This window comes from Planctomycetota bacterium, assembly GCA_021414025.1.
Lineage (GTDB): Bacteria > Planctomycetota > Phycisphaerae > Phycisphaerales > SM1A02 > SYAC01.
Genome location: JAIOPG010000004.1, coordinates 284369 through 341886, shown reverse-complemented (window position 1 = coordinate 341886; position 57518 = coordinate 284369). Strand labels below are relative to the sequence as shown.

General features: G+C 65.7%; 48 protein-coding genes (2 of these 48 running past the window's edge). 20 read left to right on the top strand and 28 right to left on the bottom strand.

The features are described 5' to 3' along the window. The 3 genes in view from glgP to K8R92_06025 are tightly spaced (at most 27 nt apart) and all read right to left on the bottom strand, a layout consistent with a single transcriptional unit that may run on beyond the window. Nucleotides 1–2016: the 5' portion of an alpha-glucan family phosphorylase gene (glgP, locus tag K8R92_06035; GenBank protein ID MCE9619449.1), read on the bottom strand. 210 nt of this gene lie to the left of the window's left edge; 2016 of the gene's 2226 nt are visible here — the first part of the coding sequence; it begins with the start codon at nucleotides 2014–2016; its stop codon lies off the left edge, out of view. 26 nt (nucleotides 2017–2042) lie between these two features. Continuing rightward, complete coding sequence (locus K8R92_06030) at nucleotides 2043–3458, bottom strand: 4-alpha-glucanotransferase (protein MCE9619448.1); 1416 nt, start codon at nucleotides 3456–3458, stop codon at nucleotides 2043–2045. A 27-nt stretch (nucleotides 3459–3485) separates the two neighbouring features. Continuing rightward, nucleotides 3486–5930: an alpha-glucosidase C-terminal domain-containing protein gene (locus K8R92_06025; protein ID MCE9619447.1), complete on the bottom strand. Its 2445-nt coding sequence runs from the start codon at nucleotides 5928–5930 to the stop codon at nucleotides 3486–3488. 30 nt (nucleotides 5931–5960) lie between these two features. Here K8R92_06025 and K8R92_06020 point away from each other — a divergent pair, with 30 nt between their 5' ends. The 3 genes from K8R92_06020 to K8R92_06010 are packed head-to-tail and all read left to right on the top strand — an operon-like array spanning nucleotide 5961 to nucleotide 10442. Next, a complete protein-coding gene (locus K8R92_06020; protein MCE9619446.1) occupies nucleotides 5961–8366 on the top strand; it encodes an extracellular solute-binding protein in 2406 nt (801 codons plus the stop codon). Beyond that, nucleotides 8363–9271, top strand: coding sequence for a carbohydrate ABC transporter permease (locus K8R92_06015; GenBank protein MCE9619445.1), 909 nt, complete (start codon nucleotides 8363–8365; stop codon nucleotides 9269–9271). The genes K8R92_06020 and K8R92_06015 overlap by 4 nt, the downstream gene beginning before the upstream one ends. A 28-nt stretch (nucleotides 9272–9299) precedes the next feature. Continuing rightward, nucleotides 9300–10442: an ATP-binding cassette domain-containing protein gene (locus K8R92_06010; protein MCE9619444.1), complete on the top strand. Its 1143-nt coding sequence runs from the start codon at nucleotides 9300–9302 to the stop codon at nucleotides 10440–10442. Between the two features lie 101 nt (nucleotides 10443–10543). On the opposite strand, the gene K8R92_06005 is transcribed toward K8R92_06010, so the two are convergent. Both K8R92_06005 and K8R92_06000 read right to left on the bottom strand, forming a co-directional pair. Then, nucleotides 10544–11626, bottom strand: coding sequence for a hypothetical protein (locus K8R92_06005; protein MCE9619443.1), 1083 nt, complete (start codon nucleotides 11624–11626; stop codon nucleotides 10544–10546). A gap of 263 nt (nucleotides 11627–11889) precedes the next feature. Next, nucleotides 11890–12972 (bottom strand): hypothetical protein, encoded by a 1083-nt coding sequence (locus K8R92_06000; protein MCE9619442.1) that lies wholly within the window; start codon nucleotides 12970–12972, stop codon nucleotides 11890–11892. Nucleotides 12973–13206: 234 nt separating this feature from the next. Between K8R92_06000 and truA the strand changes: the two genes are divergently transcribed. From truA to K8R92_05985, 3 genes are read left to right on the top strand one after another with little or no spacing between them, the layout of a single operon-like run. Next, the gene (gene truA / locus K8R92_05995) at nucleotides 13207–13998 is read left to right on the top strand and encodes a tRNA pseudouridine(38-40) synthase TruA (GenBank protein MCE9619441.1); all 792 of its coding nucleotides are present in this window, start codon (nucleotides 13207–13209) and stop codon (nucleotides 13996–13998) included. Further along, the gene (locus K8R92_05990; GenBank protein MCE9619440.1) at nucleotides 13995–15857 is read left to right on the top strand and encodes a hypothetical protein; all 1863 of its coding nucleotides are present in this window, start codon (nucleotides 13995–13997) and stop codon (nucleotides 15855–15857) included. Before truA ends, K8R92_05990 begins: the two co-directional genes overlap by 4 nt. A 10-nt stretch (nucleotides 15858–15867) precedes the next feature. Next, nucleotides 15868–16548 carry a PIG-L family deacetylase gene (locus tag K8R92_05985; protein MCE9619439.1) on the top strand — a complete coding sequence of 227 codons (681 nt, stop codon included), beginning with the start codon at nucleotides 15868–15870 and terminating at the stop codon, nucleotides 16546–16548. Nucleotides 16549–16565: 17 nt separating this feature from the next. On the opposite strand, the gene K8R92_05980 is transcribed toward K8R92_05985, so the two are convergent. The 16 genes from K8R92_05980 to K8R92_05905 form a co-directional block, all read right to left on the bottom strand. After that, entirely contained in the window at nucleotides 16566–17729 is a 1164-nt protein-coding gene (locus K8R92_05980; protein ID MCE9619438.1) for a DegT/DnrJ/EryC1/StrS family aminotransferase, read from the bottom strand. Between the two features lie 67 nt (nucleotides 17730–17796). Continuing rightward, entirely contained in the window at nucleotides 17797–18282 is a 486-nt protein-coding gene (gene dut / locus K8R92_05975; GenBank protein MCE9619437.1) for a dUTP diphosphatase, read from the bottom strand. Further along, nucleotides 18279–18857, bottom strand: a complete 579-nt coding sequence (locus K8R92_05970) for a peroxiredoxin (GenBank protein ID MCE9619436.1) — start codon at nucleotides 18855–18857, stop codon at nucleotides 18279–18281. The genes dut and K8R92_05970 overlap by 4 nt, the downstream gene beginning before the upstream one ends. Nucleotides 18858–18889: 32 nt before the next feature. Further along, on the bottom strand, nucleotides 18890–20050 hold the full coding sequence (locus tag K8R92_05965) for an ABC transporter ATP-binding protein (protein ID MCE9619435.1): 1161 nt from the start codon (nucleotides 20048–20050) through the stop codon (nucleotides 18890–18892). Continuing rightward, nucleotides 20050–21534: an ABC transporter permease gene (locus tag K8R92_05960; GenBank protein MCE9619434.1), complete on the bottom strand. Its 1485-nt coding sequence runs from the start codon at nucleotides 21532–21534 to the stop codon at nucleotides 20050–20052. Before K8R92_05960 ends, K8R92_05965 begins: the two co-directional genes overlap by 1 nt. Nucleotides 21535–21541: 7 nt before the next feature. Continuing rightward, entirely contained in the window at nucleotides 21542–23059 is a 1518-nt protein-coding gene (locus tag K8R92_05955; protein ID MCE9619433.1) for an ABC transporter permease, read from the bottom strand. Nucleotides 23060–23092: 33 nt separating this feature from the next. Further along, a complete protein-coding gene (locus tag K8R92_05950; GenBank protein MCE9619432.1) occupies nucleotides 23093–25003 on the bottom strand; it encodes a hypothetical protein in 1911 nt (636 codons plus the stop codon). Between the two features lie 49 nt (nucleotides 25004–25052). Next, nucleotides 25053–26078 carry an ABC transporter permease gene (locus K8R92_05945; protein MCE9619431.1) on the bottom strand — a complete coding sequence of 342 codons (1026 nt, stop codon included), beginning with the start codon at nucleotides 26076–26078 and terminating at the stop codon, nucleotides 25053–25055. An 18-nt stretch (nucleotides 26079–26096) separates the two neighbouring features. Then, nucleotides 26097–26891 carry a hypothetical protein gene (locus K8R92_05940; protein MCE9619430.1) on the bottom strand — a complete coding sequence of 265 codons (795 nt, stop codon included), beginning with the start codon at nucleotides 26889–26891 and terminating at the stop codon, nucleotides 26097–26099. After that, nucleotides 26888–27292, bottom strand: a complete 405-nt coding sequence (locus tag K8R92_05935; GenBank protein MCE9619429.1) for a hypothetical protein — start codon at nucleotides 27290–27292, stop codon at nucleotides 26888–26890. Before K8R92_05935 ends, K8R92_05940 begins: the two co-directional genes overlap by 4 nt. Before the next feature lie 90 nt (nucleotides 27293–27382). Next, entirely contained in the window at nucleotides 27383–27949 is a 567-nt protein-coding gene (locus K8R92_05930) for a sigma-70 family RNA polymerase sigma factor (GenBank protein ID MCE9619428.1), read from the bottom strand. Nucleotides 27950–27982: 33 nt separating this feature from the next. Further along, nucleotides 27983–29482 (bottom strand): replicative DNA helicase, encoded by a 1500-nt coding sequence (dnaB, locus tag K8R92_05925; protein ID MCE9619427.1) that lies wholly within the window; start codon nucleotides 29480–29482, stop codon nucleotides 27983–27985. A 56-nt stretch (nucleotides 29483–29538) separates the two neighbouring features. Then, on the bottom strand, nucleotides 29539–29847 hold the full coding sequence (locus tag K8R92_05920; GenBank protein ID MCE9619426.1) for an integration host factor subunit beta: 309 nt from the start codon (nucleotides 29845–29847) through the stop codon (nucleotides 29539–29541). A 112-nt stretch (nucleotides 29848–29959) separates the two neighbouring features. Next, nucleotides 29960–31483 (bottom strand): bifunctional heptose 7-phosphate kinase/heptose 1-phosphate adenyltransferase, encoded by a 1524-nt coding sequence (locus K8R92_05915; protein MCE9619425.1) that lies wholly within the window; start codon nucleotides 31481–31483, stop codon nucleotides 29960–29962. A gap of 10 nt (nucleotides 31484–31493) precedes the next feature. After that, nucleotides 31494–32510, bottom strand: a complete 1017-nt coding sequence (locus K8R92_05910) for a tetraacyldisaccharide 4'-kinase (protein MCE9619424.1) — start codon at nucleotides 32508–32510, stop codon at nucleotides 31494–31496. Continuing rightward, entirely contained in the window at nucleotides 32507–33094 is a 588-nt protein-coding gene (locus K8R92_05905; protein MCE9619423.1) for a Maf family protein, read from the bottom strand. The genes K8R92_05910 and K8R92_05905 overlap by 4 nt, the downstream gene beginning before the upstream one ends. Nucleotides 33095–33254: 160 nt before the next feature. Between K8R92_05905 and K8R92_05900 the strand changes: the two genes are divergently transcribed. Then, nucleotides 33255–34547 (top strand): serine/threonine protein kinase, encoded by a 1293-nt coding sequence (locus K8R92_05900; GenBank protein MCE9619422.1) that lies wholly within the window; start codon nucleotides 33255–33257, stop codon nucleotides 34545–34547. A gap of 11 nt (nucleotides 34548–34558) precedes the next feature. Here the strand turns inward: K8R92_05900 and K8R92_05895 are convergent, their stop codons facing one another. Continuing rightward, nucleotides 34559–35026 carry a RidA family protein gene (locus tag K8R92_05895; protein ID MCE9619421.1) on the bottom strand — a complete coding sequence of 156 codons (468 nt, stop codon included), beginning with the start codon at nucleotides 35024–35026 and terminating at the stop codon, nucleotides 34559–34561. Nucleotides 35027–35529: 503 nt separating this feature from the next. On the opposite strand from K8R92_05895, the gene K8R92_05890 reads away from it, so the two are divergent. From K8R92_05890 to K8R92_05865, 6 genes are all read left to right on the top strand, one after another. After that, nucleotides 35530–36561 carry a prepilin-type N-terminal cleavage/methylation domain-containing protein gene (locus K8R92_05890; protein MCE9619420.1) on the top strand — a complete coding sequence of 344 codons (1032 nt, stop codon included), beginning with the start codon at nucleotides 35530–35532 and terminating at the stop codon, nucleotides 36559–36561. A 67-nt stretch (nucleotides 36562–36628) separates the two neighbouring features. After that, a complete protein-coding gene (locus K8R92_05885; GenBank protein MCE9619419.1) occupies nucleotides 36629–37615 on the top strand; it encodes a prepilin-type N-terminal cleavage/methylation domain-containing protein in 987 nt (328 codons plus the stop codon). A gap of 174 nt (nucleotides 37616–37789) precedes the next feature. Beyond that, entirely contained in the window at nucleotides 37790–39493 is a 1704-nt protein-coding gene (locus tag K8R92_05880; GenBank protein MCE9619418.1) for a hypothetical protein, read from the top strand. Further along, entirely contained in the window at nucleotides 39490–40041 is a 552-nt protein-coding gene (locus tag K8R92_05875) for a hypothetical protein (protein ID MCE9619417.1), read from the top strand. Before K8R92_05880 ends, K8R92_05875 begins: the two co-directional genes overlap by 4 nt. Before the next feature lie 93 nt (nucleotides 40042–40134). Beyond that, nucleotides 40135–41109: a flotillin-like protein FloA gene (gene floA, locus K8R92_05870; GenBank protein MCE9619416.1), complete on the top strand. Its 975-nt coding sequence runs from the start codon at nucleotides 40135–40137 to the stop codon at nucleotides 41107–41109. 13 nt (nucleotides 41110–41122) lie between these two features. Then, entirely contained in the window at nucleotides 41123–42796 is a 1674-nt protein-coding gene (locus tag K8R92_05865) for a glycosyltransferase family 2 protein (GenBank protein ID MCE9619415.1), read from the top strand. Here the strand turns inward: K8R92_05865 and K8R92_05860 are convergent. Genes K8R92_05860 through K8R92_05850 form a run of 3 tightly spaced genes read right to left on the bottom strand, consistent with a single transcriptional unit; the run spans nucleotide 42759 to nucleotide 46308 of the window. Then, entirely contained in the window at nucleotides 42759–44012 is a 1254-nt protein-coding gene (locus K8R92_05860; GenBank protein MCE9619414.1) for a YkgJ family cysteine cluster protein, read from the bottom strand. The two genes, K8R92_05865 and K8R92_05860, sit on opposite strands and share 38 nt — an antisense overlap. Further along, on the bottom strand, nucleotides 44009–44659 hold the full coding sequence (gene rdgB / locus K8R92_05855) for an RdgB/HAM1 family non-canonical purine NTP pyrophosphatase (GenBank protein MCE9619413.1): 651 nt from the start codon (nucleotides 44657–44659) through the stop codon (nucleotides 44009–44011). Before rdgB ends, K8R92_05860 begins: the two co-directional genes overlap by 4 nt. Further along, complete coding sequence (locus K8R92_05850) at nucleotides 44656–46308, bottom strand: acyl-CoA carboxylase subunit beta (protein MCE9619412.1); 1653 nt, start codon at nucleotides 46306–46308, stop codon at nucleotides 44656–44658. Before K8R92_05850 ends, rdgB begins: the two co-directional genes overlap by 4 nt. A gap of 193 nt (nucleotides 46309–46501) precedes the next feature. Here K8R92_05850 and rpsO point away from each other — a divergent pair, with 193 nt between their 5' ends. The 4 genes from rpsO to K8R92_05830 all read left to right on the top strand — a co-directional run bounded on the left by rpsO (nucleotide 46502) and on the right by K8R92_05830 (nucleotide 50636). Further along, nucleotides 46502–46768, top strand: a complete 267-nt coding sequence (gene rpsO / locus K8R92_05845) for a 30S ribosomal protein S15 (protein ID MCE9619411.1) — start codon at nucleotides 46502–46504, stop codon at nucleotides 46766–46768. A gap of 118 nt (nucleotides 46769–46886) precedes the next feature. Further along, complete coding sequence (gene pnp / locus K8R92_05840; protein ID MCE9619410.1) at nucleotides 46887–49046, top strand: polyribonucleotide nucleotidyltransferase; 2160 nt, start codon at nucleotides 46887–46889, stop codon at nucleotides 49044–49046. Between the two features lie 317 nt (nucleotides 49047–49363). Further along, the gene (locus K8R92_05835) at nucleotides 49364–49624 is read left to right on the top strand and encodes a cold shock domain-containing protein (GenBank protein ID MCE9619409.1); all 261 of its coding nucleotides are present in this window, start codon (nucleotides 49364–49366) and stop codon (nucleotides 49622–49624) included. Nucleotides 49625–49730: 106 nt separating this feature from the next. Then, on the top strand, nucleotides 49731–50636 hold the full coding sequence (locus K8R92_05830; protein ID MCE9619408.1) for a two-component sensor histidine kinase: 906 nt from the start codon (nucleotides 49731–49733) through the stop codon (nucleotides 50634–50636). Here K8R92_05830 and K8R92_05825 read toward each other — a convergent pair. Both K8R92_05825 and K8R92_05820 read right to left on the bottom strand, forming a co-directional pair. Beyond that, nucleotides 50579–51706, bottom strand: coding sequence for a DNA topoisomerase IV subunit A (locus K8R92_05825; protein MCE9619407.1), 1128 nt, complete (start codon nucleotides 51704–51706; stop codon nucleotides 50579–50581). The genes K8R92_05830 and K8R92_05825 overlap by 58 nt on opposite strands. Nucleotides 51707–51717: 11 nt before the next feature. Next, complete coding sequence (locus tag K8R92_05820) at nucleotides 51718–53841, bottom strand: DNA topoisomerase VI subunit B (GenBank protein ID MCE9619406.1); 2124 nt, start codon at nucleotides 53839–53841, stop codon at nucleotides 51718–51720. A 146-nt stretch (nucleotides 53842–53987) separates the two neighbouring features. Between K8R92_05820 and ndk the strand changes: the two genes are divergently transcribed. Both ndk and K8R92_05810 read left to right on the top strand, forming a co-directional pair. Beyond that, entirely contained in the window at nucleotides 53988–54458 is a 471-nt protein-coding gene (gene ndk / locus K8R92_05815; GenBank protein ID MCE9619405.1) for a nucleoside-diphosphate kinase, read from the top strand. Between the two features lie 222 nt (nucleotides 54459–54680). Further along, nucleotides 54681–55673 (top strand): sigma-70 family RNA polymerase sigma factor, encoded by a 993-nt coding sequence (locus K8R92_05810; GenBank protein MCE9619404.1) that lies wholly within the window; start codon nucleotides 54681–54683, stop codon nucleotides 55671–55673. A 21-nt stretch (nucleotides 55674–55694) separates the two neighbouring features. Here the strand turns inward: K8R92_05810 and K8R92_05805 are convergent, their stop codons facing one another. Further along, complete coding sequence (locus K8R92_05805; GenBank protein MCE9619403.1) at nucleotides 55695–56888, bottom strand: hypothetical protein; 1194 nt, start codon at nucleotides 56886–56888, stop codon at nucleotides 55695–55697. Nucleotides 56889–56943: 55 nt separating this feature from the next. Here K8R92_05805 and K8R92_05800 point away from each other — a divergent pair, with 55 nt between their 5' ends. Continuing rightward, nucleotides 56944–57518, top strand: partial view of a CoA transferase subunit A gene (locus K8R92_05800; protein ID MCE9619402.1) — the 5' portion only. 121 nt of this gene lie beyond the right edge of the window; 575 of the gene's 696 nt are visible here — the first part of the coding sequence; the start codon lies at nucleotides 56944–56946; its stop codon lies beyond the right edge, outside the window.

Sequence of the window (57518 nt, the reverse complement as noted above, 5' to 3'; positions counted from 1 at the left end):
CCGATCCTGCTCCTCGCGATCGGTCCCCTCGCGGCCATCGCCGATCGCCCAGCCGTTGGTGCCGTCACAGGCCTCGGGCCACCAGCCATCCAGGATGCTCAGGTTGATTCCGCCATGCATGGGGGGCTTCATGCCGCTGGTGCCGCTGGCCTCGTAGGGCCGCAGCGGATTATTCAACCAGACGTCGCAGCCGCTCACCAGCATGCGGCCGACATGCATGTCGTACTCCTCCAGCAGCACGATGCGCCCCTCGAAGCCGGACTCCGTCGCCCAGTGATGCACCTGAGCTGCGTAGGCCTGGCCATCCTTGTCGCGCGGATGGGCCTTGCCCGCGAAGACGATCTGAACCGGCCGCTTGGCATCGCCCAAAATGCGGCGCAGACGCTCCGCGTCGCGGAAGATCAGGGGGGCCCGCTTGTAGGTGGCGAAGCGGCGGGCAAAGCCGATGGTCAGCGCCGCGGGATCGAAGGCGTGGAGGGAACGCAGGGCCGGATCCGGCGCGTCGCCGCGACGCATCGCCTGCATGAGCAGCCGTTCGCGGATGAAGTGGACCAGGCGATTGCGCAGGTCGCTTCGCAGCTGCCAGAGAGCCGCGGGGTCGACGTTGGGAACACTTTTCCAGGGATCTTCGCCGGTCTCGATGCGATCAAGATCCAGGCCGATGTGCTTTTTCCAGAAGGCCTCGGCCTCGGGGGCGAGCCAGGTGCGGGCATGGACGCCGTTGGTGACATGGCCGATCGGCACCAGCGCCGCGTCGGCGGCCCCGAAGACCCCCTGCCACATTTCGCGGCTCACCCGTCCGTGCAGCGCCGCGACGCCGTTGACGAACTGGGCGGTGCGAAGGGCGAGCACCGTCATGCAGAAGGTCGCCTTGGGATCGTTGGGATTCTCCGAGCCCATCTCCAGGAAGGCGCGCCGGGCCAGGCCGGCCTTCTTCCAGCAGGGTTCCATGAGGTCGGCAACCTCCTCGGCGTCATAGCGGTCGTGTCCCGCGGGCACCGGGGTGTGCGTGGTGAAGACCGTGCTGCCGCGGACCTGCTCAATGGCCTTCTCGATGGAGACGCCATCATCGACCAGCGCCGCCAGCCGGGTCACCGAGGCGAAGGCCGCGTGGCCCTCGTTCAGGTGGAAGACGGTCGGCTTGAGCCTGAGCTCGCGCAGTGCAATCACGCCGCCGACGCCCAGCAGCACCTGCTGGCGCAGCCGCAGCGCCGGCTCGCCCTTGTAGAGGCCCTCGGTCAGTCGGCGGTCGCGTTTCTTGTTGGCCTTGAGATCGGTGTCCAGCAGCATGATTCGGACGCGTCCGATCCGCATCGACCAGATCTTGGCGCGGACCTTCCGGTTGCCCAGCGGAACCCGGATGACCAGCTTCTCATCGGTCAACGGCATCTGCTCGGTCGACCAGTAGGGCTCGATCACCCGCGTCGAACCGTCGGTCCGCAGCTGCTGCAGGTAGTAGCCGCGCTGGTAGAGAAGCCCGACTCCGGTGATCGGCACGCCCAGGTCGCTGGCGCTCTTCATGTGGTCACCGGCCAGCACGCCGAGTCCGCCGGCGTACTGCTGCAGGCTCTCGTGGATGGCGAACTCACTGCAAAAATAGGCCACATGCAGCGTGGAGCTGCCGGCGGGCGCGGTGCGCTCGAACCAGGGCTCGGTGGAGTGATAGATCTTCTGGGCGTCGCGGGCGGCGCGGATCATGCCGACGAACTCCGGCTCCTGGCAGCGCGTGGCGAACATGGAATGGTCCAGCCGGGCCAGCACGGCCAGCGGATTGTGCCCCGAGGCCTCCCACGTGGAGGGATCAAGCGCCGCGAAGGGGCGCCGACCGATCTCGTTCCAGGACCACCAGAGGTCGGCGGCGATGTTGTGCAGATCTCGCTCGAGGCCTTCAAGCGCTTTGGCGTCCTTTGGCGTGATGGCAACTTTCTGCGAGGCGGGCTTCCTTTTCAATGGCGTGACCGTCGCCGGGGAGAGGTTCGATCGCATCTTGGCCGAGGGAGTGTCGGGATGAGCCATAGCCGATCACCTTCGCCGAAAATGCGTCACAGTGCAAGCCGTCCGGAATCCAGGGCCAATTTTCGCAGCCGCGCCGCCATGGGCGCCCTCAAGGCCCCCGGTTCCAGCCGCCAGGACCAGTTTCCGACGGCGACCCCGGGCACGTTCATGCGATCGCGGCGTTCCAGTCCCAAAAGGTCCTGCGCCGCAACGATGGCGGTGTTGGCGGGGCTGCCGTAGGCCATGCGGATCATGGCTTTTTCGGGCCGGGATGAATCCGCACCGGAGAGGGCGAGGAATCGGGCGCGCGCCGGGGGCGCGAGCCCCTGCCACCAGCCACGCGTGGTGTCGTTGTCGTGTGTGCCGGGATAGATCACGCTGCGCTTCGGATGCCGGTGGGGAAGGTCGCCCGAGTTCGGCCCGTAGAAGGCGTTGTGCAGCAGCTTCATGCCGGGCAGGCCGAAGTCGTCGCGCAATTTTTCGGCCGCGGGTGTCAGCGCCCCCAGATCCTCGGCGATCAACGGAAGCACGCCGAGTTTTTTGCGGATCGCGGTCAGGAGTTCACGGCCGGGCGTCGGCCGCCACTCGCCCTTTCGCGCCGTCCTGGCGGCGCCGGGTATTTCATAGGCGTGATTCAACCCCACGAAGTGGTCGATGCGCAGCGCGTCGAAGCGATTCAGGGCGATCCTGACGCGGCTGATCCACCATGCGAAGCGCTGGCGGCGATGCGCGGGCCAGCGATAGTGCGGATGCTCCCAGAGCTGGCCATCCTTCGAGAAGCAATCGGGAGGCACGCCGGTCACCACCTCGGGGCGTCCCTTCGCGTCCAGGCGGAAGAGCTCGGGGTGGTCGCACACATCCGCGGAGTCCAGGCTCACGAAAATGGGCAGGTCGCCGATCAGATGCACGCCACGTTTGGAGCAGTGCCGGCGCAGCCGCTGCCATTGCTCGGCCAACATGAATTGCACGAAGGCGTGCAGCGCGGGCTCGCGGCCATCCTGCCGCGAGGCGAAGTCGCACCAGCCGGGCAGCCAGTTGCGATGATCGCGGCGAAACTTCTGGAAGCTCGCGCTGCGAATTCCCCCTTTCCGGGTGAATCGCTCGAATGCCTCAAGGAAACGCGGCCATTTGAAGGCGCGAGCTCTTGTGTAATCAGTCTTGCCGCGGCCAAGGGAAGCGGGCGCCTTCAACGATTCCCTTGAAAGCAATCCTTTGCGTGCCAGTTCTTCCAGGCTGAGGAAGAGCGGCTCGATCGCAAAGCTGCTGGTCGCCGAATAGGGCGAGTCCCCCTTGCCGACCGGTCCCACCGGAAGCATCTGCCACAGGGTCGAGCCCGAGGCGGCGATCCAGTCGGCCACGCGGAAGGCCTGCGGACCCAGGTCGCCGATGCCGTGTGGACCGGGCACGCTGCCGAGGTGCAGCAACACGCCGGCTTGACGATGGTCAAAGATGGAGGTTGACACGCTGCGATCCTACGATTTTTCCGCGCGTCATTTGGGAGCGGGACGGACCCACACGCAGCCGGCGGTGGCTGGGATCGTCACGGCGGGGAACTTCGTCTTTTCCACCTGCGATCCGAAGATCAGGGACCAACCTTCGCCGATCTCCGCGGGCAACTCGACCATGGCCCCCTGGTCGCTCGCGTTCAAGGCGACCAGGACCTGCTCGCTCGCGTCGCTGCGCAGGAAGACCCAGACATTCTTCGCGTCGTCGGTCAGCACCGTCTGGAAGGAGCCGGTGCGCAGCGCCGAGTGATTGTTGCGCAGCGCCGTCACGCTCTTGTAGTAGGCCAGCTGCTCGCCCATGACATGGTTGTCTTCGGGCTGCTCGTAGGGCTCATGATCCTTCCACAGCATCGGCTTGCGGTTGTTGGGATCGCCCGAGCCCCACATGCCCGCCTCGGTGCCATACCAGATCATCGGCGCGCCAACGTAGGTCATCTGCAGCAGGGCCAGCAGCCTCACGCGGCGGTAGTCCTCCTCGCGGGGCTTGGAGGCGTCGTAGGTCGTCACCGACTGCTCGCGGTTGTTCTCGTTGTAGACGCGGTCGGGATTGCGCGCCATGCTGACGATCCGGTCGGTGTCGTGGCTGTCCAGCAGATTCTGCATCGCATACGTGGCCTCGGCCGGATAGGCCAGCCGAAGTTTGGCCAGGTGCGCATCCAGCTCGCTCGGCGTGATCCGGGTCGTGCGGTTGATGATCCACTCGATGGCCGGCTTGCAGAACTCGTAGTTCATCACCGCGTCGAAGGCGTTGCCGTCCAGCCAGGCGTCGGCCCGCGTCCAGATCTCGCCGGTGATGTAGGCCTGGGGGTTGATCTTCTTGACCAGCGTGCGCCACTCGCGCCAGAAGGACATCGGGATCTCGTTGGGCACATCGAGGCGCCAGCCGTCGATGCCGTCGCTCGGATCGCCGTCGCCGTTGGGATCCATCCAGCGCCGCGTGACTTCAAGAATGTGCCTGCGCGCGCTGTCACTGGCGATGCCATGCTCCTCGTCCTTGCGGAAGGTCGGCAGCTCGCTGTGACCGAACCAACCCTCATAGTCGAAGGGATCCCAGCTCTTGATGTTGAACCAATCCGCGAAGCGGCTCTCGCGGCCATTCTTCTTCACGTCGAGGAAGGCCGGATGATGGGTGCCGACATGGTTGAAGACACCGTCGATGATCACCTTGAAGCCCTGCTTCTTGGCCTCCTTCAGGAAGGCGAGGAATTGCTTGTCGCTTTCAGTCCAGGTCCAGGTCTTGGAATCCAGCAAGTCCTCGACGGCCGCGGCCTTGGCGTAGCCGCCCTGCTTTCCGAAGGCGTCGTCGATGTGGAGGTAGTTGGTCGCGTTGTACTTGTGCGGCGTGCTGGCCTCGAACATCGGCAGCAGGTAGAGCGCGTTCACGCCCAGCTCCTTGAGATAGGGCAGCGCCTGCGTCATGCCGGCGATGTCGCCGCCGTACATGCGGCCGAAGACGAAGTGGTTGTAGAAGGTCTCGCCGTTGGCGCCTTCCCAGGGGCTGGTCGCGTACCACTCGCTCCGCCAGGGACGGGTGTTCTGCGGATCATTGGAGGCATCGCCGTTGCGGAAGCGGTCGACCATGATGTGGTACCAGACCGCGTTCTTGGCCCAGTCGGGCGTGACGAAGGAGGAGGCGGCCGCGGGGTCGAGGGAATAGATTTCGGCGTCGCGCAATTGCGTGGCTCCGTCGGAGATGAGGAAGGTGTAGTCCGTCCGCGAACGGGGTCTGGGAAGAACAACTTCCCACCAGTCAAACGAGTCGAGCCGCCCGACGCGCCGCATGGGGAAAGAGCCGAGTTCGCGGGTCGCCAAGTTTACTGAATCCACGTCCTCCGCGAGGGTGCGGTAGCGGATCGCCCAGGAGTCGTCGCGCCGATGCTCCCGGTCCTGGGCGCGGGCGGGATCGTGGCCCAGCGCGGCGGCGTTGATCTTGCCATCGCCGCGAACGCCCTGCGCCTGCCGGAGCAACGCCGCATCACCGAGTCGCAGCACCGAGTTCCGGCCGCCGTTTCCGTCGGGATCGCCCTCGGGATTCGCCGGATCCGCGAACCATTGCTCGCCGTCGACGACGAACTTGTAGAGCGTGACGCCCTCGGGCAGTTCCACGCTCGCCGTCCAGGCGCCATCGGGAGCGCGGCGCATCGGAGTCGCCAGCTTGTTCCATGTGTTGAAACTTCCCGCGAGCGAAACGCTTTTGGGATTCGGCTCCTGCGGCTTGAAGGTGAAGTCGACCCGCCAGCGCTTGCCCGCGGCTTTCACGGCGGTCAAGGAGGGTGGCAGCGATCCCGGAATCGGCTCCGCGCTTTTGGCGACGATCGGCGCCTTCGGTGGAAACTCCTCCGGCGGCGCTATGCGCGCCGCGAAGCACAACGATCCGATCGCCGCGATCGAGAGGAGCCGAAAGGCGATGAGGCGAGTGGCACGACGCATGGATCAGTTTGCGAACCATATACTCATTCGATGCCTCGCGGTAGAGCACTCCGGCAATCCATTGCGAGCCTCGCCCGCGGGTTCTTCGCGTTCGCGGCCGTCGCGCTGGTGGCCTGGAGTTTCGGCCGGGTGGGCTTGCGGCTCTGGACGCACTGGCGCCAAGCCGCACAGATCAAGCAGGAGCTGGTGGTGATGCACTGGTCGGGCGAGGGCGGCCCCGAGGAGGACCGCATCGTCGACGACAGCTTGAGGAGCTTCGAGGCCCGAAATCCCGGCATCCGCGTTCGCCGCATCAATCCCGGTGATGCCGCAAGCTTCTACACCAAGCTGCAGACCATGCTCGCCTCGGGGGAGCCGCCCGATGTTTTTTATGTCGGCGCCGAGCGCGTCGCCGGTTTTTCGGAGATGGGGCTGGTCGAACCGCTCGACAAATACTTGGAACTCGATCAGGCAGGCGCCGTCGAGGAGCGGATCAAGCTGGAGGACTTCTACCCGACCACCGTGGCCGCCTTCCGGTTCGACGGAAAGTCCGCGGGCAGCGGCCCGCTCTACGGAATCCCCAAGGACTTCACCACCGTCGGCTTCTACTACAACAAGGATCTCTTCCGCAGGGCCGGGCTCGCCTTCCCCTCCAAAGGCTGGACCTGGGATGAATACATTGCCGACGCGCGGGCCATCGCCAAGCTGAAGAATGCCAACGGCGATCCCTGCATCGGCAGCGAATTCGTGACCTGGCCGATGATGGTCCGCGCCTATCTGCGCAGCGAGGGACTTGAGGTGCGCGGCGCCGATTACGACGACCCGCGACTGGACGATCCCAAGGTCAAGGCAGTGCTGGATCGCCTGCGCTCCTGGCGCCAGGATGAGACCAACACGCTCACCAGCGGCCGCAGCAAGCTCGCCACCGGCGTGGCGGTATTCACCACTGGACGCGTGGGCATGGCCGGACCCTTCGGGCGCTGGGTGGTGCCCGAGTACCGGCGCATCCGCGACTTCGACTGGGACTACGCGCCGCTGCCGCGCGGCGCGGCGGAGGGCAATGTCATCGCCACCGTCTCCTGGTCCATGGCCAAGCAGAGCCGCAACAAGGAGTCGGCGTGGAAATTGATCCGCTGGCTCACGGGACCGGAGGCGCAGATCAGCGGCGCGAAGCTGGGCCTTGCGATTCCGACCATCCGCTCGGTCGCGGAAAGCCCCGCTTTCCTGGATGCAAGCAAGAAGCCGCTGAACAACCAGGGTTTTCTCGATCCCGCTCCGGCCGCACAGGTGGTGGACTGGCCGGCGAATCCTCGCTTTGAGCAGTTGCTTGGCGCCACGCTTGACCGCTCCTTGAAGGTGGGCGATCAAACCGTGCAGCAATCGGTGGATGATTTCAACCGGATGTGGACTGCGGAAACGACGAGCCCCCTGGCACGCGCCGGGTTCGAGCCCTTCCCCTGGGCGCCGCTGGGCTGGGCGCTTTCACTCTGCGCCTTCATCGCGATCGCCATCCTGGCCTGGTTCGCATTGCGACCGCACGGCGATCTCGGCGCCACTCGCGAGGCTCGCTGGGGCTGGCTGCTGGTCTCTCCCTGGGTGCTGGGCTTCATCGTCTTCATGGCCTTTCCCATCGTCATGAGTCTGCTGCTGGGTTTCGCCAAGTGGCGCGGCGTGAGCACGCTTGACCAGGCCACCTGGGTTGGTTGGGGCAACTATCGCCAGCTGCTTGGTCACGATGAGCGCTTTATCGCCAGCCTGAAGGTCACCCTGTACTACACGATCATTGTGGTGCCGGGCGGGCAGATCCTGGCGCTGCTGGCGGCGCTGCTGATGAACCAGAAGATCCGCGGCATTCACTTCTTCCGCGCGGCGTGGTACCTGCCCAGCGTGCTGGCGGGCGTGGGCGTGGCGGTGCTGTGGCGCTGGGTCTTCGACACCGACGGCGGCTTGATGAACGCGGCCCTTCGGCCGCTGCTGCATGTGTTCGGCGCGACGCCGCCCGACTGGTTCGGCCGCGACGCCGCGGTGTGGGGCGCCCCTGCCTTTGCCATCATGGGCTTCTGGATGGTGGGCGGCGGCATGATGATCTATCTGGCGGGATTGCAGGGCGTTCCCGAAGAACTGCATGAAGCGGCGCGCATCGACGGCGTGGGCGCGGTCGGCCGCTTCTTCCGCGTCACGCTGCCCATGCTGAGTCCGGTGATCCTCTTCAACGTGGTCATGTCGATCATCGCCTGCTTCCAGGTCTTCACCCAGGCCTTCATCATGACCGGTGGCGAGCCGGGCGACCTCACCCGCTTTTACGTGCTCTACCTCTACAACCAGGCCTTCGAGTTCTACGAGATGGGCTACGCCAGCGCCATGGCGTGGATCCTGCTGCTGATCACGCTCTTCTTCACCATGATCACGCTGCGCGGAAGCCGGAGCCTGGTGCACTACGAGGGTCTGCGCCGATGAGCGGCGCCGACTCCATCCGCCGCACCGCACGCGACGGCGCCGTCGGCGGCGGACTGACGCGGTCGATCTCCTTCGTCGCGCTGGTCTGCGGCACCGCGATCATCGTCTTCCCGCTGCTGTGGATGGCGCTGGTGAGCCTGCAGACGCCCGACCGCGCCCAATCCGCGACGGTGAGCGGCGACCTGCTCAAGCTGATCCCCGACGATCCGCAGTGGGGCAACTTCGGCGAGGCGCTCTCGCAGATGGGCACCGTGAAGTGGAAGGGATTCTTCGACGCCCTGGCCAACAGCATTGTGGTGACCACGCTGGTGGTCGCGGGCACGGTGCTTTCTTCCAGTCTGGTGGGCTTCGCCCTTGCCCGCATCCGCTTTCGCGGCAATCACGCGCTCTTCCTGCTGATGCTGGCCACCATGATGCTGCCCGGGCAGGTCACGATGGTCCCGCTCTTCCTGCTCTTCCGGAATCTGGGATGGGTCGACACGATCCTGCCGCTGGTGGTCCCAGCTTTTTTCGGCAGCGCCTTCTTCATCTTCATGTACCGGCAGTTCATCGCGCAGGTGCCTGAGGCATTGGTCGAAGCCGCCAAGGTGGACGGATGGGGATGGCTGGGCATCTGGTGGCATGTGATGCTGCCGCTCTGCCGCCCGGTGACCGCGATCTGCGCGGTCTTCACCTTTATCTTCACCTGGAACGATTTTCTGGCGCCGCTGATCTACCTGCACTCGGACGAGCAGGCCACGCTGGCGGTGGCGCTCAACAGTTTCCGCAATCAGTACGGCGGCGTGAACAAGGTCAACCTGCTCATGGCGGCCAGCCTGGTCACCATGATCCCCTGCATCCTGCTGTTCCTCGTGGCGCAGCGTCAATTCATCGAAGGACTGGGCAAGGGCGCCGTCAAGGGCTGACCCGCCGACCACCAACGGAGCGATTCGCATGGCAACCATCACACTCGAGCGCGTCGGCAAGATCTATCCCGGGGGCGTCCGCGCCGTCGAGGGGGTCGACCTGAGCATCGCCCACGGTGAGTTCACCGTCCTGGTCGGGCCCTCCGGCTGCGGCAAGAGCACGCTGCTGCGCATGATCGCCGGGCTCGAGACCGTGACCGAGGGGGTGATGAAGATCGACGGGAAGGTGGTGAACGAGCTGCCTCCGCAGAGCCGCGACATCGCCATGGTCTTCCAGAACTATGCGCTCTATCCGCACATGAACGTCGACGCCAACATGGCCTTTGGATTGCTGCGGCGGCGAAAGTTTCCCAGCCGGATCGGCTCCTGGCTCTCGGGCTCCTACCGCGCCGGGCGCAACGCCGAGCGCGAGGAGATCGCCCGCAAGGTGAATGCGGCCGCGGCCACGCTGGGCATCACCCAGCTGCTGGGCCGACGACCCGCGGCGCTCTCCGGCGGGCAGCGACAGCGCGTCGCGCTGGGGCGGGCGCTGGTGCGCGAGCCGAAGGTCTTTCTTCTGGATGAGCCGCTCTCGAATTTGGACGCCAAGCTTCGCGTGGAGATGCGCGCTGAGTTGCGCATGTTGCATCGCCGCCTCGGCGCGACCATGGTCTATGTCACCCACGACCAGGAGGAGGCCATGAGCCTGGGCGATCGCGTGGTGGTGCTCAAGGATGGTCTGACGCAGCAGATCGCCGCGCCGCAGGAGATTTATTCGCGGCCGGCCAATCGATTTGTCGCCTCCTTCGTGGGCACGCCGACCATGAACATGCTCGAAGGCATCCTCGCCTCCAACGGGGCGGGCCTCGCCATCCGTGCCGGGTCGCTTCTCTTTCAGGGAACCGTCGATGCTTGGAAACCGCTGGTCTCCAACGGCTCGCGGAGCGTTGTTCTTGGAATCCGCCCCGAGCATGTGGCGTTAAAAGCAGCGGGCGGATTTTCCGCAACCGTGGAAGCGGTCGAGCACTATGGCGACCGCATGGATGTGGTGCTTCAAGCCTCGGGCCAGCGGCTGGTCTCCCGCTGCGGACCCGACGGCTCGATCAAGGAAGGCGACACGATCACAGCTGGGATCGATCTCGCCCGCGCCCATCTCTTCGAGCCCGGCGAATCCGGCAAGCGGATCGGCTGATCGCACTCCCGGCGAATCGTTCGCCTGCACCTTGAAAATAAAATCCCCCGGCGCGAAGCCGGGGGATTTGAATTCAAACACAAACTTGGAACGCCGCCGACTCAGGGGCAGGCGCCGAAGCTGAGCAGCACTAGGCCGATGTCGCCGCCGTCCACTTCGCCGGATCCGTCAAGATCGGTCGAGCAGCCCGGACAGGGACCGAAGTCCAGCAGCACCAGGCCGATGTCGCCGCCGTCCACTTCACCGGATCCATCCATGTCGCCGAAGCACGCCTCGCAGAAGTCCGAACTCAAGGCGCTGAAGTTCTGGGGGTAGGGCATGTTGGCCAAATCGACCCGCAGCGCTGCGGGGAAGCCGCCGACGTATCCGCCCACGCCGTCGCCGCCGAGGTTTCCGGCACCAACCGGAAGCGTTCCCAGGAATTGATTGCTGGCGTAGTCGTGTCCGCCGCCGTTGATGAACGCGCAGATCCGGATGTCCGAGGAGCCATCCCAGCCCAGCAGGACCAGCGGAATCTTCATCTCAATGCCGGTGTTCACGCCGCAGCCCCCGTAGACAGCGTCGGAGTCGCCATTGACGCCCAACACGTTGGAGTTGTTGATCGAGAGCTGGCATCCGTAGACCGTGTCATCAAGCAGGTTGTTCGCGTCCGGACCTGCGAAAGGTCCGCTGCCGATGTAGGCGCCGACGCCGCCACCCGCCGTCAGGAGCTGGGCGATGTTGGCGTACTGCGTGATGGGATCGCCGCCGAGGGTCGTGGTCAGGTAGAAGTCCGGGGCGAAACCTTCGTCAAACTTGAGCCCCTGGATGGCGTTGACGGTGTCCTCGCCCATCTTATTGAGGCCGTTGAAGTCGACATCGGCGTTGTCGCTGCGAAGCACATTCTGGCCCTCGCCGGGAATGCTGTCGATGAAGACTTCAAGCTTGTTGAAGTTGCTCTCAAGGTTGCCGGAGAGGAAAAGGTACAGGTAGCCGTTGTCGGAATCGATCTTGATAAAACCCGCGTCCAGCTCGGAGCCATTGGCGTAACTGTTGACGCCGTCGGTGGCGTTGCCGAATCCGGTGTGCACATTCTGGACAGCCTTGGCGTTCCCATAGTCCGCGTCACGAGTTCCGTCGACGACGATGTCGGCCAAAAGAGCTGCGGTGCAAATCATGATCGGGGCGACGAGAGCAATCTTCATTTCTTTCTCCAAAAAAAGGTGAGCGGCCGCCGAACAGGGCTGTAACAGGTCCGACCGCTCGTTCACTCAAGATAGCCTCGTATGACCAATATCCAAGCGGTTTTTTGATTTTTCAATTCGATTCAGGAGCACGCCTTGCTCAAGAACCTTGTTTCTCGCCAATCAAAGCAACTTTTGCGCTGATGGCCATGGAACCTTGAAATGAAAATCCCCCGGCTCGAAGCCGGGGGATTTGAATTCAATCTCAATCTCTCGATGCCGACTCAGGGGCAGGCGCCGAAGCTCAGCAGCACAAGGCCGATGTCGCCGCCGTCCACTTCGCCGGATCCGTCAAGATCGGTCGGGCAGCCCGGGCAGGGACCGAAGTCCAGAAGCACGAGGCCGATGTCGCCGCCGTCCACTTCACCGGATCCATCCATGTCGCCGAAGCACGCCACGCAGGCGTCCGGATCGGACATGCTGAAGAACTGGTTGCCATCGATCGTTGAGAGATCGAATCGAAGCGCAGCGGGGAAGCCGCCGATGTATCCGCCGCTGCCGTCGCCGCCCAGATTGCCGCTGAAGGCCGGGAGCGAGCCCAGGAATTGATTGCTGGCGTAATCGTGTCCGCCGCCGTTGATGAACGCGCAGACCTTGAGGTCCGAGGAGCCGTCCCAGCCCAGCAGGACCAGCGGAATCTTCATCTCGATGCCGGTGACCACGCCGCAGCCTGAGCCGGGAAATTCAAGTTCTCCGCCCACGCCGGCGGTGTTGGCGTTGTTGATCGAGAGCTGGCATCCATAGACCGTGTCATCGAGCAGGTTGGTCGCATCCGGACCTGCGAAGGGTCCGCTGCCGATGTAAGCACCGACACCGCCGCCCGCCGTCAGGAGCTGGGCGATGTTGGCGTACTGTGTGATGGGATCGCCGCCCAAGGTCGTGGTCAGGTAGAAGTCCGGCGCGAAATCCGCGTCGAACTTGAGGCCTTGGATGGCGTTGACGGTGTCCTCGCCCATCTTGTTGAGGCCGTTGAAGTCGACATCGGCGTTGTCGCTGCGAAGCACATTCTGGCCTTCGCCGGGAACGCTGTCGATGAAGACCTCGAGCTTGTTGAAGTTGCTCTCCAGGTTGCCCGAGAGGAAGAGGTAGAGGTAGCCGTTTTCGATGTCGACTTTCATGAAGCCGCCGTCGAGCTCGGAGCCGTTGGCGAAACTGTTCACGCCATCGCTGGCATTGCCGAATCCGGTGTGCACAACCTGGCCGGACTTCGCATTTCCATAATCAGCATCAAGAGTTCCGTCGACGACAATGTCGGCCAAAAGCGCTGCGGTGCAAATCATGACCGGGGCGACGAGAGCGATCTTCATTTCATTCTCCAAAAAAAGGTGAGCGGCCGCCGAATACGGCTGTAACAGGTTCGACCGCTTGCTCCCTCAAGATAGCCCTATATGACCAATATCCAAGCGGAAATTGAGATTTTACAAGGGTTTTCACCATCGATTGAAGCGTTGACTACAGGTTGGCGCCCCGGCGGAAGCCTGTTATCGGGTATCCGTTGACACCGAACCGAAGAACCGTGTGAATTCGTCTATAAATGCCCCATGCCCAAGGTGGCGATTCGAATTGCCTACGAAGGCACCAATTTCCACGGCTGGCAGCGTCAGGAACCCCCGGACAAGCTCCCCTATCGAACCGTCCAGGGGGAGCTGGACAAGGCCCTGGCCGACCTCTTTCAGCAGCGGGTGCTGACCTCGGGGGCGAGCCGGACCGACGCCGGGGTCCATGCAGACGCCCAAGTGGTGGCCTTCACCGTCGAGACCCGAATCCCCATTCCAAGATTGCCCGCTGCCCTGAACACCCGGCTGCCCGGTGACATGCGCGTGCTCAAGGCCTGGCCTCCGGCGGAGGATTTCGACCCGGTTCGGGACGCGGTCGGCAAGGGCTATCGCTACGAGGTTTCGCACGGCGACCACCTGCGGCCACGCCCCATCTTCGACCGGCGCACGGTCTACTTCTCGCCGCATCACATGGAGGTCGGGCCGATGAAGCTCGCCGCGGCGATGTTCCCGGGCGAGCACGACTTCGCCGCCTTCGCCCATTCATCGCACGGGCGCGAAAGTACCATTCGCACTATCTTCTCCTGCGAGGTGCAGGCATTGAACGAGGATCGAATCGTGATCGACATCTCCGGCAGCGGATTCCTCTACAACATGGTGCGGATCATCGCGGGCACGATCACCGAGATCGGCCGCGGGCGCATGACGCTGGACTCGATCCGCGCGGCGCTGGAGAGCGGCGACCGGCAGCTGGCCGGGCCGACCCTGCCGCCCGAGGGATTGCGCCTGCAGTGGATCCGTTACCCCGAAGAGAAATCCAGGGAGCCCATGGGATGAACCCGCGCCTTCGACGAGCGGTCCTGGTTTCGATGCTCTTCCTGATCTCCGCCGCGGCGGCGATCCAGACGCTGCGCCTCGACCCCCCGCCGACTCCGAAGTGGCCGGCGCCGGCCTCGGTGGACATACTCGCCGACGCCCTGGTGCGCGAGGCCGACAAGTTGGACACCAAGGCGGCGAAACCTTCGGCACAGGCGGCGTGGCGACGGATGGCGGCGGCCATTCTCCGGGCGCATGGAACCGCCCCGCTGAAGGATTCCACGCCCGCGGCGATGGCCCTGGTGATGGTGTCGATCCGTCGCGACCTGGATCCGCGCCTGGACACTCCCGCCGGCGAGCTATTCGCCGCTGAGTGGAACGCGCGTCCCGATCCCAAGGCCGATCCCATGCCTGAGTTCGCGCGGCTGCTGGCAGGAATCGCGGAGACGTCCTCAACTCAAGACATCGCGCCTCCCTGCGATGAGGCCAAAGCGATGCTCAAGGATCTGCTGCCGATCCTGAGCGCGGCGGACACCGCTCCCGACCTCGCCCAATCGACCGCGGGCACCGTGGCCGCGGCGAACCAGGCGGCGGCGGCTCTCTGCTCCCTGCGCAACGCGGCCTACTGGAACAACGACACGCGCGACAAGATCGCGGCCCAGATCGAGGCGGCGGTCCGGGGCCTGGCCGCTGCGGAGACGCGCGAGGAGTCGATCAAGCTCTGCGCCAAGTTCGGCGCCCTGGCGCAGGCCGTGGAGGCGCTGGGCAAGCTGCGCGACCTGGCGGCCTCCTCCACCGCCGCCCGTTCCGACAAGATCCCCGGCGCGCTGCTGGCGGTGCTGGCGAAGAAGGATCCGGTCTCCTCCGCGCTGGCCCTCTCGCGGGTGGCGAAGATCATCGGCTGGATGGCCGACGCGCAGCAGATCAAGGTCGACGCCATCGCGCCGCCGCTGCGCAATTTCGCCCGCTCGCTGGCGCGTCGCGCCGTGGCGTCCGAGCGGCTTGGGCTGGCCCGCATTGAGACCCTTTCGGTCAGCGGCTTCGACGCCAACGACCCCTCGCTGGCGACGATTTTCGTGGCCCAGGAGCAGCTGGTCGAGGACATCAACATGCTGCAGCGGCTCAGCACCGCGCTCAACAACGACAAGCCGAAGCAGAGCAAGCAGACCAAGCAATTGATCGCGCTCATGCAGACCATGGCGGGAGGTCTGGACGACAAGAGCTTCTCCGAGATGTTCCGCGAGCGCCTGCATGCGATGGACCGGCAGCTGGCCGTGCTCCGCGCCGCTGAGGAGACCCCCGGCCTCTCGGCGCCGGTGCAGGCCGAGGCTGAAAACATCCGGCAGCGCTGGCTCGACGCATGGGCGGCCAACGAACCGGCGCAGGCGCTGGAGAGCATCCGCGACTTCGCCCGCTGGGCTTCGGCCAAGCGGGCCATGGACGCGCTCAATGCCTCGGAGAGCGCCTGGCCCGACGCGCGGCTGGATTGGGCGGGTTCCCGCGAGGCGCTGCGCCAAGTGGTAAGCGACGGCGAAAGTGCGCTGGCCACCGGCAACAGCGGCGCGATGAAGACCTTCCTGGCCCCGCTCCGCAAGGAGGCCGCCGCGTCGCTCGCCTCGGGCCTGCGCCTGGCGTCCAAGCCCGCGAGCTCGAAGGAGACCACGGCGATCGTGCGCGACCTCTGCGCGATCCCGAATGACCGCAGCGCGCAGGTCATCGCGGCGCTGCTGCGCCTGGAGCAGGAGCGGCAGACACTGCTGAAAGCCAATCCGTCGCTCGCCCGGGAGTTCCTGGCGGCGCGCAACGAATGGGTCGAGGAGCTTCAGCCCTCGCTGCAGGACCGCCTGCCCGACGGATTGCTTCCTCCCGAATCTCCCTAGGATCCATGCCATGAACATCGCGGTCCTGGCGGCCCACCCCGACGACGCGGAACTTGGACTCGGCGCCACCATGGCGCTGCTGGTTTCGCAAGGGCACCGCGTGCTCATCATCGACGCCACCAACGGCGAGCCCACCCCCCACGGCGATCCGGCGACGCGGGCGAAGGAGGCGGCCGAGGCCGCGAGGATCCTCGGCGTCGAGCGCGTCAATCTGGGCTGGACCAACCGCGCCGTGATCCACGACCTTCCCTCGCGCCACGCGCTCGCCGGGCAGCTGCGCCTGAACAAGATCGACCTGATGTTCGTGCCCCATCCGCTGGACGCGCACCCGGACCACCTGGCCCTCTGCCGCATTGGCATTGACGCCCGCTTCGACGCCAAGCTGACCAAGTCCGCCCTGGCCGGCGACCCCCACCATCCGCGGCGGCTTCTGCACTATTTCTGCACGCATCTGAAGAACATTCCCCAGCCCGACCTGATCGTGGATTGCGCCGGGTTCGAGCAGAAGAAGATGCGGGCGATCGCCGCGTACAAAAGCCAGTTCGAGGCCAACCCCGGCAACCGCTCCCTGCCCAAATGGGTCGAGGCGATGGGCCGCTTCTACGGCAGCCGGATCAACTCGGAGTTCGGCGAGCCGATCACGTCGCCGGAATGCGTCGGCGTGCGCGACCTCGCGTCGCTTCTGCCCTGATCACCACTGCGCGCGGATCAGCTGAACTTCTGGACGGCTTCCACCAGGCACTCCGCCACATGCGATCGCTGCGCCGGGCTGAGCTCGCCGTAGATCGGCAGCGCGATGGTCTCCAGAGCGGCACGCTCCGAGTGCGGGAAGGATCCCACGCGGTAGCCCAGATGCTTGTAGCACTCCTGCATGTGCAGCGAGAGCGGATAGTAGATCTCGGTGCCGATCTTGCGAGCCGTGAGCTCGTCGCGCACCTTGTCGCGCATCGATCCGGGCACGCGCACCACGTACTGGTTGTAGATGTGGCGACCCTTGGCCAGGGCGGGATAGCGCAGCGCCAGGCCGCCCGAGTCCACCGGAGTCCGGCTGTCGGCGGCGCCGGCGTTCTTGAAGAAGGTGTCGTACCACGCGGCGTTCTTCTGCCGGGCGGAGGTCCATGCATCCAGATGCCGCAACTTCACCGAAAGCACCGCGGCCTGCAGGGCGTCGAGCCGGCTGTTCATGCCGATCTCCTTGTGGAAATACTTGGGCTCCATGCCGTGGTTGCGCAGCCGCTTGATGCAGGCGGCATGCGCGTCGTTGTTGGTGGTGATGATGCCGCCGTCGCCGAAGCCGCCGAGGTTCTTGCTGGGGAAGAAGCTGTAGGTGCCGATGTCGCCGCGCGAGCCTACGCGGACGCCGCGGTGATCCTCCGTGCCGATCGCCTGGGCGCAATCCTCCACGACCGCGACCTTCTTCTCCTTGGCGATCGCCAGCACCGAATCCAGGTCGGCGGCCTGTCCATACAGATGCACGGGGATGATCGCCTTGACCTTCTTGGCGGAACCGAACGCCGCTTCGAGGCTCTTGGGGCAGATGTTGTAGGTGGCCGGGTCGACGTCGACAAACACCGGCTTGGCGCCCATCCGCGACACGCTGCCGGCGGTGGCGAAGAAGGTGTAGGTGGGCAGGATGACCTCGTCGCCGTGGCCCACGCCCAGCGCCTGCAGCGCCAGCACGATCGCGTCGGAGCCGTTGGCGCAGCCCACGGCGTGCTTGCAACTGCAGTAGGCGGCGATTTCCTTCTCAAGCTGGTCGATCTTCGGCCCGCCGATGAAATACTGGCTTTCGATCACCTCGTGGATGACCGGCTCGATTTCGGAGCGGATCGCGGCGTACTGGGCCTTCAGATCAAGGAGCGGAACGTTGATGACGGTGGCTTGTGCGGTGACCATTCCGCGAGTGTAGTGCGTCCCCGGCCCCGGTCCAAGTCGCTGCTTAATGCCCGGTGCTTCCGAATCCGCCGGCGCCGCGGGCCGTCTCGGACAGCTCGGCCACCTCGCGGCATTGGGCGAAAGCCACCGGGGCGACCACCATCTGGGCGATGCGCATGCCGTGGGTCACGGTGAAGGACGTCTTGCCGAAGTTGATCAGCGGGACCTGCACCTCGCCGCGGTAGTCGGAGTCGATCGTGCCCGGCGCATTGGGAATGCCGATGCCGTGCTTGGTCGCCAATCCGCTGCGCGGCCGGACCTGGCCCTCCCAGCCGGGCGGCAGCGCCATCGAGAAGCCGCAGGGAACGCGGGCGATCTCGCCGGCGCCGATCACGATGTCTTTTTCAAGGCACGCTGAGAGATCCATCCCCGCCGCCTGCTCACTCTGGTAGGCGGGCAGCGTTGCGGCGGCGTGCAGTCGCTTGAGCTGAAGGAGAACGTCGGCCACGCGGCCCAGCGTAGCGTTCCCCGCGGCGCTGACGCCGCTCATCGCTTGGCGGCCTTCATTTTTTTCGCATGCTTGGTGTTCTTCGCCTGCGTCGTGGCCCGGGTCGCGGCGCGCTTGTGATCCTTGGCGTGCTTCAACAGCTCTGCAACCGCCTCGGCCACCTCCTTGGCGTGCCCCTCGGGCTTCACCTTGTCCCAGCGCTTGGCGACGGTGCAGTCCGGCGCGATCAGGAAGGTGGTCCGCACCACGCCCATCGAGGACTTGCCGTACATGATCTTGCGCTGCCACGCCCCGAACTTCATGGCGAAGGGCGAGCGCCCGATCGAGTCGGGCAGGTCCACGATCAGCCGGAAGTTGAGGGCGAATTTCTCAGCGAACTTCCGGTGGCTCTCGGCGGAGTCGCTGCTGACGCCGACCACCTGCGCGTTCAGTCCGGCGAAGGTCTCGGCGAGATCGCGGAACTCGCAGGCCTCGATCGTGCAGCCGGGCGTGTCGTCGCGCGGATAGAAGTAGATCACCGTGTAGCGCCCGCGCAGGTCGTGGGCGCCGAAGGAGGTGCCGGCGCCATCCTTCAGCAGGAACGCCGGAATCTTGGATCCAATTTTGAGCAGCGGCATGAAAAACCTTTCAAGACATTCGAAGCGATTGCTCAACCATCACGGCGATAGTCGAGTTCCGGACGTCGCGACGGCCGCGCGGCCAGCTCGGGAGTGCGCCAGCATCCTATCCAGCGCCCCGGCTCGATTTCGTGCAGGCAGTGCGGCTGCCGCTCGGACTCGAGCGGCGGACGCGCCTCCTTGGGAAGATCGGGCCACCAGGGAATGACTCCGCGCTCCGCGCCGGGCAATTTCCGGAACTCGGCGGGATTTCCCGTGACCTCGTCCACTGTAGTCAAACGGCGCAGCCGGTGCTGCAAGCCGGGAATGCTCGAGAAGAGCCCGCGGGTGTAGGGATGCATGGGTCGGTCGAAGAGCTCGAAGACCTGGGCGTACTCGACCACCCTCCCGCCGTACATGACGCAGACCACGTCGGCATTCTCCGCCACCACCCCCAGGTTGTGCGTGATCAGCATGATGCCCATGCCGCGCGAGCGCTGCAGGTCGCGCAGCAGCTCCAGGATCTGCGCCTGGATGGTGACGTCCAGCGCCGTGGTCGGCTCGTCGGCCAGCAGCACCGTGGGCTGGCAGACCAGGGCCATCGCGATCATGACGCGCTGGCGCATGCCGCCGGAGAAGCGGTGCGGATACTCCCCCAGCAGCTCGCTCTTGCCGCGCTTCAGGGCCCGCGCGTCCTCCTTGAACTTCTCCTTGAGGCGGTTGTAGATGCCGACCGTCTCGAGCGATTCGATGGCGCGCTCGATCGCCTGCTCGAGGGTGACCTTCTGGTGCAGCAGGATCGCCTCGAGAATCTGGTCGCCGATGGTGTAGACCGGGTTGAGGCTGGTCATCGGCTCCTGGAAGATCATGGCCACGCGGCCGCCGCGCACGCTCAGCATCTGGGCCTCGGAGAGCGAGAGCAGATCCTTGCCCTCCAGCAGAATGGTGCCGCCGTCGACGCGCCCCGGGGGGGAGGGCACCAGCTGCATCGTGCTCAGCGCCGTCACGCTCTTGCCGCAGCCGGACTCGCCGACCACCGCCAGCGTCTGCTGCGGGAAGAGGCTCATGCTGACGCCGGCCACCGCCTGGATGCGCGGGCCGCCGGGTTGACTTGCGTTGTCAAAGCTCACCGCAAGGTCCGCCACTTCGAGCACCGGCGCCGTCTTCGCCTGCCCCGCGGCGCGGGCCTGGACCGATGCGTGGATTTCCGCCATTAGTGGGCCGCCTTCCGGAGTTTGGGATCGATCGCGTCGCGCAGCGACTCGCCCAGCAGGTTGTAGCTCAGCACGCTGAGGAAAATAGCAAGACCGGGGAAGACCGCCAGCCACCAGACGAAGGTGCCGGTGCTCGCGGTGGCGCTGGAGAGCAGCTTGCCCCAGCTCGCCTGTCCGTCGGGCCCCAGCCCCAGGAAGCTCAGCGTCGCCTCCACGCTGATGGCGGCGGCGATCGAGAAGCTCGCGTCCACCAGCACCGGGGTCACGCCGTTGGGCAGCATGTGGCGGAAAAGGATCATCCGCAGCGGCAACCCCACGGCCTGGGCGCTCTGCACGAAGTCCTGACGGCGCAGTTTGAGGAACTCCGCACGCGTGAAGCGCGCCGCGCCGGTCCAGCTGAAGCAGCCGATGATCGCCATCATCACGTAGGTGTTGCGCGGCAGCACGCCCGCGGCCACGATCAGCAGGAAGAGCACCGGAATCGCCATGAAGATCTCAATCAGGCGCTGCAGCAGCAGGTCGATCCGGCCGCCGAAGTAGCCGGCCAGCGCGCCCAGCGTGACGCCGATCAGCAGCGAGATGCCCGTGGAGACAATGCCGATTGAGATCGAGAGGCGGCACGCCCAGAGCATCTGGCTCAGCACGTCACCACCCATGCTGTCGGAGCCGAGATAGAGCGGCCGCGCCCCCAGCGGAGTCCCCTGCATGGACGGCAGCCGCTCGAAGACTTTCGAGGCGGGCCGGGCCAGGGCCATGTCGCTGCGGACGTACTCGGGGCTCCACGGAATGACGGTGTACACGGCGCGGATTTTTCCGGTCGCCTCCTCCTCGGCGTAGCGCTCGAAGTTGGTGAGCCGGGACTGCCAGCGCGAGCCGACCGCCAGCGTCACCAGCAGCGCGGCGGCCACCGCGAAGAGAACGCGCGGGCCGCGCCGCTGCGTCAGCGGCATGGCGATCACCACGGCCGCCGCGATCGCCGCGACGACGGCGCTGGCGATGTAGGGCGAAGCCATCTCCCGGCTCCACTGCCGCAGCGATTCCGAGCGCTCAGCGGATCCCAGCCACTCGCGCAGCAGCCCCAGGATCACGATGCTGAGTCCCGCCTGAATGCTCACCGCCACCAGAATCGTCAGCCGCTGCGAGCGCGGCAGCCCCCATGTGGGCAGCAGCCAGGGAATCGCGACGATCGATCCCAGCAGCAGGAGCAAATCAGTCGGCGTGAGATTCTCCAGCAGCGGCCAGGAGCGCGAGAGCACTTCGCCCTTGTCCCCGATCCGTTCCAGCAGGATCGGATGCGCGTTGGCCAGCAGCGGCGCCAGCACCGCCGTCACCGCGACCAGCCCGATCCATCCGATCGACAGAATCGCGGCGGGCCGCTTGAAGACACGGCCCCAGGCTTCGGACCAGAATCCCTTGGCGCGGACCTGTCCCGCGCCGCGCATCGCGTCGATGCCGCTGATCGCCTCGGGGACCCGCTGTGCCATGTTCGACTCAGTCATAGCTCACCCGCGGATCGGCCAGCGCGTAGAGCACGTCGGCAAGCAAAAGTGCGAGCAGATTCACGCAGGCGATCATGAAGGTATCGGCGAGGATCAGCTCGCGGTCGCGAAGGTCGATCGCCTCAAGGATGAGCGTGCCCATCCCCGGCACGGAAAAGATCCGCTCGATGACGATGCTGCCCGCGAGCATGGCGGGAAAGATGTTCACGAACATCGTGATCAGCGGCAGCAGGCTGTTGCGAAAGACATGCCGCAGCACCACATCGCGCCGCGGCACTCCCTTGGCCTTGGCGGTGCGCACGTAGTCCGCGGAGAGATTGTCCAGCATCGCGGCGCGGCATTGCTTGGTGAGCACGGCGAACCCGCCGTAGGTGAGGCAGGCCACCGGCAGCGCGACATGCCAGAGCGTGTCGAGCAGCCAGCCGCGGTTGAAGGCGCCCTCCGTTTCGGTGGGGAGGAAGGGCCAGACCCCGGCCCGCGAATCGTGCAGGCCGCTCACGGGAAACCAGCCCAGGTATTGGTTGTTGGCGAGGAAGCCGATCGCGACCACTCCGGCGAGCACCGTGGGCACGCTCCACAGCGCCAGCACCAGCAGCCCCGAGGAAGTGTCGAACCAGGTGCCGCGCCGCGTCGCCGCCAGCATGCCGGTGGGGATCGCGATCATGTAGATGATCGGAAAGGCGATCAGGTTCAGCAGCAGCGTGACCGGAAGGGCGCTGAGGATCAGGTCCATCACCGGGCGGTTCTTGCTGAAGGCCACGCCAAGGTCCGGCGCCCCGACCCAGAGCGTTCCCGGAATGATGGAGAAGCCGGACTCGGGATAGGGCTTGCCGTCGAAGGCTCTTTGCGTCGCCAGCCTCGCCCGCTGCGCTTCCACCCACGCCTGCTGCAGCGCCATCGCGCTATCGCGTAACTTCGCAAAGGCGGGCAGATCCGGGTTCCGTGCCAGGCCTTCGAACTTCTCAAAATCCGCGGAGCCCTTCGCGTCCAGGCGGTCCGCGAGCCCCGCGGCGCGCGCGTAGTCCGCCAGCGCCTCCTTCATCACGCGAAGCTGCCCGACGTAGGTGCGCCGCGTGCCCTCGGAATTTCGACGCAGTGATTGAAAGGCGATCTGCGGATCCTGGCTCTGATCGGAGGCGGCGATCACGGCAGCCTCCGGCATCGGCGGCGGCGCGAACCATCCCTGCAGCGGCATCTGGGGAATCTCGCGCGGCGCGTGGATCTGCTCGCCCGAAGGCGAGACCTGGTCGCGCAGTCCGATCTTGACCGGCGAAATCTGCCCGAGCCAACGCACGTATTGCACCACGATCGGATCGTTCAATCCGTAGCGGTCCTCCAGGTAGGCCTGCATCTGCATCACCTTGCTGGTGTCGCTGAGCTGTCCCCCCTGCACCTGCAATCCGGCGCCGATGCCGCCCGGGGCCATCGCGATCAGCGCGAAGACCAGAAAGGTGATGCCCAGCAGCGTCGGGATCATCAGCAGCAGGCGTCGGACGAGGTAGGAGCCCATGATCGGTGGATCGCGTCGCGGGATCGTCGCGGGCTAGTTCATCGGCGCCGTCACGGCGGCCGGGCTCATGCGGAAAAAGGCCTCGGGCTCCAACCCCGTGCGGTAGGGCTGCACGTTGCCGAAGTCGCGCTTGACGAAGCGCAGCCACGGCACGACGCGGACGAAGGTGTAGGGCTGCTCGCGGGCGATCTCCGCCTCGAACTGCCGCCACACCAGCATGCGGGTCTGCTCGTCCATGGTGCGGCGCCCCTGCTCGATCAGTGCGTCGACAGCGTCGGAGCGCCACTGGATAAAGTTGTCGCCCCCCTCCTTGATGCTCTCGGAATGGAAGATCTGCCGTGGATCGCTCTCGGGGCTGGTGGCGCTCCAGGAAAGCGTGATCGCGTCGAAGTCGCGGGTCTTGAGGATCTCCTGGTAGCGGCTCCAGTCCACCGGCCGCGTGGTCACCTCGATGCCCGCCTTGCCGTAGGAGTCCTTGACGAAGCGGGCGATGCGCTCGGCGATCTCGCCGCCGGTCGCGTAGGTGTACTCGAAGGTGAAGGGCTCGCCCTTGCCGTTCTCCAGCCGGCCGTCGTTGTCGCGGTCCATCCAGCCGGCCTCCTTGAGCAGCTCCTTCGCCTTGGCGGGATCGAAGGGCAGCGGCTTCAGCGCCGGATCGCTCGCCGGGCTCTCCGGATTCTCGGGACCCTTGGAGACGATGCCGATGCCGTCCCAGATGTCCTGGATCATGCGCTCGCGATCCAGCAGCATGGTCATGGCCCGGCGCACCCGCGTGTCCCCGAAGGGCGTGCCGCGACCGCTGGGCCGCGCTCCGCACTGCCAGGCGATGAAGGAGTAGCCGCTGCGCATGTTGATCCACTTCAGGGCGTAGTTCTCCTTCTCGAAGCCGGGCTCCTCGCGCAGGACTCGATTGAACTGCGGGCTGGTCGGCAAAATCATCGAGCCCTCGCCGTTGCGGAAGGCCACCAGCCGCGCCAGGTCATCCTTCACCGTGTGGTAGCGCATGCCCGCCAGCGGGCTGGGCGTGCCCCAATAGCGCTCATTGCGCACCAGCACCACATCGTTGCCCGGGGTCCACTGCTGGGCCAGCTCGTTGGGTCCCTTGGGCAGGTTTTCCAGTCGAAAGAAACCGCTGCCCATCAGCAGCCCGGTGGCCTGGTTGATCTGGCTCGGCTCGAACTGCGCGTAGTAGTGCTTGGGCAGGATCGGGTTGTACATCGCCAGCGTGATGTTGGTGAAGATGCACTTGTTGAAGCGGAACTCGACGGTGCGCTCGTCGATCGCCTCCACTTTTTCCAGGCTGTCCATCAGGCTGCGGCTGCGCTCCGCCTCGATCAGCGGATTCTTGACGAAGTCCACGAAGGTCCAGCGCACGTCTTCGGCGGTCACGGGCGTGCCGTCGCTGAAAGTCGCCCTGGGATTGATGTGCACGCGCAGCCAGAGCCCGTCCGGATCGAGCTGCCAGGCGTCCGCGAGCTGTCCGCGGAACTTGAGCGTCTTGGGATCGAAGGAGCCCAGGTTTTCACAGACGCGGTCGATCACGCGCGTGCCGTAGGTGTCGCTGCTGATGTAGGGGGTAAGTTTCGCGGGCTGCGCCTCGAAGATCTCGCTGAACTCCCCGCCTTGCTTGTACCCCGGCAGCGACGCGGGATTGGTGGCGAACTCCAGAGGCGGCTGCCACTGCACCTCCACGCCGGCGCGGGCCCAGCTCGCGTCGCGCGAGGCGGGCGCGGCGGCTCCGGCGGACGAGCTCGGCGCCGGGGCCACGCCGCCCGCCGCGCGGATCTCGTCGAATCTCTTTTCCAGCTCGCCCAGCCGTGCGTCGACGCGCTGCAGCAGCATCCACTGTCGGTCCTTCTGCACCATCGAGAGCCACATCGAGACCGCGATGACGAGGAGCAGGACAAAAAAGACGAGATCCTTGAAGCCGAAACCGTTTCTCATGGGAGGGCCGAGGGTATCACCGCCCCGGGGTGTTCGGCGCGGCGGCGGATCAGCCGGCCGAGGCGGGATCGAGCCGGTCGCGCAGCCGGTCGGCGGCGAAATTCAGGGTCAGCAGCGCGAAGGCGATCACCGCGCAGGGCGGCAGCAGCAGCCACCAGCGCCCCTTCACCAGGTTCAGTTCGGGCAGGCCGTCCGACGCCAGATTGCCCAAGCTCGGCAGCGGATCGCGGATGCCGATCCCCAGGAAGCTCAGGAAGCTTTCGCTCAGGATCGCGCTGGGCACCGCCAGGGCCGCGTAGGCCGCCACGGGTCCGGCGAGATTGGGAAGGAGATGCCACCAGAAAATTCTTCCGGTGCCGGCGCCGGCCGCCCGCGCGGCCTCCACGTAGGGCCGCTCGCGCAGCGACAGCACCTGCCCCCGCGCCACCCGCGACATGGTGAGCCAGCCGACGCCGGCGATGGCCACCAGCATGGTGAGAAAATTCAGGACCTGCCGTGCCGTGGGCGAGAAGTCGCCGAAGGTGCGCTCGGCGAATCCATCCACCGCCACGCCCAGCAGCGTCACCAGCAGCATCGAGGGCAGTGCGTAGAGCACGTCGACCGCTCGCATGAGCACGCTGTCCACGCGCCCGCCGAACCACGCCGCGGCCGAACCCCAGAGCACGCCCAGGGCCGTCGCCACCAGCGCGGCGCAGAGCCCGAGCGAAAGACTGATCGCGCTTCCGGCGCAGAGCCGCGCGAAGACATCGCGGCCCAGACGGTCGGTGCCCAGCGGCATCGACGGCACATATTGGTTCGCCTCGCGGGCCTGGTGAATCCGCTCCAGCGCGCCGGGATCGGCCATCCACGAGGGGGGCATCAGGCTCAATTGCAGATTGCCGGCGGCCCAGCGCGGCGACGAGACGCTGCCGCCCAGCGAGACCGATCCGAAGGCCCACGGCGCCGAGAGGGCCACCAGCGCCAGCAGGATCATGAGCAGCCACAATCCCGTCCCCAGCCGATGCGATCCGCTTCCGCCGCGCAGGGCGGCGACGCGGTCCATCGCTTCGCGAATTTCAATGGAACTCTCCGGCACGCCGGAAGAATACGCGGACTAGTTGACGCCGCGGGCGGGTGCCTGCGGTTTCCGCGCGGGCTCGATCTCCTCGCCGCGCGGACGGCCGCCCATGCCCATCGGTCGGCGGCCGAACTTGATCTCCTCGCCGTTGCGAATGGAGTCGACGATCTCGGCGACGGACTTCTCGCGGTCGCGAATGTCATCCTGAAGGCGCTTGCGCGCGTCCTTGAGCGACCGGTCCAGCGCCACCAGCTCGAAGCCGCGGGCCTGGATGTCCAGTTCCACCTGCTTGCGGGCACCGGCCTCGATTTCCTTCATCGCCGTTTCCTGGGCGGCCAGGTCGCCGCTCTGCTTGGCGGTGTTCCACGCTTCGCTGAGCTCGCGGATCTGGTTCTGCACGCGAAGATCCTCGACGCGCACCTTGTAGAGCTGCGGCTCGCGCTCCTTCATCATGGAGAGCCCCATCAGCTTGCGGGCCTCGCGGGAGAGCCGGTCGCGCAGCGCCTTGGGATCGCTCTGGCGGAGCTTCTCCAGACCGTCGGCCCATTCCGGATTCACTTCACGTGCGGTGGCAATCACCCGGTCGATCTCCTCCTCGCTCATTTCGCGGCGCTGGCCCTCGCCGCCGCGCCAGGCGCCGCGGCCGGCCGCATCCCCGCGGGCCTGACCGGCCTGATTTTGCGCCGCCCGTTCGTTGTCGTTGTGCGGCGCGGCTTGGGCTCGCGTCGAGGTCGGTTCGGCGGTCGCGCCGCTTCGCAAGGTCGTGGCGGCGACCGCGGCCACCAGCGCCGCTCCGGCCGCCATCCCCGCGATGAAAGTGCCGACCCTCATCGTCCCGCCTGCCCGCTGCTCAGGACCCTGCGCATCTCGAAGGCCAGATCGTCGAAGCGGGCTCCGCGCGCCGAGGCGAGTCCCATGAAATTCTCGTCGCCCGAGGCGCTCGCGGAAGACTCGATCACCGCCGCCAGAGTGGGCTCGTCGGAGCTGTCGCAATCGCGGATCGAGGAAGTCTGCCACGCCAGGATGCCGCCGCCGACCATGATCAGGATCGCCGCGGCCGCCTTCCACTGCATCGAAGTGCGCGAACCGATGCGGCCGACGACCTCAAGGTTTGGCAGGTGCGTGACGCTCGCCTCGAAGACGCGCCCGGCCAATCCGCGCGGCGTGCGGCCCGCTCGGGCGGCGAGCACGCGCAGCGTGTCGTCCAGTTCAAGATCCTCGGATGATGCCATGTTGGTTCTCCTGCAGCCTACCCAACGGGGAGGGCCGTTTCTTGTTGCAGCGATCCTTGAAAAGAAAGCATGTATCGGACGCGGTTTCCCTCATATTTGGTCCCCCATGTGCCTTCGCATCAGGTCCCTCAGTTTGCGGATCGCCCGGTGGTGACGGGCCAGCAGCGTGCCCAGCGGCTCGGAGAGGGTCTCGGCGATCTGCTGGAAGCTCATCCCCCCCTGGTGGCGCAGGTCGATGATCATGCGATCCGCCTCCGGAAGCTGCTCCATGGCGTTCCGCAGGGCCTGAAGCTCCTCGGCGCTGGCCCGTTCGCTCTCCTCGCGCTGCGGGGTGATGTCCGCCAGCACTTCGCTGTCCATGGGCCGGGCGTGCCGCTTGCGGCGTCGCATCTCGTCGCGCAGGCGGTTGATCGCGATCCGGAAGATCCACGACTCGAAGTGCCCCTGCTCCACATATTCGGAGAGCTTTTGCGCGACGGTGCAGAAGACGCTCTGGGTGATCTCCTCGGCGAGCTCCTCGTTGCGGGTGTTGGATCTCAGGTAGGCGAAGATGCGCGGCGACCAGTGCTCCACCACGACGCGCCACGCCGCGGGGTCGCCCTGGGCGGCGCGGGCCAGCAGTCCACGGTCGAATTCAGGGTCGTCGGCATCCGGCACGCACGCGCAGTCTAGCGGCCAGGGGCGCCGCGACTACATCGGCATGCCGTCGAAGTCGCCGCCGCGCGAGCCGCGGTCGTTGGGCCGCACCAGTCGCGGCGCATCCCAGCCGGCCGCCGCGGGATTGTCGGCGTGGTCTCGGAAGCGCGTGACGCGGCTGTCCCACGTCAATTTCACGACGCCCGTCGGACCGTTGCGCTGCTTGGCGATGATCAACTCGGCGAGCCCGCGCTTGTCGGGGTTCGCCTCGTTCCAGTCGTCGTCGCCCGGGTGGTAGTACTCCTCGCGGTGCAGCATCATCACCACGTCGGCGTCCTGCTCGATGCTGCCCGACTCGCGCAGGTCGCTCATCTGCGGACGGTGCCCGGGACGGTCCTCCGACTTGCGGCTGAGCTGGCTCAGGCAGATCACCGGCACCTCGAGCTCGCGGGCCATGGCCTTGATGCCGCGGCTGATGTCGCTCACTTCGACCTGCCGGTTTTCCGCGCGGCTGCCCGCCGACATCAGCTGCAGGTAGTCGATGAAGATCGCCTCCACGCCGTGCATCTCGCGCAGCCGTCGCGCCTTGCTGCGCATGGAGAGCATGGTCAGGCCCGGCGTGTCGTCGATCCACACCTTGCTGGACTTCATCGCCTCGCAGGCGGAAAGCAGGGCCCGGTAGTCGTCCTGGCGGAGCATGTTGCGGCGCAGGCGCTGCGAGTCGATGCCGCTCTTGGAGCAGAGCAGGCGCTGCACCAACTGCTGCTTGCCCATTTCCAGGCTGAACATGGCGACCGCGTGGCCGGCGGCGGCGGCGTTCTCCATGATGTTGAGGGCGAAGGCGGTCTTGCCCATGCTGGGCCGCGCCGCCAGCACCACCATCTCGCCCTTCTGCAGGCCGCTGGTGATCTCGTCGAATTCGGCGAACCCCGTGGGCAGTCCGTTGAAGGCCTGGCCATCGCTGGCGTCGATCACCTTGATCGCATGGTCGAGCAGGTCCTGCAGGCTGGAGAACTGCGCCGCTTCGCGCCGCTGAGCGATCGCGAAGATGCGCTGCTCGGCGGCCTCAAGCACCTGCTGGGGCTGGTCGCCTGAGTTCTGCGCCTCGGTGAGAATCTCGCCGGCGGCGCGGATCAACTCGCGCAGCGTGGCCTTGTCGCGGACCAGCCGCGCATACTCGGTCGCGTGCGCCGCCGTCGGCACGCTCTCCGCCAGCTCCACCAGATACGCGGTGCCGCCGACGTCGTCCAGGATGCCGCGGTCCAGCAGCTGCTGGTTCAACTGCACCACGTCAAGCGACGCGGTCTTGTCCCAGATGCCGACCATGGCTTCGAAGATGGCGCCGTGCGCAGGACGGAAGAAGTCGCCGCCCAATCGAACAAGTTGAACCACATCGCCCACCACTTTCGGATCAATGAGGATCGATCCGAGCAGGCTCATCTCCGCTTCGATCGCGTGCGGCGGCGCCGCGTCCAGCAGGCGCTGCGCCTCGCGCAGGTCCGCGCGAGGACGCCCGCGGTCCGGACCGCGCGAAGAAGTTGGCTTTGATTCCATGGAAGAGGCACCCGAGAGGCGAGGCGAAGCGACCGTTGTGCGAAGAGGCGACCGGATCAGCGGGTCGGCGCAAGTTCTGGAGCGGCCGTACTTTGCTCGCGCATCAATCGCCCCGGCTTGAACCGCACGGTGCGCTTCGCAGGCACCTGCACCGGCACCAGCGTCTTGGGATTCTGCGCCGTGCGCGGCGCCCGCTGGCGCACCTCGAACACGCCGAAGTCGCGGAACTCGAGACGGTTGCCCCGGTTCAGTTCGTCCACCACCGCGTCCAGGAATGCCTGGACGATGCGCCGCGCCTCGCCGCGGTCGGCGCCGGTTTTTTGTGCGACCTGTTCAACCAGTTCTTTCTTCGTGACGGTGCTCATCTCGGTTTCTCCCAAAATTTTCTGCGGCGGCGTGCGCCCGGACTGCGTTCCCGAACGTGCGCAGTATGGTCAAGGACATGGGGCCGCGTCAAGAGCGATTCTCATCCACGAATCATGTGCGAGTTGTCCCCGCGTGTTGTCCACGAATGCGGCGGATGGCGTTGGTGGTGCTCAATCCCTCGCGCAAACCTAAAATGCAAAAAGTCGCGCCGATGGACTTGACAACTCCCAATTCGGGAATCTGCTCGGGCTGGTAGTCGCCGCCCTTGGCGTAGACGTGGGGCCGCGCGGCCAGGATCGCGGCATCCGCGGTCGGCTCGTCGAACCAGGTCACCACATCGACGCACTCCAGCGCCTCGAGCACCTCCAGCCGCTGCTCAAGCGGGAAGACCGGACGGCCGTCCCCCTTCAAGGCGCGCACGCTCTTGTCGCTGTTGAGCGCCACCACCAGGCAGTCGCCCAGGGATCGCGCCTCGCGCAGGCTCGCCACATGGCCGGCGTGCAGCACGTCGAAGCATCCGTTGGTGAAGACGATCTTCTGCCCCGCCGAACGACGCGCCTCCATCTCAAGGGCGAGGCCGGCGCGGTCGCGGATCTTCCCCGCCAAGTGCCCCGCCTGCACCATGATCTGCTTGCGGACCTGCGCCAGCGGGATCGGACGGGCACCGAAGACCTCGACCTCGAGTCCGGCCGCCACGTTGGCGAATTGCACCGCCTCGAGCCATGAGAATCCATTCATGAGTGCGCCGGCCAGCGCCGCCAGCACCATGTCCCCGGCGCCGGTGACGTCGTAGACCTTGCGAGCCAGCGTCGGCACATGCACCGGATCGCTCGCGGGCAACTGCAGGAGCGCGCCGTGCCGGTCGAGCGTCAGCACGACGGCTTCGAGCTCGAGCTGCCGGAGCAGCTGCCCGGAAATTGCGTGCAGCGTCGGCGCGTCGAAACCGTCGGCGGCGCGGCGGCCCGTCACCTGCTCGGCTTCGGTGCGGTTGGGCGTGATGACGGTCGAGCCCTTGTACTTGGCGTAGTCGCTGATCGCCGCGGGGTCGACCAGCAGCTTCTTCTTCGCCGCGCGGCAGCGCTTGATCAGCTCCGCGCAGAGCGCCGGCGTGCACACACCCTTGGCGTAGTCCTCAAGGCAGACGATGTCGCACGAGGGCAGGGCGGCTTCGATCGCCGCGATCAGTTTGGCCTCGATCGCCGGGGCGATGGGCTCGCGGCTTTCCATGTCGAGCCGGAACATCTTCTGCGGATGGCGGTGCTGGGCCAGGCCGATCAGGCTTCGCTTCACGGTGGTCGGGCGCGTGGAGTCCTCGATCAGGTGCTTCGAATCGCAACCGCCGGCCTTCAGAAGTTCCCGCAGCGATTTCGCCTCGGTGTCGCAGCCGGTCACGCCAACACATTGCACGGTCGCGCCCAAAGCCGCCGCGCAGAGCGCGACATTGCTCGCGCCGCCGGCGGTCTCTTCCAGATCCTCGCGGCCGCGGCTCAGCAGCACCGGCACCGGGGCGTCGGGGCTCAGCCGCTCGGCGGCGCCGGAAAGGGCCTGGTCGAGCATGAAATCCCCCACCACCAGCAGGCGGAAGGGTTTCCAGGTCGCCATCTTCGAGACCAGCGCTTCGGTGGAGAAACTCATGGCGTGCAGTCTAGCCGCGCCCGCGGCATTCCCCCGCTCGAATGGAGCTCGCGAGATGCTCTTGGAGCGCCTCCTGCCCCTGCAGGAACTCGATCGCCAGGCGCGGCCGCACCAGCGGCAGACGCCACGCCGCGGCGAGCGGCGCGATCTTCACCCAATCCTTGGGTGTCACCACGATCGCATCGGCCCGCGCCCGCTCGGCCCGGTGCGTCAGTCGCGCCACCATGGCCGCGTCCCACGACACGTGATCGGCAAGTTTCGGAGCGTCCACCACCGAGGCCGCCGCCGACTCCGCCTGACGGATGATGGAACGCGGATTGCCGGTGCCCGCCCAGACCGCGACGCGCTTGCGGCGCAGCCAGGAGACTTCGTGCACCGCGCCCTCCTCGATGCCTTCGAGCCCCGTCCAGGCGTGGCGGCACCAGGCCAGCGGCGCCTGACCATGCATCGCCTCGATCTCCTTCGCAAGTTCCGGGTCGATGGCCGCGGCCCGCGTCACGATCACTCCGGTGGCGCGGCGCAGCGACGCGGCCGGCTCGCGCAGCCAGCCCCGCGGCAGCATTCCGTCCTCCAGCGAGGGGCGGGTCGCGTCGATCAGAACCAGGTCGCCATCGCGCCGGAGCTGCCGATGCTGAAACCCGTCATCCAGCACCACGACATCGCATTCCGGATGCGATCTGCGCAGGTCCGCGATGCGCTGGGCGCGGTCGGCTCCGACGGCCAGCGCGATGCCCGGCAGGGCCGCGCGATGCTCGAGCACCTCGTCGGCGCTTTCGCCGCCCCGATGGCCGCGCAGCGCGATCATGGGATGGCGTCCCGCGGCGGTGAGCGTTCGCACGATCCACTGCGTCAGCGGCGTCTTGCCCGTCCCTCCCGCGGTGATGTTGCCGACGCTGATCACGGGCAGGCCGCAATCCGCCGGAAGCCGCTCCTCGATTCGATGGTTCCGCAGTTGCACCGCCGCGCGGTATCCGGCGCTGGCGGCGCCGGCGGCGGGATTCAACCAGGAGGGCAGCGGTCCTTTCATGGCCATTCCCTTTCAAGAGCGTCGAGGAATTCCTTCACGCGTCGCCACGGCAATCCCGCGACGGTATCAGGATCGCCTTCGCAATGCATCCGCCAACCCGCGGCGCGGCGCTCGGCGAAGTCGTATCCCCCCGCGCGTCCCTGCCATGCATCGCTCTCCACATATTTTCGCACTTCGTTCTCGGGCGCCCTGCCGATCGTCACGCTCGCCTCGTCGAAAAAAGTTTTTTCCCCTGGATCATGCAGCAGGCAGACGCCGGTGACCACGCGATGCGGAGCGCCAAAGGCCAGCTCGAGCATCGACAGCGCTTCGTTGCGGCTGCGCGGCTTGCCGACCGCGCGCCCGCCCATTTCGCAAATCGTGTCTGCGGCCAGGATCCATTTCCCACCGCAGCGTCCGGGATTGGCCCGACGGACCGATTCCGCCTTCAGCCGGGCGATCCGCATCGCGTTCTCCGCCACGTCGCCGGGCGGCGCCTCGGCGGCGTCGTCCAGCGGGGCTTCGATCGCCGTGAAGTCAACGCCCTCCCGTTTGAGAATCTCGATCCGCCTTGGGGAGCGGCTGGCGAGCACGATCGGCATCATGAGTCGACCCCCGACCCTGCGCCCCACGCGCCCTTCAAAGGCGATGGCGCCGGCTTCTTCGACTGGGAATATTTCTCGTTCATGGACGCGCCGGCGATCACCCTTGGGTACATTTGCCGGAGGCACTGTATATAGTTGCCCCTTCGCAGCCGACCGAACCGTGACCGAACCCACTCCCATACCCAGCAGTCCGGACCCCGCCGGGCAATCCCGCTCACCGGGCGACAGCGCCGCCGGCCGCTCGGGCGGGGACACCATTGTCGGCCGGTACGTGGTCGAGCGCGGCCTGGCCACCAGCGATGAAGTCGACAAATGCCGCGAGCTTCTGAAGCGCCTGCCGCCGGGCAGCCGCCTGAGCGACATCCTGATCCAGAAGGAAGTCATCACCCGCCGCCAGTTCGCCCGGGTGCAGCGCGAACTGGAGAGCGAGCGGCCGCAGCAGGCCATCCCCGGCTACCAGATGATGAAGAAGCTCGGCGCCGGCGCCATGGCCACGGTCTTCCTGGCCAAGCAGCTTTCGCTGGACCGCCTGGTCGCGATCAAGATCCTCCCCCGGAAGTATTCCAGCGACCCGAAGTTCATCGAGCGCTTCTATAAAGAGGGCCGCGCCGCCGCCAAACTCAATGACCAGCACATCGTCGGCGCGCTGGACGTCGGCCAAGCCGGCGACAACCACTACTTCGTCATGGAGTACGTCGACGGCGAGACCGTGCACGACCGCATCCTGCGCAAGCGCCGCATTGAGGAAAAGGAGGCGATCGAGATCATCATCCAGGTCGCCAAGGCCCTCAAGCACGCCCACTTGCAGGGGTTCATTCACCGCGACATCAAGCCCAAGAACATGATGATCAACAAGGCCGAGGTGGTGAAGCTGGCCGATCTTGGACTCGCCCGCGCGATCAGCGACCGCGAGGCCGCCGAATCGGAGGCCGGCAAGGCCTTCGGCACCCCCTACTACATCAGCCCCGAACAGGCCCGCGGCGTCGTCACCATCGGCCCGGCCGCGGACATCTATGGACTTGGTGCCACCTTCTATCACATGGTGACGGGCAAAGTCCCCTTCGAAGGCAAGAACCCCACCGAGGTCATGCAGCGGCAGATCCGCGATCCGCTGGTGCCCCCCGACCACGTAGTGCCGGAGCTCACGACCGGCGTCGCGTTGATCATCGAGATGATGATGGCCAAGGATCCGCGTGATCGCTACCAGAGCGCGGCGCAGCTGCTTGAGGATCTTGAGTCGGCCCGCAACGGCCACGACCCGATCCACGCAAGGCCCACGCATTCACTGGTCTCCTCGCTGGCCACCAACACAGCGGAAGGCGAAGCACCGCCCACTGAAGTGCGCCAACTTTCCGGCCCATCAAGCGGCCTCTCCTGGAAAATCCTGCTTCTGGGCGGACTTCTCGTGGCGAGCCTCATGATCAACCTGGCGCTTCTGCTGCTTCGAAAATAAGCGCACTCGACTCAGGGGCTGACTTCGGCCAGCAATTCCACTTCCACGCTGGCCCCCAAAGGCAGGGCGATGTTGCCCACCGCGGCCCGGGCATGGCGGCCCGCCTCGCCGAAGATCTGCTGCAGCAATTCGCTCGCTCCATTGGCCACCTTGGGTTGCTCGGTGAACCCCGGATCGCTGCAGACAAAAACCCCCACCCGGACAATTTTTCGAACCCGGTCCAGCCCCCCTGCGGCATCTGCCAGAACCGCCAGTCCATTCAAGACCGCCTGCCTTGCCGCCGCGGCCGCGGCCTCGATTGAGGTCGTGGAGGGAACTGACCCTGTTGCCACCAACTTCCCATCCTGGAAAGGCAGCTGGCCACTGATATAGACCAGGTTGCCCGTCCGCACAAAGGGGATATAGGCGGCTACCGGCTTGGGGGCGGGGGGCAGGGCAAGTCCAAGAACATTCAGACGTTGGGATGGGGTTTCATTCATTTTGGCATATTGACGGAACCGGGGGGACTTCGTCAACGAAACGAATCCTGTCAAGATCTTTATTTCTTCTTGACCTTGCTCAATTGATTGGTATCTTGCTCACTGACTGCTGCGTGCACATATCCGCGATCGGAGATTTCCGAAAGCAAAATGCACTCATTTGGTTGGGAAACCAACCCTTCATCGGCCCGCGGCAGCCGACATCCTGAGTGGTAAGGCAATTCAAGATCTTTCTTGGCGACGGCAGTTTCTCACCAATGGAAAGAACATCAGACCCCAGGTTTGGGTGAAAATCCACGCCAAAAGGCCCTGAACGCGTATTGCCTGTTCCGAACTGAATTTGCAGTCAAATGTGTCCGATACACGACATGGATCCATTTGACCGATCCCTCCTGCGACCAGGCTTCGCAGGATCGGGGTGCCTGCGTAGGCACCCCGCTTTGATGGAGCGGCCTTGCCCGCCGTGCGTTGCTTTGACTGAGTCACCCCAATGGAGATTTCCAATGCGTAAGAATCGCGGCTTCACTCTCATCGAACTTCTGGTCGTCATTTCAATCATCGCGCTGCTCATCGGTCTTCTGCTGCCCGCCCTGTCCAAGGCCCAGCAGAACGCCCGCGAAACCAAGGATCGCGCCCAGATCAAGCAGATCCACGCCGGCATGCTCATTGCCGCCAACAGCGACAAGAAGGGCTCCCTTCCGGTTCCCGGCATGATCGATCGCCAGGGTTCGGAGCAGGGCGTCGGCGAGGAAGCGTATGGCGCGAACACCACTCGCAACCTTTATTCCTGCATGATCGCAAAGGAATACTTCAACCCCGACCTGGTCTATGGCCCGACCGAGCGCAACCCGCTCGTGGTGGAAATGGGCAAGGGCGGAACCCGTCCCTACGATTTCACCAAGTACAAGCCCGCCCTCGATGTGTACTGGGACTATGGATTCGGCGACAAGGTCTCCGCGACCTCCATGCCTGCCAACGCGTCAACTCAAACTTTCACCAAAGACCCCATCACAGGTAGTGCGTCACCGCTTCCAGGATGGTGCAACACTTCGTATGCCCACAACGCTCTTTGGGGCATTCGCCGCGACACGCAGTGGAAGAACACCGCCGATTCGACCAAGCCGCTCATGAGCACCCGCGGTTTGAAGCCTTCCTTCCGCACCGATCCCAACACGTCCATCCACTGCTACGCGGTGGGCATCATCGGGCCGAAGCAGGAATGGAACGGCAATGTCTGCTTCGCCGACAACCACATCGATCTGACCACCTCCTTCAAGCCTGAGGGCGTGGTCTACGAGTGCGGCGGCGCCGATTCGAAGCGCGACGACATCTTCGACGCTGACTTCCCGACCTCCGCCACCTCCAAGACCGCCACCAAGTGCAACAAGACCGGCGGTCCCAACGGCACGACCCTGCTTCCTCGCTCGGCCGGCGACACCTGGCTGGGCATCTTCTCCAGCACCATTTCGCAGGTCAACATCGGAGACCCGCTGTTCGATCCGAACGACGACGGCAGCACCCAGCCCGCCGGCTGACGCGGGCTGCGTTTCATGATCTGATTCGTCTCAAACTTTCCACACCTTTCTTAACGAGAACACAACTATGAAAAAGCACAATGGATTTACGCTGATTGAATTGCTCGTCGTCATGGCGATCATCGCCCTCCTGCTGGGACTCCTCCTGCCCGCGCTGGCCAAGGCCCGAGCCACGGCCCGCCAGGTCAAGGATGGAACCCAGATCCAGCAGGTCCACAAGGCCTGGGTCACCAAGGGAACGGACAGCCCGCGCGGCACCTTCCCGCTTCCTGGCGAGATCAACCGGATCGGCACGCTGCCCGGCCGCGGCACCGAGGATGAAGGCAAGAACAGTCATGCCAACCTCTACTCGGCCTGCATCGCGCAGCAGTTCATCTCTCCGCAGATTCTGGTCAGCCCCTCCGAGGCATCGGGCAACGTGGCGGTCTGCTCGAACTACGACTACAACCAGTACAAGCCGGCCGCCGACGTGTACTGGGACGGCGACCTGACCAACCCGAGCTCGTCCAACCCGGGCGTCAAGGGCAATTTCCAGACCGACCTCACCACGATCAGCGGCACCAGCTACGCGGCGATGCCCCTGCTCATGAAGGACTCGACCGCCAAGGTCTCCTGCCGCCGCGACATGCAGTGGCGCGTGGGTGCCACCAGCGGCAGCCGCTTCCCGATCGTGGGCAACCGCGGCGTGAAGTTTGGAGTCACCGACGCCGACGACTACACCAATTCCAAGACGCTCGAGATTCACGGAGCGAAGAACGAATGGGAAGGCAACCTCTGCTACAACGATGACCATCTCTCCTTCGCTCGAACCTTCTATCCGGAAGGCATGGTCTGCGTCCCCGGCGGCAAGACTCCCCCCTCGGGCGACACCTCCTGCGGCTCGGCCGCGACCTCCGGTACGGCGGCTCTTGGTTTCGACAACATCTTCAAGGGCGATGACACCGTGGGAACCACGGACGCCTACCTCTGCGTCGTCAAGGAAGTCACCGCGACCCTCACCGGCGCGACCTTCACCAAGACGGTCATCAAGGACGAAGACAAGAACTGGGATTGAGTCCCTTCGCGATTCACTTGCACTTTCAAGGGCCGGTCGAAAGACCGGCCCTTTTCTTTTGCTCCCGGCTCTCATCGCGACCTCGATTCGCTGAATGAATTGCCATCATGCGCCTTCCATTTGTCGCAACCGCGATTCATTCGACGCATCGCTCCCAGCAACTAGAATCCCGGCGTGACTTCCCTCTGGCTCCTGCCGCTTCTCCTTTTCCAGCTTGCCGCCCCGCCAACGGGAATCCCCTCCGCACGCAAGGCGTCGGTGGTCTGCATCCTTCCGATCGAGGGCGAGATGGATGCGCTGACCGTGTCCGGTCTGTCCCGGCGCCTGGCGCAGGCCCGCGCCGGCGGCGCCGACGCGATCGTGCTGCAGCTGGACACGCCGGGGGGCGACCTGCTGGCGACGCTGGAGCTCTGCCGCCAGATCAAGGCGGACTACCCGCCGAACACCATCGCGTGGATCCGGCCGCGGGCCTACAGCGCCGGTGTCATCACCGCGCTGGCGTGCCGGGAAATTGTGGTGGCGCCGCACGCAGTGCTGGGCGACGCCGCGCCGATCGCCGCCATGCCGCTGGCCGGGTTGGTGGCGCTGCCCGCCCCGGAGCGGGCCAAGTTGGAGGCCCCGCTGTTGTCGGAGGTCACGGACAGCTCCCGCCGCGCCGGCCACGACGAGCGGCTGGCCCGTGCCTTTGTGGCCGTGGGCGAAGAGCTCTGGCTGGTCGAGGACGGCGCCCGCGGGGAGCGCTATGTGGTGGACGCCAACGAGTACCAGGCGGTTTTCGGCGAAGCACCCGTTCGCACGCGTGGAAGTCCGTCCGCGGCGATTGCGCCAGTGACATCGTCGGCGGATCCGGAAGCAACGCAATCGCCAACGGGATCGGAGTCAGGTGAAACCGGTGACGTGGCTGCGGAAGCGCCGACGCTGATTCCCTTTCGGACGGATGCGCTGCGCCAAGCCGAATCCGTGGAGGCCGCCTCGGAATCGAATCGAAACCAGGCAATCCTGCCCAGCCGCGCCCCGCTGACCGCAGCGGACCGCCCGCGTCTGCGGCTGGTTTCACAAATCGACGCGGCGAACGAGTTGCTGACCCTGCAGGCCGACGAAGCCATCGCCCTGGGAGTGGCTTCGGCCACGATCGCCGACGAGGCGCAGATGAAATCGTTCCTTGGCGCAAGCCAGATCTTCGTGATCTCCGCTCCTTGGAGCGAGCAGCTGGCGAGGCTGCTCACAAGCTGGTGGGCACGCACGCTGCTGGTCACCATCCTGGTCATCTGCTTCTTCGGCGAGATGTCCTCGCCGGGGCTGGGCATGTTCGGCCTGGCCGGGGCCATCTGCGTGATGCTGCTGGCGGGCGGCTCCTTTCTCGCCGGGCTTTCCGAGTGGTGGCCGGCGCTGGCGATCCTGGTCGGGCTGGTGTTGATCGCCCTCGAGATGCTGCTGTTTCCCGGCTCGCTGGTCAGCGGAATTCTTGGAGTCGCGGCTTTCACCGCGGGCGTGATCGGATTGTTCCTGGTCTCCGACCCCACGCCGGAGTCCACCGCACGGCAGGCTTTTCTTGGCGTGGCGTCGCTGGTGACTTCGGTCGGAGGCGCGGTGCTGGTCACCTGGCTGCTGGGACCCAGGCTGCAGATGTTTGGGCCGTGGAAGTCCGCGGTGAACACCGCCGCGCTGGGTGTTGCGACCGCTGCGACTTCAAGGCTTGCGGCACCAGCGGCCGGAACGACGGCGCTGGCCGCGACCGACCTGCGCCCGGTGGGCCGGATTGAGCTTGATGGAGTCCGCTTCGACGCCCGCAGCGAAGGATCGTGGATTCCCGCTGGCGCCCGTGTCCGTATCCTCCGGGCCGAAGGCAATGAAATGATCGTGGAGCACGTGACATGAATTCCATTCTGATGCTGGCCCAGCAGGCCGCCGCCGCGCCGGACGACGCCTGGCTGATCTGGGGTTTCGCGCTTTTCGGCGCCGCGTTGATCCTGTTCGCGCTGGAGTTTGTCCTTCCCAGCGGCGGATTGATCGCCACGCTCTGCGTGCTCGCGGCGGCCTCGGGGGTCTTCTGCTTCTTCATGCATTCGGCCACCTGGGGTCTCGCCTCGCTGGCGGCCTCGCTCGCCGGAGCGCCGGTCATGATCGGATATGGATTGAAGCTCTGGAGCAATTCGCCGCTGGCGCACCGCGTCGTGCTTTCGCAATCCATCCAGGATCCTTCGCGGACGCAACCGGGCGAAGCCGGTGTGAGCGTGTCGGGCACTATTGCGATCGGAACCGTGGGCCGCGCGGAGACCACGTTGCGGCCGGTGGGTTGGATCCGCATCGGGTCGGATCGGCGCGAAGCGCTGGCCGAAGAAGGATTCATCGAGGTGGGCCGGCACGTTCGAGTGACCGGCGTGGAAGATGGCACGCTGCGCGTCCGGGCCGACGATTCCAAGTGACCGAGCGCCGCGCCTGCATGCGCGATCCCTTGTTAGAATCGCCGCATGCACACCACGTTGATTCTTGCAGCCTCGGACACGCTGTACTACCTCATGATGATCGGCTTCGGCATTCTCGCCCTGTTCGGGCTGATCATTCTGGTGATCATCAGCCAGTATCTGCAGCTCTGGCTGCAGGCGTTTCTTTCCGGCGCCCGGGTCAGCCTGCTCGACCTGATCATGATGCGGCTGCGCAAGGTTCCGCCAAGCGTGATCGTGCTGAACCGGATCATGGCCAAGAAGGCCGGCATCGAGGTGCCCACCAACATGCTCGAAGCCCACTACATGGCGGGCGGACGCGTGGACCGGGTCATCCGCGCCATGATTGCCTCCGACAAGGCGAAGATTGATTTGGGCTGGGATCGCGCGACGGCGATCGACCTGGCCGGCCGCGACATTCTGGAAGCGGTCAAGACCAGCGTCGATCCGAAGGTCATCGACTGCCCGAGCCAGGTCAGCGGAAAATTGACGGTGGACGCGGTGGCCCAGGATGGAATCCAGTTGCGCTGCAAGGCGCGCGTGACGGTGCGCACCAATCTCGTTCGCCTGGTCGGCGGCGCCACTGAGGAAACGATTGTCGCCCGCGTCGGCGAAGGCATCATCGCCACCATCGGCGCCTCGCAGAGCCACAAGACCGTGCTCGAGCAGCCCGACCGCATCTCCAAGACCGTGCTGGCCAAGGGGCTGGACTCGGGAACGGCCTTCGAGATTCTCTCCATCGACATCGCCGAGATCGACGTCGGCGCCAACATCGGCGCCAATCTGCAGACCGCGCAGGCCGAGGCCGACAGCAAGCGCTTCCAGGCCGAGGCGGAGCAGCGCCGCGCGCTGGCGGTGGCGCAGGAAGCCGAGCATCTCGCCGAGGCGCAGAAGAACCGCGCCCTGGTCGTGCTAGCCGAGGCGGAGATTCCCAAGGCCATCTCCGAAGCGCTGCGCTCGGGCAATCTGGGCGTGATGGATCTCTACAAGATGAAGAACGTGCAGGCCGACACCGACATGCGCTCCTCCATCGGCAAGTCCGGCGGCTGAACGACTTGATCTGATGCCGGTTCTCTTCGCGGTCATCCCGGTCTACGACGAACCGCACACGCTCGAGCCCTGCGTGGAGCGCGTCATGGCCGTGCGGCTGCCCAACGGCTGGTCGCTCAAGGTGATCGTGGTGGACGATGCGAGCGGCTCCGCCACCGCGGATGTCGCCCAAAGACTTTCGCACCTGCACCGGCAGGTTGGCTCGCAGTTCGAGCTCTTCACCCATGCGACCAACCGCGGCAAGGGCGCCGCGCTGCGGACCGGATTTGCGCGAGTGCTCGAACTGGCCGGCGAAGCCGACGCAGTCATCACGCAGGATGGCGACCTGGAGTATGACCCGGGCGACTATCCGGCGCTGGTCGGCGCCCTTTCCGACGAGCCGATGTCGGCGGTGTTCGGGAACCGCTGGGCGCAGTCCGCACCAGTCGGCGCGGGGCGCACCTTCCACGCCGGGGTGAACCGGCTGCTCACTTTCCTGAGCAACCAGATCACGGGCCTGCGCATCAACGACATGGAGACGGGATACAAGCTCTTCCGGATTCCCCTGCTGCGCGAAATCCTGCCCCTGCTCACCGAGGACCGCTTCGGCATCGAGCCGCAGATGACGGCGGCGCTGGCGCGGGCGCGGGCGCAAATCGCCGAAGTGCCGATCTCCTACAGCCCGCGCGACCGGACCAGCGGCAAGAAGATCGGTCCCCTCGACGGCTTTCGCGCGCTGTGGGTCATCGCCCGCGAGCGCGTGCAGCGAGAGTCCGCCGCCCGGCCCTGGCAGAAGCTCATGCTGCAGATCGCGGGCTTCGCGCTGGGCCTGGTGCTCATCGCCTGGTGCATCAGCGGAGCAACGCGGGACACGTCGGGCTGGCAGCGGCTGCGCGACGCGCCGTGGACCTCGGTGGCCGGGCTCCTGCTCTGCTCGCTCGGCAGCATCGTGGTCAGCGGCCTCACCTTCTGGATCGCGGCCCGGCCGGTGCGCGTGCTGCGCGTCCGGGATCAGCAATGGATCAACGCCCTGGCGAGCATGCTCAACTACGCGCCGGTGCGGATCGGCATGTTCACCCGCGCCGCCTACGCCATGCAGGTCGACCAGTTCCGGGCCGTGGAGCTGGTCGCGTGGTTCGCCTCGCTGGCCTTCACCTTCGTCGTAGCCCTGGTCGCGATCACCGCCGCCACCTTCGCCTGGATCCAGTTCGGCGCGTGGACCTTCCTGCCGGTGCTGATCGCCGTTGGCGTGCTGGGCGGCGGCCTCACCCGCTGGTGCGCCACTCGCGCCTTCATCCAAAAGCGGGCGAAGGGACTGGAGCGGCTCATCACCGATCCGATCGCGCTCTGGGGCTCCATCATCCTGCACATTGTTGATCTGTTCTTCGCCACCGGCCGCGTGCTGCTGGCGATCCAGATGCTCGGGCTGCCGCTGACTCTGGCGCAGACTTTTCTGGTGTCGATGGCCTCGTTCGCCGCTTCGCTGAATCCGCTGGGCCGGCTCGGCTTCCGCGAGGCCGCCGTCGCCTTCACCGCCGCCGCGCTTTCCATGGGACAGATCTCGGGCATGGAGACCAAGTTTCAGACCCTGGCGGTCATCGAAAGCGCCGGCGAGGCGCTGGTGGCGATTCCCATCGGCATGCTCGCGATGTATCCGATCTGGCGGCGCTTCAACCGTTCGAAGCCAGGGCCCGGGACAGCAGCCTGAGAGAATCCGAATGGGCGAGCCAGCTCGCCCGCAAACGCTCCCCCGCGGTGGCCAGCCAGGGAGCGCGGCCGCTGGCGCGATCGACGCGTCCGATGGCGAAGACAAGATCGGCCAGCGCAGCGGTGCGCTCGCCGCGGCCCGCGGCGCGGAATCGCGCCAGCCACATCGCGCAAAGCAGGTTCACCAGGATTAAACCAAGGCCTTGATCGATGGGCAGGCGGTAGAGCCCGGATCCCCAGGCCCTTCCGCCCAGAAGGCTGGCGCGAATCCAGCGCTGCAAAAGATCGTCCATGGCCGCGGCGTCGCTGCCTTGAAACAATCCATGGGTGGCGTCAAAGGCCTTGAATTCGACTGGCGCATCGCTCGCGAACTCCGGGCAGACGCCCTTGCCGCCGGCCCACGCGCGGCTTCGCGACCACTGCCCCAGCGCCGTCATCATGCGGCCGCGCTTCAGCAGCTCGCCGATCTTGGGATCCTCCACGCGGAAGAACACCGCCTGGCGGAGCAGCTTCCACGCCCGAGGCTGCGGCGCCGGCCAATCCAGCAGCGGCAGTTCCTCTTCTGCGGCGCCGACAAGCGTGTGCATGAGTTCGCGCAATTTCTCTCCACGCATCCGACTGAGGTTGGCCCGCATCACGCTGGTGACGAGCCAGGCGAAGCCCTCCCAGCGCAGCGCCGGTGTGGTTGTTTTTTTCGCGAGCCACTCGTCCAGTGCGGCCTGCACCGCCCCGACCTCCGCTTCGGTCGCGATGATCCCGCCCGTGAGCAGGACCGGAATCGGCGCGGAGGCCGGCAGCAGCTCGGCCATTCGCTTCACTTCGGCGCGATGCGAATCGAGCGACGCCCCCTTGGAGGCCGCGACGCTGCCGCAGGCGAAGCTCAAGCCGACCACCGTGTTGCGGCCATCCGGCGAGAGCATGAAGGGAAAGAACTGGCATGCCAGCGGCTTCGCCTCCAGCCCGAACTCGGCGTGCACCCGGCACAATCCGTTCTCGCCAAGGAAGACGCAGGCACCGTCGGGCTTCTGCTTCAACCACTTCTTTCCGCCGAACTCCACGGCGAATTCGCCGCCGAGCCGCTCGCGCCATCCCTGTTGCTCCAGTTTGTCCATATCCGCCGCCCTGAGCTCCACCGTGAAGTCGCGGCAGCACGTGCCGCAACCGTGGCAGGAGTATTTCTGTCCCGGCCAATCCGGCATGAGAATGGGAAGCCTCACGATGCCCCCGCCGCGATCATCGCCCGCAGCGCGGCACAGATCAGCCGGGTCGCTTGGCCGCGGTGGCTGATCCGGTTCTTTTCCTCGGGAGTCAGTTCTGCGCTGGTGCGGCTTCCGTCGCCGACTTGAAAGTGCGGGTCGTAGCCAAAGCCCGCGCTTCCCCTGGGCTGCAGCGCGATCGAGCCGGCGCATTCGCCGCGCGCCTCCGCGAGGATGCCTCCCTGGGGTGACGCGACGCACATGAAGCAGACAAACCTCGCCGCGCGATCCTCCGGCTTGACGCTGCGCATCGCCTTCACCAATTTTTCATTGTTGCGCCGATCGCGATCGGCGCGGCTTCCCTCCGTGCCCGCCCAGTACGCGCTGTCGACTCCCGGCTCACCGCCCAGCGCATCGACCTCGAGTCCGGAATCGTCCGCCAGCACCATGCGCCGCGCCATCGCCGCGTAGGCGAGGGCCTTGATCCGGGCGTTGGCCTCGAAGGTACGCCCGGTTTCCGCAGGCTCGGGAAAGGGACCGCCGACCTCGTCCAGCGATCGCAGAACCACGGAGTCGCCCAGTCCCTCGAGCTCCAGCACGGCGCGGATCTCTCCCACCTTGTGGGGATTCCCGCTGGCGACCACGATTTCAAGCGCCGACCCGCTCACGTTTGCAGCACGCCGGTGCGCAGTTCCCCGGTCACGGGCGTGTTGGCCGCCAAAGCCAGCGCGAAGGCGAGCTCCTGCCGCGTGTCCTGCGGCCGGATGATGCGGTCGATCCAGCCGCGGCTCGCCGCGTAGCGAATGTCCTGTTGCTGCGCGTAGCTGTCGGTGATCGCCTTGAGCAATTGCTCGCGCATCGTGGCGTCGATCTTCTCCCCCTTGCGCTCCCGCGCCGAAAGGTCGATCTGCAGAAGCGTGCTTGCCGCCTGGGCCGCCCCCATCACGCTGCAGCGCGAGCTGGGCCAGGCCAGCGAGAGGAAGGGGTCGAAGGCGCGGCCGCACATGGCGTAGTTGCCGGCGCCGAAGGAGCCGCCGACCATCAGGGAGATCTTGGGGACGATGCTGTTGGCCATGGCGTTCACCATCTTGGCGCCGGAACGGATGATGCCGCTCTGTTCGCTGTCGCGGCCGACCATGAAGCCGGTGGTGTCGTGCACGAAGATGATCGGCACCCGCCGCTGGTTGCACTCCAGAATGAAGCGCGCCGCCTTGTCGGCGCTGTCATCGTAGATCACCGCAGGCATGTTGATGGACTTGGTCGGACCCGTCCGCCCGCCGGGCAGGATCCGGTCGGTCATCTTGCGCTGGTTGGCCACGATGCCGCAGGGAAAGCCGCCGATGTTGGCGTAGCCGCAGACGAGACTCTTGCCGAACTCCGCGCGGTATTCGTCGAACGAATCGCCATCCACGAAGCACTCCAGCAGCTCCTTCATGTCGTAGCTTTTCGCCAGGTCGCTCTTGAAGATGCCGTAGACCTCCGAGCCCTCGCGGCTCGGCGCCACCCGCGGGCTCGGCGGCTCGGCCAGCCGCCGCGCGACCTGGTGCTTGGCCATCAGGCTGCGCATCCGCTTCAGGCAGGCCTGGTCGTCCGGCTCGCGGAAGTCGATCGTGCCGGAGATCTCCGAGTGCATTTTCGCGCCGCCCAGTTCCTCGCTGCTCACCTCCTGGCCGATCGCCGCCTTCACCAGCGCCGGACCTGCGAGATAGAGTCCGCTGCCTTCGGTCATCAGCAGCACGTCGCAGAGCACGGGCAGGTAGCCGCCGCCGGCCACGCAATTGCCCATGATGGCGCTGATCTGCGGAATGCCCTTGCCGCTGAACACCGCGTTGTTGCGGAAGATCCGGCCGAAGTCGTCGGTGTCGGGGAAGACATCCTCCTGCAGCGGAAGGAAGACTCCGGCGCTGTCGACCAGGTAGAGCAGCGGCAGGCCCGCGCGCTCCGCCACCATCTGCGCCCGAATGATCTTCTTGCAGGTCATCGGGAAGAATGCGCCGGCCTTCACCGTGGCGTCGTTGGCGATCGCCATGCAGGGACGCCCCTCCACCACGCCCATCACCGTGACCACGCCCGCGGCCGGAGCGCCGCCGTATTCCTGATACATGCCCCACGCCGAAAGCAGCCCCAGCTCCATGAGCGGCGTCCCTTCGTCGAAGAGCAGGCCCAGCCGCTCCCGCGCCGTCAGTCGCTTGTGTTTGTGCTGCCGCTCGACCCCCGACGGCCCGCCGCCCTGCTCGGCCCGGGCCGCGTCCGCCAGGTAGACGCCGACGGTTTCCTTCAGGGATGCGTCGTCCACTTTGTTGGCGGTGCCGGACATGGCCGAAGAATAGACGAAGATGGGCTTTTTTCGCCTTCCCATGCTCCGGACCGGTCGTGAAATCACAAAATCGGGTCATTTGGGGGAGCCACCTCTTGCCGAGGCAATCCCCTTTCCCTTAGGATGCCCGGCTCCAAATTCGTGAACACATTTCGAGGCGCAAGGCCTCCTCAAACACACATCAGGAAAAAGAATGATCTCGATTGCAGCCCGAAAGAAAGTCGTCACCGACAACCGCCGCCACGCCAAGGACTCCGGAAGCCCCGAGGTCCAGGTGGCGATGCTGACCGAGCGGATCGTGTCCCTCCAGGACCATTTCCGAGCCAACAAGAAGGATCACAGCTCCCGACGGGGCCTGGTTCTCATGGTCGGGCAGCGCAACCGCCTGCTCAAATATCTCGCCGGCATCGACCGCGAGCGATACAACGCGTTGATTCACAAGTTAGGTCTGCGAAAGTAATTGCAGGCTGGCCCGTTCACATCGGTCGGTGGCAGTGGGCAATTTGCGGTGAAGACCGCGGCTTGCCTTCTGCCTCCCAAAAGACTGAGCGGGTTTCATCCCCTTTAGGAGACAGTTCATGTCAAAGCACGTTCCAACCTCAGTCGAGTGCCAAGTTGGTGGCCGCACGTTCAAATTGGAGACCGGCAAGATCGCCAAGCTCGCCTCGGGCGCCGTGGTGGCGACCTACGGAGACACCGTGGTCCTGGCCACCGCCGTCCGCGCCGCGCCGCGCCTGGGCATCGATTTCTTCCCGCTGACCTGCGACTACCGCGAGAAATACACCGCCGTGGGCCGCTTCCCGGGTGGCTTCCGCAAGAAGGAAGGCGCGCCCTCCGAAAAGGAAGTGCTCACCATGAGAATGATGGACCGGCCGATTCGTCCACTCTTTCCGGACGGATTTGTCGATGAAATCCAGCTGCAGTGCCTGGTGCTGAGCCACGACGGCCAGAGCGATTCAGATGTGATCGCCTGCACCGCCGCCAGCGCCGCGCTCTCGATCACCGACGCTCCATTCCAGGGTCCGATCGCCACCGTGCGCGTGGGCCGACTGCAAACGGAAACGGGACTTCAGTTCGTCATCAATCCGACCGTCGCCCAGCTTGAATTCAGCGACCTGGACCTGGTCCTCTCCGGACACAAGGACGGCGTGAACATGATCGAAGTCGGCGCTGCCGAAATCAGCGAGGCCGACATGCTCGCCGCGATCCGCTACGGCTACGAGCAGGGCATCCAGCCCATCCTGAAGCTGATCGATGAGCTTCGCGTCAAGTCGAACGCTCCGGCGCCGGTGATGGGCACATTGACGCTGCCCTCCGCGGAGATCATGACCAAGGTCAAGTCCGTGGTGGGCGAGGAGATGAAGAAGGCCCGCCAGATCCACGGCAAGAGCGACCGCAACGCCGAGATCGATCGTCTGCGCAAGTGGATGCTCGACACCCACTTCGCGGTGGCTCCCGGCCTGACCTACACCGAGCATTGCGCCGCCGACAAGGCGAACCGCGACGCCAAGGAGGCCTTCCGGATCCTCGAGAAGAAAATGACCCAGGATCTCGCGGGAAATCAGGGCATTCGCCCCGACGGCCGCGGCCTGCGCGAGATTCGTCCGCTGGAGATGGCCGTCGGCCTTCTTCCGCGCACGCACGGCTCCGCCATGTTCCAGCGCGGCGAGACCCAGTCGATCGTGACCTGCGTCCTCGGCACCATCAAGGACGAGCAGATCATCGACGGCCTGATGCCGGAGTACGCGAAGAAGTTCTATCTGCACTACTACTTCCCTCCCTTCTGCACGGGCGAGGCCGGCCGCATCACCGGACCGGGCCGCCGCGAGATCGGACACGGGGCCCTTGCCGAGCGCAGTCTGCTCGCCATCCTTCCAAATCCGGAGGACTTCCCCTACACCATCCGCATCGTCAGCGAGATCACCGAGAGCAATGGCTCGAGCTCGATGGCCAGCGTGTGCGGCGGCTGCCTGGCGATGATGGACGCGGGCGTGCCCATCAAGGCCACCTGCGCGGGCATCAGCGTCGGGCGCTTCACCTCCAAAGACGGCAAAGTGACCCATGTCACCGACATCATCGGCGAAGAGGACTTCTTCGGCGAGATGGACTTCAAGGTCAGCGGCACCCGCGAGGGCATCACCGGCATCCAGCTGGATCTGAAGGCCCGCGGCCTCGGCTTCGAGGAGATCGCCACTATCTTCGCGCAGGCCCGCGAAGGCCGCCTGCAACTCATTGACAAGATCGAGGCGGTGATCGCCAAGCCCCGCGACGAGATGTCGAAGTTCGCCCCGCGCATCACCAAGGTCAAGATCGACCCGGAGAAGATCGGCAAGCTCATCGGACCGGGCGGCAAGACCATTCGCTCGCTGCAGGAGCGCACCGGCGCCCAGATCGACGTGGAGGAGGATGGCACCGTGTTCATCGCCTGCTCCGACGCCGCCAAGGCCGCGCAGGCCAAGCTCGAGGTCGAGGCGCTGGGCGCCGAGATCAAGGTGGGCTCGGTCTTCGAGGGCAAGGTGGTCGCGGTCAAGGAGTTCGGCGCCTTCGTCGAGCTCGTGCCGGGAACCGACGGCATGTGCCACATCTCCGAGCTGGCGCACGGCTTCGTCAAGAACGTGCTTGAGCACGTCAAGATCGGCGAGTCGATCAAGGTAAAGGTGATCAACGTCGACGAGAACGGTCGCATCAAGCTGAGCCGCAAGGCGCTGCTGACTCCCGAGACCGCGCAGGCGAACTGATCCGGATTCCACACCTTTCCAGAAGTTGACGAAACCCGCTCACCAAAATGAGCGGGTTTTTTCTTCGCCCCGCCCCCGCGGGCAGGGGCAAGCCGGCCCCGCCGAGGGGTGGGCGGCCGCGAGGAAACCCCGCCCATTCCCCCGTGAAACCTTGGAATTATGAGTTCAAGCCGCCGGAAGGAGCAAAGCCTGCGCCAATTTCGCGTCTCCCGCGGAACTTGGCATTGTTCCAAATATTTTCCTTGCACAAGTTCAAATTTGGGCGCACAATACCCTTGGATGGGGTGTGTTCGACAAAACTTCTGGAGGCTACTGCAATGAGCAATGAGAATGAATTCGTCAATGTCCACGGCACAGTGAAGTGGTTCGATCCGCGAAAAGGTTTTGGATTCGTTATTGGGCCCCAGGGCGAGGATATTTTTGTCCATTTCTCCACCATCGAACAGGAAGCCGGCTTTCGAACTTTGCGCGACGGCGAGGCGGTCATCTACTCCGCGACCAAGGGCCCCAAGGGCTGGTCCGCGACCAAGGTTCAATCAAACCGCGTGCCCACCAAGTCCGAGACTCCCACCTCCTGAGCCTCGCGCGTGAGGGCGGGAACCTGATTTTTTCATCCGCAAGAACACGTCGTTGCCGCCGGGTCCCTCCGCATGTCGCGGTCTATGCGGTCCGGCCGGTCTGAACATGGATTCCATCCCCGCCATTCTGGTTGGCGCCCTGATCGGCGCGGTGCTGGCGAGCATCGCCGCTGCGGGATCCCTGCGCCGCCGCGCCGACCGCGCTCTGGCCGCAGAGCGCCGCGCGCAGTCAGCCGAGCGCCTGGCGGAGCTGGGCAGCATGACCAGCGGGCTCGCCCACGAAATCAAGAATCCCCTCTCCACGCTCACGCTCAACGCCCAGCTGCTGCGCGAGGAGGTCCTGGACTCCGAGCTGCCCGAGCCGGTGCGCGCCACCGCGATCAAGCGCGCCGACGCGCTGGCCCGCGAGTCGAGCCGGCTGAAGGACATCCTGAGCGACTTCCTTCGCTTCGCGGGGCGCATCAAGCTGGATCCGCAGCCGCGCGACCTGCGCGAACTGGTGCAGGAGCTCGCGGACTTTTTCCATCCGCAGGCGGAGCGCGCCGGCGTGCTGCTGCGGGTCGACACGCCCTCGGCGCCCGCCATCCTGGCGATCGATGCCGGGCTCCTGAAACAGGCGATCCTGAACTTGATCATCAACGCGGTCCAGGCGATGTGCCCGGAGGGGCAGGCGGCGGCGGGCGAGCGCCGCGGCGAGTTGCTGCTGCGCGTCGAGGCCATGCCCGCGGGCCGCACGGGCGAGGGTGGCTACCGGCTCGACGTCATCGACACGGGCCCCGGCATTGAGCCCTCGCGCCTGCCGACGATCTTCCGTCCCTACGCCAGCACCAAGCCGGGAGGCAGCGGCCTCGGACTGGCGACCACGCGGCGTATCGTGGAGGAGCACGGAGGCCGGGTGGAGGTCTTCAGCGATCCCTCCAAAGGCACGTGTTTTTCGCTTTTTCTACCCCAAAATCACTCGAGCCAGTCCTTGGCCTTCAAGCGCGACGGCACGTACTCCTCGGTCACGTAGGAGATGTCCTTGGTGATCAGGGACTCCACCTCCATCTTGAAGCCGTTGGTGAGGAGCCCCTCGATTTCCTTCTGCCAGGTTTTGTGTCCCTGGAACCACGGGTAGGCCATGATCTCCTTGGCGCGCTTGATGTCGTTGTCGTTGAGAGCGATCTGCACATCGTCGCTCAGGCCGCAGGCCTTGTAGTCCTTGGAGCGGATCCCCAGGAATTTCGCCTCCGGGATGGCGAGCCGCTCGCTCTCGAAGGCCAGTGAGATCGAACCCTGCTTGAGCACGCTGTAGATGTAGTGCCCCCAGGGATCGCAATCGAGCAGGCAGTAGACGGGCAGTTTCAATTCCTCGTGCAGCCGGCGCAGCAAACGGCGCACGCCGCGCGGGGGCTGGCCGCCGCCTTCGGTGAGAATGCAATTGTGCTTCTCCCAGAAGCGGTCCTCGTTGAAGCGGCTCCACACGGTGTTCTTCTCGACGTGCAGGATGAACTTCGCCTCGCACTTCTTGAACTGGATCACGTCGGGCTCGACGATGCTGGGAATGGCGTAGCCCCCCGAGCCCATCCGCCGGCAGTCGATCTCGTCGCCCGAGTCGACCAGGGTGATGTTGCCGACGATGGTGCCGGCCTTCTTCGCGAAGATGTGCAGCTCCTCGCGCAGCGCGGTGAGCGAGACTTCCAGGTCCTCGAGGATGCCGTCGGACTCGTCCTGGTCGACGAAGGTCTTCTCCTTGGTGCCCGCCACGGTGTGCAGGCCCTTGTAGAACATTCCGCGCAAGCTCAGCGTCTTGTCCGCCTCGATCAGGTCCTTGATCGATCCGGAATGCAGCAGCGTCTGCATGAAGATCTTGGCCTGGTTCAGGTTGAAGAGCTGGCGTTCCTGCGTCGCCTTGCCCATTTCCAGGATGCCGCGCTTCTTGTTCCAAATCGTGTTGGAGCGTGAGCGCGTCGGCACGCTCACGATGGGCTCCTTGCCGCCCAGTGCAGCCTTGGTCACGCCCTCGGCGAGGGTGAGGATCTTCTTCTGCGTCGCGACGTCGCGGGCCTTGGTGTTGACTTGCCTGGAAATTTTCTTGGCCATGGGTTCTCGATTCAGTCGGCTTCGAACAGCGTGGGGGAATCATCGGTGCGGCCGGTCCGCTTCCGCTTGGCGGCCGCGGGCGCCGCGCTGCGCTTGGAACCTGCCGGTTTCGCCGCTCGTTCAACCTTGGTTTTCTCCGCGGCCGGCGCCGCGCTCGCGCCCACGTCGATCATGGGGATGGCTTCCTCCACCACGATCACGCCCTCCTGGTCGCCGGGGTCCTCCTCCTTCACGACCTTGCCATCCTCGTTGAGCACCTGGTCGGCCTTGCGGGTGCGATGCTTGGCCTGCGCCAGCAGCGCGTCGTAGACCTTGCGGGCGTCGGCGCCGTGGATGTGGTGCAGCGCCTTGGAGACCTCGCCGATGTAGCGCTCGAAGACGTCGCGGCGCTCCCCCTCGCGGCGCATGGTCTGGCGCTTGCGCAGGTAGCTGCCGAGCTTGCGGCCACATTCCATGAGGGCCAGCTTCATCTCCTTGCGGATCTCGTCGTAGTCGGCGATCGCCTCCTTGGACTCGCTGGTGAAGGGCACCCACACGCTGGCCATGTGGATCAGGATCACCAGCGGCCCCGTGGGGGTGCTGCCCCGGGGCTGCGTCAAACCATAGTTTTTCCAGCCGGTTTCCGCCACGGCCTTGAAGCTGGAGCAGGCGCTTTGCTGGAAGAGCAGCGGCACGCGGTTGGCGAAGCGGATCACGCGGCTGGTCTCCTCGGCGGGCAACTCGCCGCCGAAGGCGATCGCCGCCTCGATCTGGAAGGGACGGCCCCGGTAGATCTCCGGCTCGCGGCTGCTCGCGGCGTAGAACTCGGCGCGGACGCCCTTGAGCATGCCCGCCAGCAATTGCCGGACTCCGATCGGCGCCAGGCAATCGACCGGCGGCGGGCCGAGCCGGATCTCCTGGAAGGCCTTGTACAACTTCTCCGCCTGCGGCGGCTCGATGTCTCCCGCGCGAGTCCGGCTGGTGGCGCCGGCGGCCTCGCAAAGCGTTCCCGCCGTGGCCGCAGAGACCCGGCAGAATTGTTCCTGCAGGAATTTGTAGAGCGATCCTTTTTCCGCCGCCTCGTATTCCTTGAGCATCTGCAGCAGCGTGCCCAGTTCCACACCCTTGGGATGGGGCTGGATTTCACGGGTTTCCGGTGGAAGCTCCTCCACCGCGCGCGGGAAAATAATGACGCCGTGGTGCTCCGAAGTCACCTCGACCTTGTCGCCGCCGGTCTCCACCATTCCCGCCGCCGCGTCGACCGGAAGCAGTTCGTCGTCGTCCGCGCCGCTCTCGCGCGAGGGCGGCACATAGCTGATTCGCGCATGCGGATTGGCGATGCCCGTGAGCTCAAGGAATTCATCGACGGATCCGCGCCCCTTCTGATAGCGCCCCTCGAGCTCGATGGAGACGCAGGTTCCCGTGGGGAACGAAATCGCGCTCAGGAAGTCGCCGGTCGCGGCGAGCGAGCGGGAGCCCGAGGTCAGATCGCGAAGCTTCGCCGGGGGAAAATCCTTGGTCTCCGCGTCGTCGGTCACCTCGGCGCGGTTGGTCTTGGTGTTCATCGCCAGCTCGATGCGATGCGCCGGCTCGCCCGTCTTGACTTTGGTGACGATCTGCATCGGGCGGCCCGTGGTGATCAGGCCGTACATGCCCGCGGCGCTGATGCCAATGCCCTGCTGGCCGCGGCTCATCTTCAATCGATGGAACTTGGACCCATAGAGAAGCCGGCCGAAGATGTTCTCGACCTGCTTGCGGACAATGCCGGGGCCATTGTCGATGACGGTGATGCGGTAGCGCGAGCTCTTGGCGGTGGCCGGCCGGTCGGGCTGCAGATCTTCGATGACCACCGCGAGTTCGGGAAGAATTCCGCCCTCCTCGCAGGCGTCGAGGCTGTTGTCCACGGCTTCCTTGACCGTGGTCAGCAGGGCCTTGCGCGGATTGTCGAAGCCCAGCAGGTGGCGGTTCTTGGCAAAGAATTCACTGACGGAGATGTCGCGCTGGCGCGAACCCATCTCCTCGGCGGTGGCGCCGCGGCTTTTGCCCTTCTTCGACGATCCGACTTCGGCCGCGCCTTCGGCGCCGGAGACTCCGCGGGATTTTCCTGGCTTTGATCGTGGCTTGCTCATCAACGCGGCGTCCTTGCCCATCATCATGACTCCTGGGTTCAGTGTCGATGCGAGTCGGTGAAACTACCGTGTCTTCGGCACTCCCGGGCCTTTCCCAACGCATTTTTCCCCTGCTCCGCCGCCCTTGATGGCCGAAACTTCCGCTACCATTCGCGACCCAACCCGGAGATCCCATGGAAACCACGCTCATCATCCTGAAACCCGACGCCGTTCAACGCAACCTGATGGGGCGGATTCTTGCCCGCTTCGAAGACAAGGGACTGCAGATCGTCGGATGCAAATTGATGCGCATTTCGCAGAAACTTGCCGCCGAACACTACAAGGACCACGTGTCGAAGCCCTTCTACGCCGGGCTGGTTCGATTCATGACCGGCAATCCGGTTCTGGTGTTGGCGGTGCGCGGCATCGGCGCCATCGCGGTCAGCCGGGGGATGATGGGCGCGACCTTCGGCAGCAAGGCCGCCGCCGGCACGATTCGCGGCGACTTCGGCGTGTCCAACAGCTACAACCTCATCCACGGTTCCGACAGCCCGGAGGCCGCCGCCCGCGAGCTCGGCATTTTCTTCAAAGCCGAGGAACTCCTGGATTACACAAGGGTCGGCGACAGCTACGTCTACGACTCGACCGGCAGCAAGCCCGAGTAAGCCGGGCTGCCAAAAGAGCAGGCGCGGTTCGAACTCCGAGTTCAAAGTTGTTTTTTGGGCTGGGAACGCCGGTGCATTTATTAATTCAACCAATTTGGATCTCCTGCTGAACCCTCCTGCGAAGAGTTCATTAGCGTCCAAGTCGGCTCCGAGACCCCTACCGCCCAATCGAGGTGACGCGTGATCGATTCGATGATTGGAAAGAATTCTCCCCTGGACCGCATGAGGCAGCGCAACCGCCCATCCGTGCGCCGGAATTCCCGCGCCGCCGAAAAGAACTCGGCCTCCCTGACCGCCGAGGAAGAGGCGCTGATGCGCGAAATCATGGCCGAGCCCATGGACTACATGGACTCGCCCGAGTTCCGCGTGCCCGGGGCCGAAAAGAAAATCTACGAGAAGCCGGCCGCCATCCGCTTCGCCGATGTGACGTGGTATCGCCCCCTGATCGATCAGGCGACCGGCGGTAAGCCGGGCGAGCGCAAGCACAAGAAGGAAGGCTCGGTCCTTCTGACCGCCGCCCAGGAGCGGGTCATTTTCCTGCAGTTCAACTATGCCCGCTACCGGGTGCGCTTGCTGCAGGACGAACTTGCCGGCCGGACCCCCACCACGGAGCAGGCCCGAGAGATCCTGCGCTGGCACCGGACCGCGCGGGGCTACCGCGCCCAGATTGCGGAGATCAATCTGGCCCTGGTGCTGGCCATGGCCAAGCGCGTGCCGCTGGGCGAAAGCGATTACGCCGACCTGATCGGCGAGGGCAACATGGCCCTGATGCGCTCGGTCGACAAGTTCGACTGCGGCCGCGGCTTCAAGTTCAGCACCTACGGATGCCGGGCCATCCTCAAGGCGTTCAGCCGCTTCGGCATCAAGCTGCAGAAGTACCGCCAGCGCTTCCCCGGCGAATTCGATCCGCAGTTCGAGCGCTCGAATCATCTCGAGCTGCTTCGATCCGCCCACGAAAAAGATTCCGCCGCCGAGGTGCGCTACATGATCACCCGCAACAGCGCCGAGCTGAGCGACGTCGAGCAGAAGGTCATCTTCCATCGCTTCGGGCTGGACGCCGCGGCCCCGCAGGTCCAGCTCACCCTGGAGCAGGTCGGGCAGATGATCGGCGTCACCAAGGAGCGCGTGCGGCAGATCCAGAACCGCGCCCTTGAAAAGCTCAAGGATGCGCTGATCACCCTGCGCGGTGAGCGTCCCCCGCTCACGCACAACTGAGGCTTATTTCCTCCCGTTCGATCAGGCCGCGGAGAGGGCTTGTGGCGTTCGCTGCTGGTTCCTGAGCACCGTCCAGGCCACCACGGTGACCGCCGCGTGCAGCAGCGCGAAACCGCAGACAAGTCCCGCCTGCACGTTGGCCCGGCCCCCGTCCATCAGCACGCCCGTGGCGATGGCGACGACGATGCCCGTGAAGTACCCGATGTCCCCCGCGGCGCGAAAGGCCGCAAGTCCGGACATGCCGCGCCGCGCGGTCAGGACCAGGGCCAGCGACGCCGGAAGCAAGGGGGCCGCCGCCACTCCCAGAATCAGCAGTGCGCACGCAAGAACGAAGACCGTTCCCCCCAGAAAGGGCACGATGGCAAGGGACAATGCGTAGACCACGGCGGCCAGAGTGCGGGTTTCCAGCGTGCCCATTCGATCCGCAACCCATCCCGCGGGAGCGGCGCCTATGGCCATGAGCAACAGAGGCAAACCCACCAGCATGCCGCGCTCGGCGGCGGTGTAGCCCAATCCCCCCAGGAAAAAACTGGCAAACACAGCCGTCAGAATGGCGCCGGTCGCGCGGTCCGTGGCGGCCATCAAGAGGATCGGCCACAATTTTCCCGGCGGTCCGCCATGATCCTGAGTCGCGGGTGTGACATCGGCATCAGCATCGATCTCACGGCCGGCCATGACCGTCAGCGAAGCGCGGAAGAGGAACGCAAGCACGCCGGTCGCCAGGCAGGAAGCCGATCCGACGATGAGCGTGATGGCCGGGTTGCCTGAGAGTTTTGTCAGCATGCCCCCGACGACCACGCCGATGCCCAGACCCGCGACCAGGACCGTCGCTCCCAGGCCGAGCTTCCAGGCGCGGTGGCCGGGATCGCTGCGACCGAGCATCTGAAAGAGCGCGGCGAATGTGGCCACGTCCGCGGCGCCCTCGACGGTTCGCAGCGCCAGGGTTCCCGCGAATCCGATCGGCAACCACATGATCGCCATGAGCATGCCATCCACCAGGGCGGTCGAGCTCACCACGGCCCAGCCCGGCATGCGCCGGCGCATGAGCCGCACCAGCGGCACCGCCAGCACCGCCCCGAACAAGTTCACGGCCAGGAACAATTGGGCCTGGGATGCCGAGACGCCATAGCGATCGGCGAATAGATCCTTCAGGACGGGAACAACCAGCGCGTCGGGCAGGGCCGAAAGGAAGATGAGAAGGACGACGATGCGCACGATGGGTGGAAGCGGCCAAGCCTAGCAACCCTTCGCGGTTCACTACACTCCCGCCATGAACAAGGTCTTCGAGACTCCCGCGCTGGCCCTGGCGGGCCTGGTGAAGGACGGCATGAAAATCGCGGTCGGCGGCTTCGGCCTGTGCGGCATCCCAGAGCAGCTCATTCTTGCGCTGCGCGACACCGGGGCTCGGCAGTTGACCTGCGTCAGCAACAACGCGGGCATCGACGACTGGGGGCTGGGCGTGCTCCTGAAGACGCGCCAGGTCCGCCGGATGGTCTCGAGCTATGTGGGGGAAAATGCCGAGTTCGAGCGGCAATTCATGAGCGGCGAGCTCGAGCTTGAGTTCTGTCCGCAGGGAACGCTGGCGGAGCGCATGCGCGCCGGAGGCGCGGGCATCCCCGCCTTCTACACGCGGACGGGCGTGGGAACCATCGTCGCCGAAGGCAAGCCCACCGAGCTCTTCGACGGCGAACTGCATGTCCTGGAGCGCGGCATCCGCGCCGACCTCTCCCTGGTGAAGGCCTGGAAGGCGGATCGAAGCGGCAATCTGATCTATCGAAAAACCGCCCGTAATTTCAACCCGATGGTGGCGTCGTGCGGCCGGGTGACGGTCGCCGAAGTCGAGAT

What these genes read in the sequence shown, in the direction of transcription:
- K8R92_05990 (MCE9619440.1), top strand. Translation starts at nt 13,995, where the DNA reads ATGAACCCGCGCCTTCGACGAGCGGTCCTGGTTTCGATGCTCTTCCTG.
- K8R92_05825 (MCE9619407.1), bottom strand. Translation starts at nt 51,706, where the DNA reads ATGGCCAAGAAAATTTCCAGGCAAGTCAACACCAAGGCCCGCGACGTC.
- K8R92_05960 (MCE9619434.1), bottom strand. Translation starts at nt 21,534, where the DNA reads ATGGCACAGCGGGTCCCCGAGGCGATCAGCGGCATCGACGCGATGCGC.
- K8R92_05850 (MCE9619412.1), bottom strand. Translation starts at nt 46,308, where the DNA reads ATGTCCGGCACCGCCAACAAAGTGGACGACGCATCCCTGAAGGAAACC.
- K8R92_06000 (MCE9619442.1), bottom strand. Translation starts at nt 12,972, where the DNA reads ATGAAGATCGCTCTCGTCGCCCCGGTCATGATTTGCACCGCAGCGCTT.
- dut (MCE9619437.1), bottom strand. Translation starts at nt 18,282, where the DNA reads ATGAGCGGCGTCAGCGCCGCGGGGAACGCTACGCTGGGCCGCGTGGCC.
- K8R92_05905 (MCE9619423.1), bottom strand. Translation starts at nt 33,094, where the DNA reads ATGATGCCGATCGTGCTCGCCAGCCGCTCCCCAAGGCGGATCGAGATT.
- K8R92_05875 (MCE9619417.1), top strand. Translation starts at nt 39,490, where the DNA reads ATGAATTCCATTCTGATGCTGGCCCAGCAGGCCGCCGCCGCGCCGGAC.
- dnaB (MCE9619427.1), bottom strand. Translation starts at nt 29,482, where the DNA reads ATGGAATCAAAGCCAACTTCTTCGCGCGGTCCGGACCGCGGGCGTCCT.
- K8R92_05950 (MCE9619432.1), bottom strand. Translation starts at nt 25,003, where the DNA reads ATGAGAAACGGTTTCGGCTTCAAGGATCTCGTCTTTTTTGTCCTGCTC.
- K8R92_05890 (MCE9619420.1), top strand. Translation starts at nt 35,530, where the DNA reads ATGCGTAAGAATCGCGGCTTCACTCTCATCGAACTTCTGGTCGTCATT.
- K8R92_05940 (MCE9619430.1), bottom strand. Translation starts at nt 26,891, where the DNA reads ATGAGGGTCGGCACTTTCATCGCGGGGATGGCGGCCGGAGCGGCGCTG.
- rpsO (MCE9619411.1), top strand. Translation starts at nt 46,502, where the DNA reads ATGATCTCGATTGCAGCCCGAAAGAAAGTCGTCACCGACAACCGCCGC.
- K8R92_05970 (MCE9619436.1), bottom strand. Translation starts at nt 18,857, where the DNA reads ATGCCGCTGCTCAAAATTGGATCCAAGATTCCGGCGTTCCTGCTGAAG.
- K8R92_05835 (MCE9619409.1), top strand. Translation starts at nt 49,364, where the DNA reads ATGAGCAATGAGAATGAATTCGTCAATGTCCACGGCACAGTGAAGTGG.
- K8R92_05965 (MCE9619435.1), bottom strand. Translation starts at nt 20,050, where the DNA reads ATGGCGGAAATCCACGCATCGGTCCAGGCCCGCGCCGCGGGGCAGGCG.
- K8R92_06010 (MCE9619444.1), top strand. Translation starts at nt 9,300, where the DNA reads ATGGCAACCATCACACTCGAGCGCGTCGGCAAGATCTATCCCGGGGGC.
- K8R92_05895 (MCE9619421.1), bottom strand. Translation starts at nt 35,026, where the DNA reads ATGAATGAAACCCCATCCCAACGTCTGAATGTTCTTGGACTTGCCCTG.
- K8R92_06025 (MCE9619447.1), bottom strand. Translation starts at nt 5,930, where the DNA reads ATGCGTCGTGCCACTCGCCTCATCGCCTTTCGGCTCCTCTCGATCGCG.
- K8R92_05885 (MCE9619419.1), top strand. Translation starts at nt 36,629, where the DNA reads ATGAAAAAGCACAATGGATTTACGCTGATTGAATTGCTCGTCGTCATG.
- ndk (MCE9619405.1), top strand. Translation starts at nt 53,988, where the DNA reads ATGGAAACCACGCTCATCATCCTGAAACCCGACGCCGTTCAACGCAAC.
- K8R92_06015 (MCE9619445.1), top strand. Translation starts at nt 8,363, where the DNA reads ATGAGCGGCGCCGACTCCATCCGCCGCACCGCACGCGACGGCGCCGTC.
- K8R92_05830 (MCE9619408.1), top strand. Translation starts at nt 49,731, where the DNA reads ATGGATTCCATCCCCGCCATTCTGGTTGGCGCCCTGATCGGCGCGGTG.
- K8R92_05915 (MCE9619425.1), bottom strand. Translation starts at nt 31,483, where the DNA reads ATGAGTTTCTCCACCGAAGCGCTGGTCTCGAAGATGGCGACCTGGAAA.
- K8R92_06005 (MCE9619443.1), bottom strand. Translation starts at nt 11,626, where the DNA reads ATGAAGATTGCTCTCGTCGCCCCGATCATGATTTGCACCGCAGCTCTT.
- K8R92_05955 (MCE9619433.1), bottom strand. Translation starts at nt 23,059, where the DNA reads ATGGGCTCCTACCTCGTCCGACGCCTGCTGCTGATGATCCCGACGCTG.
- K8R92_05865 (MCE9619415.1), top strand. Translation starts at nt 41,123, where the DNA reads ATGCCGGTTCTCTTCGCGGTCATCCCGGTCTACGACGAACCGCACACG.
- floA (MCE9619416.1), top strand. Translation starts at nt 40,135, where the DNA reads ATGATGATCGGCTTCGGCATTCTCGCCCTGTTCGGGCTGATCATTCTG.
- pnp (MCE9619410.1), top strand. Translation starts at nt 46,887, where the DNA reads ATGTCAAAGCACGTTCCAACCTCAGTCGAGTGCCAAGTTGGTGGCCGC.
- truA (MCE9619441.1), top strand. Translation starts at nt 13,207, where the DNA reads ATGCCCAAGGTGGCGATTCGAATTGCCTACGAAGGCACCAATTTCCAC.
- K8R92_05920 (MCE9619426.1), bottom strand. Translation starts at nt 29,847, where the DNA reads ATGAGCACCGTCACGAAGAAAGAACTGGTTGAACAGGTCGCACAAAAA.
- K8R92_05810 (MCE9619404.1), top strand. Translation starts at nt 54,681, where the DNA reads ATGAGGCAGCGCAACCGCCCATCCGTGCGCCGGAATTCCCGCGCCGCC.
- K8R92_05935 (MCE9619429.1), bottom strand. Translation starts at nt 27,292, where the DNA reads ATGGCATCATCCGAGGATCTTGAACTGGACGACACGCTGCGCGTGCTC.
- K8R92_05985 (MCE9619439.1), top strand. Translation starts at nt 15,868, where the DNA reads ATGAACATCGCGGTCCTGGCGGCCCACCCCGACGACGCGGAACTTGGA.
- K8R92_05910 (MCE9619424.1), bottom strand. Translation starts at nt 32,510, where the DNA reads ATGAAAGGACCGCTGCCCTCCTGGTTGAATCCCGCCGCCGGCGCCGCC.
- K8R92_05820 (MCE9619406.1), bottom strand. Translation starts at nt 53,841, where the DNA reads ATGATGATGGGCAAGGACGCCGCGTTGATGAGCAAGCCACGATCAAAG.
- K8R92_06020 (MCE9619446.1), top strand. Translation starts at nt 5,961, where the DNA reads ATGCCTCGCGGTAGAGCACTCCGGCAATCCATTGCGAGCCTCGCCCGC.